This is a genomic window from Neorhizobium sp. T6_25 (genome assembly GCF_002968555.1).
Classification (GTDB): domain Bacteria; phylum Pseudomonadota; class Alphaproteobacteria; order Rhizobiales; family Rhizobiaceae; genus Neorhizobium.
In genome coordinates, this window is the sequence record NZ_PVBL01000019.1 from 57,672 (window position 1) to 115,342 (window position 57,671).

General features: G+C 62.3%; 49 protein-coding genes (2 of these 49 cut by a window edge). 23 read left to right on the forward strand and 26 right to left on the reverse strand.

Features of this window, described 5'->3' with window-relative positions; translation table 11 throughout:
- The 3 genes from C5L10_RS22460 to C5L10_RS22470 all read right to left on the reverse strand — a co-directional run.
- Positions 1-746 carry the beginning of a type I secretion system permease/ATPase gene (locus C5L10_RS22460; RefSeq protein ID WP_105431471.1) on the reverse strand. Its footprint begins 1,396 nt before the window's first position, so only the first 746 of its 2,142 coding nucleotides appear in the window; its start codon is at positions 744-746; its stop codon lies off the left edge, out of view.
- An 11-nt stretch (positions 747-757) separates the two neighbouring features.
- Complete coding sequence (locus C5L10_RS22465; RefSeq protein ID WP_105431472.1) at positions 758-2,791, reverse strand: hypothetical protein; 2,034 nt, start codon at positions 2,789-2,791, stop codon at positions 758-760.
- 123 nt (positions 2,792-2,914) lie between these two features.
- On the reverse strand, positions 2,915-4,558 hold the full coding sequence (locus C5L10_RS22470) for a hypothetical protein (RefSeq protein WP_105431473.1): 1,644 nt from the start codon (positions 4,556-4,558) through the stop codon (positions 2,915-2,917).
- Positions 4,559-5,060: 502 nt separating this feature from the next.
- On the opposite strand from C5L10_RS22470, the gene C5L10_RS22475 reads away from it, so the two are divergent.
- Both C5L10_RS22475 and C5L10_RS22480 read left to right on the forward strand, forming a co-directional pair.
- On the forward strand, positions 5,061-6,008 hold the full coding sequence (locus C5L10_RS22475) for a response regulator transcription factor (RefSeq protein WP_172717120.1): 948 nt from the start codon (positions 5,061-5,063) through the stop codon (positions 6,006-6,008).
- A complete protein-coding gene (locus tag C5L10_RS22480; RefSeq protein WP_105431475.1) occupies positions 5,950-6,483 on the forward strand; it encodes a hypothetical protein in 534 nt (177 codons plus the stop codon). Before C5L10_RS22475 ends, C5L10_RS22480 begins: the two co-directional genes overlap by 59 nt.
- A gap of 14 nt (positions 6,484-6,497) precedes the next feature.
- On the opposite strand, the gene C5L10_RS22485 is transcribed toward C5L10_RS22480, so the two are convergent.
- Together C5L10_RS22485 and C5L10_RS22490 are read right to left on the reverse strand one after the other, a co-directional pair.
- Complete coding sequence (locus C5L10_RS22485; RefSeq protein WP_105431476.1) at positions 6,498-6,764, reverse strand: hypothetical protein; 267 nt, start codon at positions 6,762-6,764, stop codon at positions 6,498-6,500.
- A gap of 236 nt (positions 6,765-7,000) precedes the next feature.
- On the reverse strand, positions 7,001-7,276 hold the full coding sequence (locus tag C5L10_RS22490) for a hypothetical protein (RefSeq protein ID WP_105431477.1): 276 nt from the start codon (positions 7,274-7,276) through the stop codon (positions 7,001-7,003).
- Positions 7,277-7,878: 602 nt separating this feature from the next.
- Between C5L10_RS22490 and C5L10_RS22500 the strand changes: the two genes are divergently transcribed.
- The 3 genes from C5L10_RS22500 to C5L10_RS22510 all read left to right on the forward strand — a co-directional run bounded on the left by C5L10_RS22500 (position 7,879) and on the right by C5L10_RS22510 (position 11,494).
- Positions 7,879-8,463, forward strand: a complete 585-nt coding sequence (locus C5L10_RS22500) for a cupin domain-containing protein (RefSeq protein ID WP_105431479.1) — start codon at positions 7,879-7,881, stop codon at positions 8,461-8,463.
- A gap of 72 nt (positions 8,464-8,535) precedes the next feature.
- Positions 8,536-9,843: a 4-aminobutyrate--2-oxoglutarate transaminase gene (gabT, locus tag C5L10_RS22505; protein ID WP_105431480.1), complete on the forward strand. Its 1,308-nt coding sequence runs from the start codon at positions 8,536-8,538 to the stop codon at positions 9,841-9,843.
- 97 nt (positions 9,844-9,940) lie between these two features.
- On the forward strand, positions 9,941-11,494 hold the full coding sequence (locus tag C5L10_RS22510; protein ID WP_105431481.1) for an acetolactate synthase large subunit: 1,554 nt from the start codon (positions 9,941-9,943) through the stop codon (positions 11,492-11,494).
- Positions 11,495-11,519: 25 nt separating this feature from the next.
- On the opposite strand, the gene C5L10_RS22515 is transcribed toward C5L10_RS22510, so the two are convergent.
- Together C5L10_RS22515 and C5L10_RS22520 are read right to left on the reverse strand one after the other, a co-directional pair.
- Positions 11,520-13,355, reverse strand: coding sequence for an ABC transporter ATP-binding protein (locus C5L10_RS22515; protein WP_105431482.1), 1,836 nt, complete (start codon positions 13,353-13,355; stop codon positions 11,520-11,522).
- 29 nt (positions 13,356-13,384) lie between these two features.
- Positions 13,385-14,581, reverse strand: coding sequence for an aminotransferase class V-fold PLP-dependent enzyme (locus C5L10_RS22520; RefSeq protein ID WP_105431483.1), 1,197 nt, complete (start codon positions 14,579-14,581; stop codon positions 13,385-13,387).
- Positions 14,582-14,684: 103 nt separating this feature from the next.
- On the opposite strand from C5L10_RS22520, the gene C5L10_RS22525 reads away from it, so the two are divergent.
- Complete coding sequence (locus tag C5L10_RS22525; RefSeq protein WP_371411971.1) at positions 14,685-15,524, forward strand: IclR family transcriptional regulator; 840 nt, start codon at positions 14,685-14,687, stop codon at positions 15,522-15,524.
- Between the two features lie 9 nt (positions 15,525-15,533).
- Here C5L10_RS22525 and C5L10_RS22530 read toward each other — a convergent pair whose 3' ends face one another.
- The 5 genes from C5L10_RS22530 to C5L10_RS22550 form a co-directional block, all read right to left on the reverse strand.
- Positions 15,534-16,046 carry a RidA family protein gene (locus C5L10_RS22530; protein WP_105431484.1) on the reverse strand — a complete coding sequence of 171 codons (513 nt, stop codon included), beginning with the start codon at positions 16,044-16,046 and terminating at the stop codon, positions 15,534-15,536.
- Between the two features lie 18 nt (positions 16,047-16,064).
- Positions 16,065-17,273, reverse strand: coding sequence for an amidohydrolase/deacetylase family metallohydrolase (locus C5L10_RS22535; protein ID WP_105431485.1), 1,209 nt, complete (start codon positions 17,271-17,273; stop codon positions 16,065-16,067).
- The gene (locus tag C5L10_RS22540; RefSeq protein WP_046634081.1) at positions 17,274-18,146 is read right to left on the reverse strand and encodes an ABC transporter permease; all 873 of its coding nucleotides are present in this window, start codon (positions 18,144-18,146) and stop codon (positions 17,274-17,276) included.
- A complete protein-coding gene (locus C5L10_RS22545; RefSeq protein ID WP_046666333.1) occupies positions 18,146-19,087 on the reverse strand; it encodes an ABC transporter permease in 942 nt (313 codons plus the stop codon). The genes C5L10_RS22540 and C5L10_RS22545 overlap by 1 nt, the downstream gene beginning before the upstream one ends.
- 89 nt (positions 19,088-19,176) lie before the next feature.
- The gene (locus C5L10_RS22550) at positions 19,177-20,703 is read right to left on the reverse strand and encodes an ABC transporter substrate-binding protein (RefSeq protein ID WP_105431486.1); all 1,527 of its coding nucleotides are present in this window, start codon (positions 20,701-20,703) and stop codon (positions 19,177-19,179) included.
- Between the two features lie 370 nt (positions 20,704-21,073).
- On the opposite strand from C5L10_RS22550, the gene C5L10_RS22555 reads away from it, so the two are divergent.
- The 3 genes from C5L10_RS22555 to C5L10_RS22565 all read left to right on the forward strand — a co-directional run bounded on the left by C5L10_RS22555 (position 21,074) and on the right by C5L10_RS22565 (position 23,968).
- Positions 21,074-22,231, forward strand: coding sequence for a fumarylacetoacetate hydrolase family protein (locus tag C5L10_RS22555; RefSeq protein ID WP_105431487.1), 1,158 nt, complete (start codon positions 21,074-21,076; stop codon positions 22,229-22,231).
- A gap of 105 nt (positions 22,232-22,336) precedes the next feature.
- Positions 22,337-22,582, forward strand: coding sequence for a DUF982 domain-containing protein (locus tag C5L10_RS22560; protein ID WP_037085740.1), 246 nt, complete (start codon positions 22,337-22,339; stop codon positions 22,580-22,582).
- 237 nt (positions 22,583-22,819) lie between these two features.
- Positions 22,820-23,968, forward strand: a complete 1,149-nt coding sequence (locus C5L10_RS22565; protein WP_105431521.1) for a MalY/PatB family protein — start codon at positions 22,820-22,822, stop codon at positions 23,966-23,968.
- A 63-nt stretch (positions 23,969-24,031) separates the two neighbouring features.
- Here C5L10_RS22565 and rhaI read toward each other — a convergent pair whose 3' ends face one another.
- Both rhaI and C5L10_RS22575 read right to left on the reverse strand, forming a co-directional pair.
- The gene (gene rhaI, locus C5L10_RS22570; protein ID WP_105431488.1) at positions 24,032-25,324 is read right to left on the reverse strand and encodes an L-rhamnose catabolism isomerase; all 1,293 of its coding nucleotides are present in this window, start codon (positions 25,322-25,324) and stop codon (positions 24,032-24,034) included.
- Between the two features lie 171 nt (positions 25,325-25,495).
- A complete protein-coding gene (locus C5L10_RS22575; protein ID WP_105431489.1) occupies positions 25,496-27,592 on the reverse strand; it encodes a bifunctional rhamnulose-1-phosphate aldolase/short-chain dehydrogenase in 2,097 nt (698 codons plus the stop codon).
- 200 nt (positions 27,593-27,792) lie between these two features.
- Here C5L10_RS22575 and C5L10_RS22580 point away from each other — a divergent pair, with 200 nt between their 5' ends.
- The 7 genes from C5L10_RS22580 to C5L10_RS22610 all read left to right on the forward strand — a co-directional run bounded on the left by C5L10_RS22580 (position 27,793) and on the right by C5L10_RS22610 (position 35,078).
- On the forward strand, positions 27,793-28,608 hold the full coding sequence (locus tag C5L10_RS22580; RefSeq protein WP_105431490.1) for a DeoR/GlpR family DNA-binding transcription regulator: 816 nt from the start codon (positions 27,793-27,795) through the stop codon (positions 28,606-28,608).
- Between the two features lie 51 nt (positions 28,609-28,659).
- Positions 28,660-29,667, forward strand: a complete 1,008-nt coding sequence (gene rhaS, locus C5L10_RS22585; protein ID WP_105431491.1) for a rhamnose ABC transporter substrate-binding protein — start codon at positions 28,660-28,662, stop codon at positions 29,665-29,667.
- 241 nt (positions 29,668-29,908) lie between these two features.
- Positions 29,909-31,393, forward strand: a complete 1,485-nt coding sequence (locus C5L10_RS22590) for a sugar ABC transporter ATP-binding protein (protein WP_105431522.1) — start codon at positions 29,909-29,911, stop codon at positions 31,391-31,393.
- 10 nt (positions 31,394-31,403) lie between these two features.
- Positions 31,404-32,393, forward strand: a complete 990-nt coding sequence (locus C5L10_RS22595) for an ABC transporter permease (protein WP_105431492.1) — start codon at positions 31,404-31,406, stop codon at positions 32,391-32,393.
- Complete coding sequence (locus C5L10_RS22600) at positions 32,390-33,391, forward strand: ABC transporter permease (RefSeq protein ID WP_105431493.1); 1,002 nt, start codon at positions 32,390-32,392, stop codon at positions 33,389-33,391. The genes C5L10_RS22595 and C5L10_RS22600 overlap by 4 nt, the downstream gene beginning before the upstream one ends.
- The gene (gene rhaM, locus C5L10_RS22605) at positions 33,388-33,708 is read left to right on the forward strand and encodes an L-rhamnose mutarotase (RefSeq protein ID WP_105431494.1); all 321 of its coding nucleotides are present in this window, start codon (positions 33,388-33,390) and stop codon (positions 33,706-33,708) included. Before C5L10_RS22600 ends, rhaM begins: the two co-directional genes overlap by 4 nt.
- Positions 33,705-35,078: an FGGY-family carbohydrate kinase gene (locus C5L10_RS22610; protein ID WP_105431495.1), complete on the forward strand. Its 1,374-nt coding sequence runs from the start codon at positions 33,705-33,707 to the stop codon at positions 35,076-35,078. Before rhaM ends, C5L10_RS22610 begins: the two co-directional genes overlap by 4 nt.
- On the opposite strand, the gene C5L10_RS22615 is transcribed toward C5L10_RS22610, so the two are convergent.
- The 10 genes from C5L10_RS22615 to C5L10_RS22660 all read right to left on the reverse strand — a co-directional run bounded on the left by C5L10_RS22615 (position 35,079) and on the right by C5L10_RS22660 (position 47,564).
- A complete protein-coding gene (locus C5L10_RS22615) occupies positions 35,079-35,849 on the reverse strand; it encodes a FadR/GntR family transcriptional regulator (RefSeq protein ID WP_172717121.1) in 771 nt (256 codons plus the stop codon). It abuts the gene before it with no gap.
- A gap of 18 nt (positions 35,850-35,867) precedes the next feature.
- Positions 35,868-37,259 (reverse strand): FAD-binding oxidoreductase, encoded by a 1,392-nt coding sequence (locus C5L10_RS22620; RefSeq protein ID WP_105431497.1) that lies wholly within the window; start codon positions 37,257-37,259, stop codon positions 35,868-35,870.
- A 181-nt stretch (positions 37,260-37,440) separates the two neighbouring features.
- On the reverse strand, positions 37,441-38,448 hold the full coding sequence (locus tag C5L10_RS22625) for an ABC transporter ATP-binding protein (RefSeq protein WP_105431523.1): 1,008 nt from the start codon (positions 38,446-38,448) through the stop codon (positions 37,441-37,443).
- The gene (locus C5L10_RS22630) at positions 38,445-39,473 is read right to left on the reverse strand and encodes an ABC transporter ATP-binding protein (RefSeq protein ID WP_105431498.1); all 1,029 of its coding nucleotides are present in this window, start codon (positions 39,471-39,473) and stop codon (positions 38,445-38,447) included. The genes C5L10_RS22625 and C5L10_RS22630 overlap by 4 nt, the downstream gene beginning before the upstream one ends.
- The gene (locus tag C5L10_RS22635) at positions 39,470-40,381 is read right to left on the reverse strand and encodes an ABC transporter permease (RefSeq protein ID WP_105431499.1); all 912 of its coding nucleotides are present in this window, start codon (positions 40,379-40,381) and stop codon (positions 39,470-39,472) included. The genes C5L10_RS22630 and C5L10_RS22635 overlap by 4 nt, the downstream gene beginning before the upstream one ends.
- Complete coding sequence (locus C5L10_RS22640) at positions 40,381-41,304, reverse strand: ABC transporter permease (RefSeq protein ID WP_205412822.1); 924 nt, start codon at positions 41,302-41,304, stop codon at positions 40,381-40,383. The genes C5L10_RS22635 and C5L10_RS22640 overlap by 1 nt, the downstream gene beginning before the upstream one ends.
- A gap of 39 nt (positions 41,305-41,343) precedes the next feature.
- Positions 41,344-42,936, reverse strand: a complete 1,593-nt coding sequence (locus tag C5L10_RS22645; protein WP_172717122.1) for an ABC transporter substrate-binding protein — start codon at positions 42,934-42,936, stop codon at positions 41,344-41,346.
- A 26-nt stretch (positions 42,937-42,962) separates the two neighbouring features.
- Entirely contained in the window at positions 42,963-44,075 is a 1,113-nt protein-coding gene (locus C5L10_RS22650) for a mandelate racemase/muconate lactonizing enzyme family protein (RefSeq protein WP_172717123.1), read from the reverse strand.
- Positions 44,076-44,320: 245 nt separating this feature from the next.
- Positions 44,321-45,151, reverse strand: coding sequence for a MaoC family dehydratase (locus C5L10_RS22655; protein ID WP_105431502.1), 831 nt, complete (start codon positions 45,149-45,151; stop codon positions 44,321-44,323).
- Between the two features lie 4 nt (positions 45,152-45,155).
- Positions 45,156-47,564: a CaiB/BaiF CoA-transferase family protein gene (locus C5L10_RS22660; protein WP_172717124.1), complete on the reverse strand. Its 2,409-nt coding sequence runs from the start codon at positions 47,562-47,564 to the stop codon at positions 45,156-45,158.
- Positions 47,565-47,716: 152 nt separating this feature from the next.
- On the opposite strand from C5L10_RS22660, the gene C5L10_RS22665 reads away from it, so the two are divergent.
- A complete protein-coding gene (locus C5L10_RS22665; protein WP_105431504.1) occupies positions 47,717-48,760 on the forward strand; it encodes a LacI family DNA-binding transcriptional regulator in 1,044 nt (347 codons plus the stop codon).
- Between the two features lie 56 nt (positions 48,761-48,816).
- Here the strand turns inward: C5L10_RS22665 and C5L10_RS22670 are convergent, their stop codons facing one another.
- Both C5L10_RS22670 and C5L10_RS22675 read right to left on the reverse strand, forming a co-directional pair.
- Entirely contained in the window at positions 48,817-50,391 is a 1,575-nt protein-coding gene (locus C5L10_RS22670; protein ID WP_105431505.1) for a hydantoinase/oxoprolinase N-terminal domain-containing protein, read from the reverse strand.
- Positions 50,388-51,467 carry a DUF917 domain-containing protein gene (locus C5L10_RS22675; RefSeq protein ID WP_105431506.1) on the reverse strand — a complete coding sequence of 360 codons (1,080 nt, stop codon included), beginning with the start codon at positions 51,465-51,467 and terminating at the stop codon, positions 50,388-50,390. The genes C5L10_RS22670 and C5L10_RS22675 overlap by 4 nt, the downstream gene beginning before the upstream one ends.
- Before the next feature lie 145 nt (positions 51,468-51,612).
- On the opposite strand from C5L10_RS22675, the gene C5L10_RS22680 reads away from it, so the two are divergent.
- The 6 genes from C5L10_RS22680 to C5L10_RS22705 form a co-directional block, all read left to right on the forward strand.
- A complete protein-coding gene (locus C5L10_RS22680) occupies positions 51,613-52,569 on the forward strand; it encodes an AroM family protein (RefSeq protein WP_205837084.1) in 957 nt (318 codons plus the stop codon).
- Between the two features lie 174 nt (positions 52,570-52,743).
- Positions 52,744-53,424 carry an AroM family protein gene (locus C5L10_RS22685; protein ID WP_105431507.1) on the forward strand — a complete coding sequence of 227 codons (681 nt, stop codon included), beginning with the start codon at positions 52,744-52,746 and terminating at the stop codon, positions 53,422-53,424.
- A gap of 33 nt (positions 53,425-53,457) precedes the next feature.
- Positions 53,458-55,050: an ABC transporter substrate-binding protein gene (locus tag C5L10_RS22690; RefSeq protein ID WP_105431508.1), complete on the forward strand. Its 1,593-nt coding sequence runs from the start codon at positions 53,458-53,460 to the stop codon at positions 55,048-55,050.
- Between the two features lie 109 nt (positions 55,051-55,159).
- Positions 55,160-56,167 (forward strand): ABC transporter permease, encoded by a 1,008-nt coding sequence (locus C5L10_RS22695; protein WP_105431509.1) that lies wholly within the window; start codon positions 55,160-55,162, stop codon positions 56,165-56,167.
- On the forward strand, positions 56,167-57,078 hold the full coding sequence (locus C5L10_RS22700) for an ABC transporter permease (RefSeq protein ID WP_105431510.1): 912 nt from the start codon (positions 56,167-56,169) through the stop codon (positions 57,076-57,078). The genes C5L10_RS22695 and C5L10_RS22700 overlap by 1 nt, the downstream gene beginning before the upstream one ends.
- Positions 57,075-57,671 carry the 5' portion of an ABC transporter ATP-binding protein gene (locus C5L10_RS22705; RefSeq protein WP_105431511.1) on the forward strand. The gene runs 1,065 nt beyond the window's last position, so only the first 597 of its 1,662 coding nucleotides appear in the window; the start codon lies at positions 57,075-57,077; the stop codon falls past the right edge of the window. The genes C5L10_RS22700 and C5L10_RS22705 overlap by 4 nt, the downstream gene beginning before the upstream one ends.

The following is a 57,671-nucleotide window of genomic DNA, read 5'->3' on the forward strand; positions in this document are numbered from 1 at the left end:
CTTTGAAGCGAGGCGCGGGCGGCCGCGCTCAGGATCGGGGCCCCGAGCTGCGCCGCGATTTCCACCGCGGTCCGCATCAGGATGAACCGCCGAAGCGCATCGAAAGCAGCCTGCAGGATGACGGCACCGACGATCACGATCGTCAACATCATCAGGGTGTCGAGAGAGCGGCTGGTCAGCACCCGGTCCGATATCTGGAACAGGTAGATCGGGATCGCAAGCACCAGGATATTGCTGGCGATGGTGAACAGCATGACGACCGCTAGGTTCCGCCGCACGGCGTTGACGCCGGCCCTCAGGCTAGCCGAGAAGTCGACGGGGGCGAGACGCTTGTGAAACGTTCCATCGCCGCCGCGGCCGCCGCCGGTCGACGGCGATTTTCCGAAGACCTTTGCTTCGCTCCGCAAGGGTCCCGTGTCGGCATCGATCGTGATCATGCCTTCCGGCGCCTTTGCCTCCGTCGCTTCCCGCACAGTGGGCTTCGGCTCGACTTCAATGATCCTGTCACTGGCAGGCATGGGCAGAATATCGGCTCCAGAGGAGTTTTCATTCAGCCGGGATGGGTTCTGCGATGCGTTTCTGGGTTCCAGTCTGGATATCGTTGCTGAAGGGGCTGCGCCACCGGGTGACAGTTTCAGGCATTCGTCCACAGCGCGCTCCAATTTTTCATAGATATCCTCACCGGCAAGTTGCTGACTTTCATCGTGATCGTGGGCCAGATCGGCCCTTTTTTGGACATCCGACATGTTTCCCCCCATTATCCGAGCACATGCTGTAGTCCGTCATCCTGATACTGGCCGTCGGGATCTACAGGCACGCCGAAGCCGAGCTCGGTCGGATCGGCTTCCAGCATGGAATCGTCGAGAAATGCCACCGCTTCGTTGACCAGTGCGTCGGGATCGTGCGCGGCCCATTCCGGACTGCTCGAAATCAATCCCGATTGAAAAAGTGTTTCCTGGGAGTATTGCTCGCCGCCCACATAGGTAATGCCGAGAGAATCCAGGTCGGCGATCGCCGCGTTGTTGATGAGCGCATTTCCCCCGGTCGAGATCGACCACGTTGCGTCCGCGTGGGGATTGAGGGCATTCAGCGCCAAGGCGATCTGGTCGCTGTCGCCGACGATGTTGGTCTGGCTGATATACTGGATATTCAGCAAGTCACCGCTGATATAAAGAACGCGCAGTCCGCCTGTTCCCGCAAACGCCGGGTCGGTCAGAATGCCCTGGGAAATATCTCTTCCGCCGGCGGCAAAATCGTTGGCCGCATCCAGATAGGCCGAAGGCAGAGTGCTAAAGCGGTCGGCGCCGCCGATATTGTAGATATGAGCTTGGTTCCAGAGCAGATTTCCGCCACTGGATATCGTGCCCTCGCCGGTCGTCCCGAAACCCGTAACCACCCCGACGACGTCGTTATCGAACAATATGTTCGTCTGATGGATGATATTGGCATCGTACAGATTGCCGCCAATCAGGATCAGATCATAGGCCTGGCTGAGCTCGTAGATCGAGACCTGGTTGACGCCGGTATTGTCGCCGGCGATGACCCTGGTCGTGGCGCCGGAAGACGACAGGATGCCGATGTCGTTGTCGGACATGAAAATGTACTGTTCCAGCCAGTTGGCGATCAGCAGATCGCCATGGATCTCTGTGACCGCCCAGCTTGCGGGATAACCGCCGCCGGCATTTGCCGGAGCGTTGCCGCCCTCCAGCGGATCGACCCTCTGGAATGTCGCAATATTGAATATTTCATCCGGCGCGCCATCGTTCGTCCAGCCGCTGATGGCCGAGGTGATCGCGTCCGTATTCTGGATGACGTTCACCTGGATGACTGCGTTGATCTCGAAGTGATTGCCAGCGACCGCGGTTACAGTCGCGCCGGTCCAGATATTCTTGAGAACAGCATCATTGACGACGGTATTGTTGCCGCCGACCAATTCGACCGAGGCTTCCACCTCGACCGATCCATCCGCATAGACGTGGACGTTGGATGGCTGAGCATCATCCTCCGCATCGGCTTCATCACCAGCGTCGGCGGCATCATCTGCTTCATCTTCGTCCTCACTGAAGGAATGATGGTCCTCCAGCTTCGGTGCCTCATCGACGAGCACGCCGTTGACGTGAGTGCCCACGATCGTGGTGGACTGATAGAAAAAAGGCTCCATGGGTCCGTCGGACTCGGCCGCAAGGGCCTCCAGCTGGCTGGCAACGGTCTCGATGATCTGGATAAGGTCGTCCGAGGACTTCGGCATTTCGAGATCGCCGATAGGGGCATCCGCAAGGGCATCCTTGGCCGTCTGCAGCAGCTCGCCGTTATCGACCGGCGTGGGATTGAACGTCAGGCCATGTCCACCGACGCCGAAGCTGTCGTTGTCGGAAAGCGACGCGACCTGAACGATGAAGTTCGCAACCGAGCCGGGAGGCTGTATCTCCCAGGTGAAGGATTTGCCGCTTGCGTAGAACGGGTACTCGTACTGCGGCATCTCGTGCCGACCGTAAAACGTCTTGGTTTCCATCGTGGGAATCGGCGGATGATCGTATCGGCCCACGAAATGGGGATGCCAGATCGGTGTGAAACTGGCAGGCGCCCTGTAGACCACGCCCGGATCGAAGCCGAGCAGATCGTAAGGCGCCTCGAAATTGGAGCGGATCACCGCTGATGTCGGGATGAATTGTTCGGGCGTGTCGAGCGAGAAGTCCTGGTAACTATCCCGCAGGCGCGCATCCTCGACGTTCGTGTGGAAGAGGCCGATGAAATGAGCGATTTCCTCGGTGATTGTGTCCATCGTCGTCATGACCGCTGCCTTTGTATTGGCATGCCTGCATCACATCACAGGTCGTTCGGAATGAGGGACTGCGCAGGGTGTCTGCGCAGTCCACGACGTGAAGTCTCTGCCTAAAGCAGGGAGCTGTGTCGCTTAGACGCCATCTTCGGTGTCGTCGCCGGCCACCGTGCTGGAAAGGTTCCCGCCGACGATCGTCATATCGATCGCGTTCTGCTGCAGGTTCGCGCCCATCACGATTTCCTGGTTGAAGGCGTGAGTTTCGATGACGGCATCGGACGATGCTGAACTCGTCCCGGTCACGAAACCATCGTCACCGTTGCTCGAGCCCCAGGTACCGCCATCGCCGCCGGCTGCGCCGTCACCGGTGGTGGCCCAGCCACCTGCGCCGCCGGCTGCGCCGGCTCCGCCGAATGCCCATCCACCGACGGCTCCGCCGCCGGTACCATCGGCCCATGCGCCACTGAGTGCCCCGCCGCCTTCGCCAGCCCCGGATGTTGCGTCACCACCGGTAGCATCACCGCTGGTTGCCGCACCGGTTGCCGCTGTGCCACCGGTACCGCTACCGCCGGCTGCGCCGTCACCGCCCAAACCGGCACCAAGACCGGCGCCGAAGCCGGCACCGAGACCGGCACCAAGGGCACCGCCGCCATCACCGCCATTACCGGCATCCGAAGCTTCGCCGCCACTGCCACCTTCGGAGTCGCCGTCGCCGCCTTCGCTATCTCCGCCGTTACCGGCGTCTTCGCCGTCGCCGCCGTCGTTTTCAACGAAGATCGGGTTGATGAAGCCGAGGCTTCCGCCGACGAGAGCTCCCGCATCGCCGCCTTCGGAATCGCCACCGTCACCGCCTTCGTCGGCGTCGCCGCCATCCGCGTCGCCGGCGTCGCCACCGTCGCCGGCAGTGTTGCTGCCGCCGCTATCGCCGTCACCGGCAAATGCAAGCCCTGCGCCAAGGCCGAGACCCAGGCCAAGACCCAGACCGAGGCCGTCGCCGCCACGCCCGCCATCGCCGCCAGTGCCGTTGCCACCGCTGGCATCGCCGCTGTCGGCGTCGCTGTCGCCGTCGCCGCCGTCGGCATCGCCGCCGTCGCCTTCACCGCCAATTGCAGCGCTTGCGGCCAGGCCACCGAGGCCGTCGCCGCCAAGTGCGAACCCGCCGAGCGCCGTGCCTCCGTTGCCGCCGTCACCGCCGTCGGCATCCGCGTTGCTTCCGCCGTCACCGCCGCCGCCGCCGGCATTGATCCCTTCGGAGGCGATCGCAAAACCACCCTCGGCGGTAGGATTCATTTCGAACGAGCCGTCATTGCTGACGCTGGCGCTTTCGAGCTTGTCGTTGTCCTGGAGGTTGGCGACCTGGCTGAAGACATTGCCGACATCATTGCCTTCGCCGTTAAGCGAGTCATTGAGCACATCATCGATGCGGATGTTGAACATCCCGTCGATGGAACTGTCCGTCATATCGATGTCTGCAAAGTCGTCGTCCGACGGCAGGTATTCTTCAAGGTTGACACCGACATCGACCGTGACAGTGGTCTCGTTGACGTTTGCGTTGAAGTTACCGTTGCCATTGAGGTTCAGGCTGCCGTTACCGTTGAGGTTCAGGTTGCCGTTACCATTCCCGTTGCCGTTGAGGTTCGTCGAATCGCTCGTCTGGCTCTGGCTTTGGTCGCTGGCCTGTTGTTGTTGCTGCTGCTGCTGTTCCTGCTGTTGCTGCTGCTGCTCCTGGCTATCAGGATCGTCGACCAAGGTGTCGAACACGCTGCGTTTATCTACCATCACACAGTCCTCTTAATGACTGCGACAGCGTGACCGCCATTCATCTTTTTGGGGGTCTTTGCTCGTCGCGGTTGAAATGAGTCATTTGCCTCTGGCGACAAGGCGCGCGTCAACGCGACCGTTCGCCGGTCTTTCTCTCGTGATGTCTGATTTTTTTCCTCTCCCCTACGTTTCCCGAGAGACTTGGAATGAGCGGCGCGTGGTTCGCATACTCACTACATTTTGCACCGACGAGCATTCTTCAGCGCTCGTTCTTCCAGTGCTTCGGGATGGGAGCACTGTGTCCTGAATGAGCAGAAGAAATAAGGTGATATTTCGATCTAGCGCAACCTGATGAATACTATGTGAGCATAGTTAGATGGGCTAAACGGTCTAACCAAGAAGACGTATACCATATCGGCGCAAAACTACCCTTATGTATGCAGCAACTCATTCACAACAGGAGGAAACGTTGCCTGATCATGGTCCGTTCCCCTGGAAACGACCTTGAAGGCTCTAATCCGTGGCCGATTCGATCTATTTCATAAATCCTTCGGTCTATTCCCAGCATCCGGCTCTTGGTTTACCGTTCCCTAATAAGACTTCGGAGCACCACTTTGCGTGTACTTTCGATCAACGACGGGAGGGGGACGTTTCCATGCAAATTCCGCATGGTATTTCGCAACATGCCGGCTTGGATCTGGCAACAAACGCCTTGAAGAGAATGAATGCGATCCGGACACTCCTCTTCATCTGCTCACCCGGGACAATCTCCACCGCAATGACGGCGGCCATCGAAAGCGAGTTTCCATGGCTCTCCGTTAGGACGGTCCCCGACCTGAAACTGGCGTCGGTGGAATTCGACAATCCGGTCCAGCTCGTGCTGGCGGACGTCCGCCTTGCCTCTGCTCTCGCCGAGTACTGGCCGGAGCTCGCCAGGCACCATCCTGCTGCGACCCTTGCGTTGATGGGGACCGACGATGGCGAGATAGCCTCCGATCATCGAAGGGCGAAAGAGCTCGACATCGTCCAGGGTATCCTGCCGTTCAACGTCAATCTCGACGTCTTCCTGTCAGGCCTGCGGATCATATTGAAGGGCGGCACATATTTCCCTTCGACAGGTTATCGGACACAGAGAAGTGCACCTCTCGAAGGGGAAGAGCCGGCGGATCTCAAGCCAGCCTTTTATCAAGCCGGCAAGCCGGCGATCGAAAAGCTGACAAAACGCGAGAACGAAATTCTTGTCAGGATGGCCATGGGCAATCAGAACAAGATCATCGCGGCCGCGCTGGGTCTATCCGAACATACCGTGAAGATTCATATCCACAACATCATCACCAAACTCGGCGTGCATAACAGAACGGAAGTCGTCGCTCTCTATTTCGAATATAGACGCAAGGATACGACCGACAATGCAGGCGACACGAACCGCGGTCAGGACGGCCGCTCCATCTCAGGCGACAAGTACTAGGCTCCAGGACATCCTGCTCCTGATCGGACAGCTGAACTATACCTGGACCAATACCGAAAGCCTGCTGATCCACATGATCGCAGGCCTTGCCAAGGTGGACAAGGAAACGGCGATCGTCATCTTCCTGACCTTGAATACGACCCGGGCCCGGGTCGATCTCGTGGAACGGCTGACCAAGATGCGCAAGACCGCGCCGGCCTGCCGCAAGGAAATCCTGGAGACCACTCGCCGTCTTTCTGACGAAGCCAAGCTTCGCAACAAATACAATCACTGCATTTATTCTTTCGATCCCGACAGCGGTCGCAACGTCACGCAATCGATGCGGATCTTCGAAAGCAGGGACGAGATCAAATACGGAAAGATCGAGGAACTCGACGCGCGCGAGATCGGCCGGATCCGTGAAAGCATCAATTCGCTCGTCGCGATCAACAAGATGTTCTGGGACATCACCGAACGTTACGGCTTCCCCACCTAAAGCTCAGCAAGGCCTTACCCGAGGCCCGATACCGCTATGCCGGGCAGGAAGCCGTTGAGCGCATCGGCCAGCGTGACGATCGATATGAGATGGCCGGCATCGTCGGTGATGGAAATCGCCTGCAAAGCCAGGGCTTCACCCTGCTGAATATGCTCGACGACAATGTCTCTCATTCCGGAGATCACTTCGGCCGTGGCTCTCTCGATATCGAGGAAGTCGAGGCCTTCGGTATCGGGAATAAAACCGTCTTTCAGATCGACATTCAGGAAATATCTCACCATGGAACCCAACCTCCCGGGGATAGCGTGGCGGCCACTTGAAACTGCGAATCCAACCGTGGCAGAAGCGGCGCCGACAACCTCCCAGCGTCTACTCCCACATCTCCCGATCTGCGATTAGGCTCAATCAGAACATTAGCAGATATATAAATTACTCATCGTCCCGGTCAATCGGGAATTGGTAGTCCACCGTGGAAATAGGGCTTTAAACCTTCGCAACCCACCGGCTTTGCAGGTGATCACTTAGGTTCAATCGCGTGCCTTTCCGTAAGCCATCGCCTTGCCGCATGCATATTGACGCTCGCCCAATCATGGTTCAACGCCGAAATAAATAAGCTGTCATTTTGGAGGATTATTTCCTGAAGATATCGCTGCAGCTCTGAAGCATCTCCGTCGAATTCTACCAGCCATGCAGTTCCGGATAACTTGCAGGTTATCAGCGTCTGAATCTTTTTCCGCGCCCGATTGTATGATTCAACCTTCTCGAATTCCAATATAACCAGAAACACTGCCATGCATCGCACCTCCAGGCGGGAGGAAACAAATATTGATGGGCAAAGTTCCTTTCAGAAAATTCGGAAGTATCTTTCTCAAGGGAATACCGCCTTCAGGTGCGGGCTTGCACCACATCGGAGCGCTCTGTGAAACCTTGGAGCGAGCTGATCTCGACCTCAGGCAGCGTCGGCAAGACCACCACCTCCGGATATTTGTCCAGGTCGTGGAACGCTAGGCAGCGGGGACATGGCATTTCGACCGCGCCACAGCCGCAGCATCGGGTCCCGGTATACGGCTTGGCCGGATGAGCTTCGCAAACCCAGCCCGTGTCCTTGCAGTCGCTGCACCTGAACATGAGCGAAATCCTCTCTGATCCGCAGGATCGTAGGATAACACGCGCATGAGTCGCGGGCAGTTGCGCCAAATGAGCTATATCCATAGGCCTATCGGCGTAGTGGGCCGGTGGAGGAAACAGACCGCTTTAAGGCGGGGGCGCACTATCGAGATTCGCGACCCCTCGACTATGGCGCCTAAGTCCGGGAGGAGCGCGCTCAAAATATCATCCAGTTGATCACGATCCCGATCCACGGCATAACCGACCGGAACAGCCGGGACGCTTGAGATGGATGAAAAGTTCGACATCGGTGCACGCCTCAACGCCATGCGCGCGGCCGCCGGCCTTTCGCAGCGTCAGCTCGCCGAAAGGGCGGGTGTCCCGCACGCGCAAATATCGAACGTGGAAACCAACAAGGTCAGCCCGTCCGTCTCGACGCTCCGCAAGATCCTGAACGGCCTCGGCGTCGGCATGGGCGATTTTTTCGAGCCGGAACGCAGCCCGCCGAAAGGCCCGTTCTTCTCGGCACATGAACTGGTCGACCTGACTTCAAAGGTTGCCGCATCGCCGATTGCAGGCGGTGACGGCACGCTGATCTTCCGCCAGATCGGCGATGCACGGGCGCATAACCTGCAGATTCTCCACGAGATCTACGGCCCCCGAGCGGACACCGGCGAAACACGGCTGCAGCACGCATCCTCGGAAGGTGGCTATGTGGTCGAGGGCGAGCTGGAAGTGACGGTCGGCGACGACGTCCGCGTCCTCAAAGCCGGCGAGGCCTACCTCTTCGACAGCCGCATTCCTCACCGGTTCCGCAACCTCTCGGACCGGCAGACGATCGTCATCTCGGCCTGCTCGCCGCCCTATCTCTGATTTTCCGAATGTCTCTTGCTCAAAATAATGAGCAAGACTATAGCTGAGTCATCGACCTTAGGGGATATCGTCATGACCGTTTCAGCAGATCTGCAGTCCCGCCAGAAAGCCGCCGTGGCGGGCGGCGTCGGAACCCGGGGCATCTTCGCCCAGAAAGCCCTGAATGCTGAGCTCTGGGACGTCGACGGCAAGCGCTTCATAGATTTCGCCGCTGGCATCGCGGTCAACAATACCGGCCATCGGCATCCGTCCGTGATGCGCGCCGTCGCAGAACAGGCCGAACATTTCACCCATACCTGCTTCCACGTCGCGCCTTACGAAGGTTATGTGCGGCTCGCCGAGCGGCTGAACGCGATGGCGCCGACCGGCGCCGAAAATCGCACCATGCTGGTGACCACGGGTGCAGAAGCCGTCGAAAATGCCGTGAAGATCGCCCGCGCCCATACCGGCCGCGCCGGCGTCATCGCCTTTTCGGGCGCTTTCCACGGCCGCACCCTGCTCGGCATGGCGCTGACCGGCAAGGTCATGCCCTACAAGAAGAATTTCGGTCCCTTCCCGGCCGACATCTACCATGCGCCCTTCCCCAACCCCTATCTCGGTTTCTCGATCGAAGAAGCGATCACCGGGCTCGAGCGACTGTTTGCAGCCGATGTCGATCCGGAACGGATTGCGGCCTTCATCGTCGAGCCGGTCCAGGGCGAAGGCGGCTTCAACGTCGCACCGAAGGAATTCCTCGTACACCTTCGCGCAGTCGCGGATAAATACGGCATCGTGCTGATCGCCGACGAAATCCAGGCAGGCATGGCGCGCACCGGCAGGATGTTCGGTTTCGAGTATGCGGGCGTGAAGCCGGACATGATCACCATGGCAAAGGGCCTCGCCGGCGGCTTCCCGCTTTCCGCCGTCACCGGCAAGGCCGAGATCATGAACGCCGCCCATCCCGGCGGGCTGGGCGGTACCTATGCCGGCAATCCGCTGAGCGTCGCTGCCGCCAACGCCGTGCTTGACGTCATCGAAGATGAAAAACTCTGCGAACGCGCCGCCGAAGTCGGCCGCCGGATCACCGAGCGGCTGACGGCGATCGCCTCCCGCCAGGGCATGGAGCATATCGGCGACGTGCGCGGCCTCGGCGCCATGGTGGCGTTCGAGCTGGTCGAAGATCGCCAGTCGAAGGCCGCGTCGCCTGTCCTCACCAACCGCATCATCGCGGAAGCGGAGGCGCGCGGCCTCATCCTCCTGTCTTGCGGAACACGGCTCAATGTGATCCGTTTGCTGCCGCCGCTCACCATCGAATGGGAAGTTCTGGAGGAAGGGCTCGCCATTCTCGAAGCGTCGATCGAAGCAGCGTTCTCCGACGCGACCGCTTCGGCAGCCGCCTGAGCCTCACTCGTCGCCGCTGACCGCGGGACCGATGCGGCCCGCGGTTTCTCTCGGTCGCGGCAGCCTTTGGGCATGCTGCAAAGATAAGGAAAAACGCATGAACGGCGCCGATATGCTGTGTGACGTCCTTCTGGTGAACGGCGTCGACGTCTGCTTTGCCAATCCCGGCACATCGGAGATGCATTTCGTCGCAGCCCTCGACCGCAAGCCGGCCATGCGCTGCGTGCTCGGCCTGTCGGAAGGTGTCGTGACGGGTGCCGCCGATGGTTATGCCCGCATGGCGGACAAGCCGGCCGCCACTCTTCTCCACCTCGGCCCCGGCCTCGCCAACGGTCTGGCCAACCTCCACAATGCCCGCCGCGCCCGCACGCCGATGCTGAACGTCGTCGGCGACCATGCCTCCTATCACCTTCAATATGATGCACCGCTGACCAGCGATATCGAAAGCCTGGCCCGGCCGATGTCCCATTGGGTCGGACGCGCGAGCGGCCCAGCCGACATCCGCCGCTGCACCGAAGAAGGCTATGTGGCGGCGCTTGCCAATCGCGGCGTCTCGACCATGATCCTGCCGGCGGACGCTGCCTGGGGCGAGGTCTTGCCGGAAACCCTTACGCCGGCCGCAGTTCCTGCCCCGCCGGCGATCGACCCCGAGGCCCTGAAAGCCTCCGTCGCCGCGTTGCGCAGCGGCAAGCGTGTCGTGATCATGCTGGCCGGCCGCGCCCTGCGGGAAAAACCTGCCGAAATCGCCGGTCGCATCGCAGCCGCCACCGGCGCTGTGCTTTTCTCAACGTCCTCGGGCCGCAGCGCCCGCGGCGCCGGGCGCGCGCTCGTCCGGCCGGTGCCCTACAAGATCGATCTTGCCCTCGAAGCGCTCCAGGATTTCGAGGTCGCCATTTGCATCGGCGGGCCACGCCCAGTCACCTTCTTTGCCTATCCCGGGAAGCCGAGCACGACCCTGCCGCCTTCCTGCGAGATCATCCAGCTGGCGGAGCACGAACACGATCTTGCCGACGTGCTGGCGACGCTTGCCGATGCACTCGGGATTAAGCCGGATACGGACTTCGTCCGCAACCGGTTCATCCAGAATGATATCCAGGTGCCGACCGGAGCGCTGACGCCCGACGCGATCAGCTTCGCGATCGGCCGCAAGCTACCGGAAAACGCAATCATCATCGACGAGGGCCTGACCTCCGTCGGCCAATATCCGGTTCTGGCGCCCGGGCTCCCGCCCCACGATCACCTTCCGATCACCGGCGGCGCCATCGGCATCGGCATTCCGCTGGCTGCAGGCGCTGCGATCGGTGCGCCGGACCGCAAGGTGGTGGCGATGCAGGCCGACGGCAGCGGCATGTACACGGTGCAGGGCCTCTGGACCCAGGCCCGCGAACAGCTCGACGTCGTCACCATCGTCTTCGCCAACAGCGCCTACCGCATCCTTCAGGGCGAGATGACCAATGTCGGCGTCAATGCCTACGGCCGCAACGCCCAGCGGATGCTCGATCTCGACGCGCCAAAACTAGACTGGTGCTCGCTCGCCAAGGGCCTCGGCGTCGAAGCCGGCCGCGCGACGACGATCGAGGAATTCGTCAAGCTGTTCGACGGCGCGCTCAGCCGCAAGGGACCGTTCCTGATCGAAGCCGTCATCGATTGATTGCCGCAGCGATTGCCTGCAGCCGTTACATCGCAACCAGATGGCCCGGTGAAACGGTCTTATAGTCGAGCGGATTGACTATATAGTCGACGGAGCGGATCGGGCTCTTGAGCTCGTCGCTGGCGACCGCCCGCTTTTCGCGGCGGCGATCGGGGTCCGGCACCGGCACGGCGGCCATCAGTTTCTTCGTATATTCATGCTGCGGATTGCCGAACACGGAGGCGCGCGGACCGATCTCGACGATCTCGCCGAGATACATGACCGCGACGCGATGGCTGACCCGCTCGACCACCGCCATGTCATGGCTGATGAACAGGAATGCGAGGTTGAGGCTCTGCTGCAGGTCGAGCATCAGGTTGATGACTTGCGCCTTGATCGACACGTCGAGCGCCGAGACGCTTTCGTCCGCAACGATCACCTTCGGCTCGAGCGCAAGCGCCCGGGCGATGCAGATGCGCTGGCGCTGGCCGCCGGAGAACTCGTGCGGATAGCGGCTCACCATGTCAGGCGTCAGGCCGACCTTGCGCAGCATCTCGGCGACGACCTCCTTCGCCTGTTTCGCCGTCCCCATCCTGTGTTCGAGATAGGGCTCGGCGATCGCCTGGCCGATCGTCATGCGCGGATTGAGCGAGGCGAACGGGTCCTGGAAGATCATCTGCACGGATTTGCGTATCTCGCGCATCTCCCGCTTGTCGAGCGCCAGCACGTCCCGGCCCTCGACGACGACCGAACCGGCATCCGGCTCGATCAGCCGCATGATGGCGCGGCCGGTCGTCGACTTGCCGCAGCCGCTTTCGCCAACCAGCGACAGCGTCTCGCCGGCATGCAGATCGAAGGAGACATTCTCGACCGCGTGCACACGGCCGCTCACACGACCGAACAGGCCGGAATGGATATCGAAGCGCTTGGTGAGGTTCTTCACCTCCAGAATGGGCCGGTCGTTGGCGGCGACCGTATCGGCCACCTCGACCTGGACATCGGATTCCCCGGTTGCCGTATTGACGACGGGAAAGCGCAGCGGCCGCTCATATTTCTGCATCGAACCGAGCACCGGCACCGCGGCCAGCAGCGCCCGCGTATAGGGGTGTTTGCCGCGATGAAAGATATCAGGCGTGTCGCCCGTCTCCACCTGCTCGCCGCGATACATGACGATCGTCCGGTCGGCGACTTCGGCGACGACGCCCATGTCATGGGTGATGAATAGGACCGACGTCCCCTCCTCGTCCTGCAGCAGCTTGATGAGATCGAGGATCTGGCCCTGGATCGTGACGTCGAGCGCGGTGGTCGGTTCGTCGGCGATCAGCAGCTTCGGTTTCGACGCCAAGGCCATGGCGATCATCACGCGCTGGCGCATGCCGCCCGAGAAACGGTGAGGATATTCGTCGAAACGCGACGCGGCCGAGGGGATACGGACCTTTTCGAGCAGCCGGATGGTTTCGGCCTTGGCTTGCGCCGCCGACATCGCCTTGTGGCAAAGCAGCGCCTCGGAAATCTGGTCGCCGATGGTGAAGAGCGGATTGAGGCTCGTCATAGGCTCCTGAAAGATCATCGCGACGTCGTTGCCGCGCACCTTGCGCATCTCGTGTTCGGGAAGCGCCAGAAGATCGCGCCCGCCGAGCATGATCCTGCCCTCGATGCGGCTCGTGCCTTCCTGCAAAAGCCGCATGATCGAGAGCGAAGTGACGCTTTTGCCGGATCCGCTTTCGCCGACGATCGCCACGGTCTCGCCGGGGGCGACGGTGAAGGAAACGTCACGCACGACCGACTTCCACTCGCCGTCCACGTTAAACGAGGTGGTCAGGTTCTCGACGGAGAGGACCGGCTGAGTGGACTGGACGGCTTGTGCTTGCGAAATGGCCATGATCGTTCCCTTCCTGTCGTTGTTGTCAGTCAGTCCGGCCAGCGAAGCGCGCTGTCGAAACGGTGGCGGCTACGCTCTTCGATCGGCGTCGCGATGATCTCGTTGGAGGCACGCGCCTTGTCGAGCTCTTCCGTCAGGCGGGCAGCGACGATGGTTTCCTGGCCCGGATGCAGGTTGCAGGGGTCGAGATAGAAATAATGATGCTCCACCTCATGGTCGCGGACGATGACCGGCGGATTGCCGCGGCCGAGCGCTGCGGCCAGATCCCAGGCGGTGATATGCGCTTCCGGCGCCGAGATGATCACCCGCATGCGGTCAAGCGGATTGCTGGTCGGGTCCGGCTCGATCAGGGCCGTGACGCCGGGGCGGCCGTCGAGCGTCTGTTTCCAGAGGTTCAGATAGCCCGTCTCGCGTTCGCGGATCCCCGCATGGTCGCGCTTCTCCCAGGCTTCCAGCGCGGCCATGACGCCAAACACGCTCTCCTTGCCGACCTTCATGCCGCGGCCAATGCCCATGTTCTGCAGGAAGGCGCTGCGCACCAGTTCCTTTTTGCCGGCAACGATGCCCGAAGTCGGGCCGCCGAGGAACTTGTGGCCGGAATAAAGCACGATATCCGCGCCCTGCGAAAGGAAGAGCTTGAGGTCGTATTCCGAGGCCGCGTCGACGATGACCGGCACGCCCTTCGCATGGGCAATCTCGACGAACTCGACAAGGTTGAGCAGGCCGTAGTCAACGACGTGATGCGAGACGACATAGACCGCCGCGGCCGTCTTCTCGGTGATCGCATTCTCCATGTGGTAGCGGTGCGTCGAGGTCGCCTGGCCGATCAGCACGACCTTGCCGCCGGCGAGCCGGATCGCCTGGTCCACCGGCGCGCCATAGCTCACCACATGGCCCATCTGCACGAGCACTTCGTTCTTGTCGGGCGCCGTATCGGGCAGTTTCTCGATTGCCAGCAGGTTGTTGCCGGTGATCGCGCCAGCGACTGCGAGACTGATGCCGGAGGAGCAGGAGGCCGTCACGAAGCCCGCCTCACCGCCGGTCAACCGGGAGATGATCGCACTCGCCTTGCGCTGCAGATCGTTGATCTCGACGAATTGCGGCAGGATCGCCGCCATCGCCGCGATCGCCTCCGGAACCACGATCGAAGCCCCGAGGCTCGTCATCGTGCCGGAAACATTGATGACCGGGCGAAGGCCGATCTGGGTGCGGATATCATCGGACATTGTCATTCTCCAAATTAACGGCCGACGTCGAATTGCCATCGACAGCTATGCCATAGTAATGTAATAGCCTCTCGAAATCACACGAGGAGCCCCACGGGGGAACATCGAGTTGGACGCCAAGACTTCATCCGCAGACCTCTCCGTTGACGCCGGTTCCGACGTGGAAACGGAAGCCAAGGGCGCGCGCCGCTCGCGCGTGAGCGGCATCGACCGCGCATTGCAGGTGATCGACTATCTCTACGAAACGGGTGCGCCGTCCGGCGCCTATGCGATTGCCAAGGCGGTCAAGGCCCCGCTGTCGACCGTCTACGTGATCATCGACGATCTGGTCGGGAAGAACATGCTCGCCCGCAATGCCGACGGCACGATCTGGCTTGGCGCCCGGCTCTACCACTACGGCCTCGCCTACGCCCGGTCGCTCGATTTCATGAGCGTCGCCACCCACGAGATGCACGACCTCTGCCGGCAGGCTGGCGAAACCGTGCAGGTCTGCGGCCGCGACGGTGATTATATGCTGGTGCTCGCCATGGCGGACGGCCCGAGCCATTACCAGGTCGCTTCGCGCGTCGGCACCCGTGTGCCGCTCAACTGGACGGCGTCCGGCCGGCTTCTCGTCGGGCACTTGGCCGAGGCCGAGCGGATCGAGCTTTTCAAGCGTTGCGCCCGCACCTCGCCGACCGGCCGCGCCGAGATCGACGCCCGCACGCTGTCCGACTCGGCCGGCAAGGCCTTCGAGCAGCGGCTGTCGATCCAGGTGGCGGAGTCCGATTATGCGGTTGCCTGCATCGCTTCGCCAATCTGCGACCGGAGCGGCGAGTGCGTTGCGACCATTTCCATCGTGCTGCCGGAACAGAAAGTCGTGTCCGACGAGAACCACTATACGGAACATGTCCGCGCTTCCGCCCAGCGGATCGAGAAGCTGATGGGTTGGCGCAACCACTGACCTTGTCTCCTAGTCGTTCAGCGAGACGATTGCCTCGATTTCCACGGTGATATTGCCCGGCAGCGAGCCGAAACCGACGGCCGAACGGGCATGCTGTCCCGCATCCCCGAACACCGAGATGAACAGGTCCGAGCAGCCGTTGATGACGCTTGGATGATCCTCGAAATCCGGTACGGCATTGACCATGCCGAGCAGTTTCACCACCCGCTTCACCCGTGAAAGGTCGCCGAGCGCCTCGTGCATGACGGCAAGCAGGTTGATGCCCACCAGCCGCGCATGCTGATAGGCGAGGTCGACGCTGACATCGGCGCCCACCTTGCCGGAATGCAGATGCCCATCCGCCTCGCGGGGCCCTTGGCCGGAGAGGTAGAGCATGTTGCCTTCACGGACGTGCGTGACGAAATTGGCGATCGGCGGCGGCGGCGGCGGCAGCTTGATGCCGAGCGCGATCAGCCGATCGTAAGGTGTCTGCGCCGCTGGAGCGGCCTTTGCTGAAGACGTGTTCACGTCAACTCCTGTCATGCGATTTAACGATACGCCTCAGCGCCACGAGTAACCGTGGCTGTGGCGGACGAGCTTGCGGGCCCGTGGGATGTAGCGGCTGGCGGTGATCGCTTCCGAACCGATGACCGCGTAACGCGGTTCGAACAGTTTCTGGAGACGCGAAACGTCACCGTTGGAATCGGTCGCCTCGAGATCGGCATCGATGAGATCGAAGATCGTGAAATCGGCCCGTTCGCCGATCGAGAGCCTGTTTTCCATGGACAGCTTGATGACCGAGGCCGGGTGATGGGTGACCGCTTCGACAACCTTGTCGAACGGCATGCCGACCGACAGCAGCTTGGACATGGTGGTCGCCAGGTCCCAGACCGGAAAGTTCATCGAATGGCCGTGCAGGTCGGTCGAGATCGAATACGGCAGCAGGCCACGGGCGATCGCCGCTTCCGCCACCTTGAAGGAAAAGGACGCGCCGCCATGGCCGATATCGAGGCGGATGCCCTCGCCGGCGCAGCGTTCGGCGAGATTGTAGAGGTCCTCGTCTTCCATGATGCTCGAACCGGCCTTGCCGTTGAAACAATGGGTGACGACGTCGCCGGGGCCGAGGATTTCCAGCACCTCGTCATAGAGCGCCGGCGGCTCGCCGACATGCACCATCATCGGAACCTTGAGGATCTTGGCGATCTTCTTGCCGAGCTTGACCGGCGTGACGCCCCAGGAACCGGTGATCACATGGCTCGCCCGCACCTTGATGCCGACGATATGTTCCTTGTTCTCCGCATAACATTCGAGGATGCGGTCGAGATCGATGTCGCGGATGTCGCGCAGTTCGGCGACGCGGTTGCAGGCGACGAGGCCGATCGAACCGAGGTTCAGGAACGCCTTGACGCGCTCCTTCGACGGCTCGATGATATATTCGCGGAAACCGTGGAAATTGGCCTCGCCGGCAGAACCGGCATCGACCAGCGTGGTGACGCCGCGCTCGGCGCCGCATTCCGATGGGCGGATCGAGATATCGGTGCCGCCATGCCAGATATGCACATGCAGGTCGATCCAACCGGGAGAGATGAAGGCGCCCTTGCCGTCGACGCGGATCGCCTCGGCGGGTGCTGCGAGCGACGAGCCGATAGCGGAAATCCTGCCGTCGGCGCCGACCAGGATATCAGTCGTGCCGGAGGCCGCATTGCCGCCGAAAGCCATCGGCTTCACGTTGGTGAGGAGGAGCGGCTGGCCCGCTTTTTCACCGGTCATTTAGAGGTCCTTTCGAAGTCTTGGATCGAGCATGTCCCGCAATCCGTCGCCGACCATCTGCAGCGACAGCACGGAAAGAATGATGGCGAAGCCCGGGAAATAGGTCATCCAGTCGGCCTGGCCGACATATTGGCGGCCGGCTGAGATCATGGTTCCCCAGGTCGGTATTTCAGGGCTGACGCCGAGGCCGAGGAAGGAAAGTCCGGCTTCGGCGAGCATGGCGCTGGCGAACAGGAACGTGCCCTGCACCAGGATCGGCGATATGAGGTTGCGCAGTACGTGCCGCGTCATGATGTGGAAGGTCGAGATGCCCAGCGCTTTCGCCGCCTCTACGTAAGGCAGTTCGCGGATCACCAGCGTCGAGGCCCGGACGATGCGGGCGAGCCGCGGCGAATAGACGATCGACAGCGCGATGATCACCGTCACCAGCGATGGCCCGAGGGCTGCGACCAGCGCGATCGCGAGCAGGATGTCCGGGAAGGCCATCATCGCATCGATCAGCCGGGCGATCGGCGTATCGAGCTTCTGGAAGAAGCCGGCCAGCAGACCGAGCGTCACGCCGATGATCGCCGAAAGGCTAACGACGGCAGCCCCGACCAGCAGCGACAGACGCCCCGCAAAAATGGTGCGCGAGAAGATGTCGCGGCCGAACTCGTCGGTGCCGAACCAGTAGATCTCGCTCGGCGGCTTCAGCCGGTTGACGATCGACAGTTTCGACGGCGAATAGGGGGCGATCCACGGCGCGAAAACCGCAAGCAGGACAAAGACCACGATGACGATCAGTCCGAGCGCGACCGTCTTGCGTTTCAGGAAACGGCGAAAGAACTTGGCTCCTTCGCTCGAGGCCGGCTTGGTGGTGACAATTTCCGCCATCAGTAGCGCACCCTTGGATCGACCAGCAGATAGAGCATGTCGATCGCGAAATTGATCAGGACATAGAGGGCGGCGATGACGAGCAGCGCGCCCTGGATGACGGGATAGTCGCGCCGCAGCACCGCCGAGACCACCAGATTGCCGACGCCCGGCAAGCCGAACACGGTTTCGGTGACGACGGCACCGGAAATCAGCACGGCGGCGGTGAGCCCCAGCACGGTAAGGATCGGGATCAGCGCGTTCTTCAGCGCATGTTTCAACACCACCCGCCGCTCGATCAGCCCCTTCGCGCGGGCGGTGCGGATATAATCGTCGCCGAGTACATCGAGCATCGAGGCGCGGGTAAACCGCAGGATCAGCGCCGAGGAGACGAGGCCAAGCGCGAAGGCCGGCAATGTCAGGTGATACATGCGCTCCGCAAAGCTGGCGCCCGGTCCGCCATAGCCGGAAACCGGGAAGAGGTTCATCCGCACGGCGAAGAACTGCATCAGGATGAGGCCGAGCCAGAAGCTCGGAATGCTGGCAGCCAGCATTGCGACCGTCGTCGCGGCCTGGTCGACGAAGGACCCTCGCCGATAGGCGGCATAAATGCCGATCGGCAGCGCGATGACGCTGGCAATCGCCAACGAGAAGATCGTCAGGAAAAATGTCGGTTCGGCGCGGTCGAGAAGCGCTGACGTCACCGGCATGTTGAGAAATATCGACTGGCCGAGGTCGCCCCTCAGAAGCTGGCCGATATAGAAGACATATTGAACTGCGATCGACTGATCGAGGCCGAGACGCGTGCGCAATTCGGCGACGTCCTCGGCCGTGGCATCCGGTCCGAGCATGACCGCGGCCGGATCGCCGGGCGTCACCCGAACGATCACGAAGACGATCGTGACGACGAGGAACATCACCACGATCATGCCGGCAAGGCGTTGAAGGATATAGCGTATCATACGAAGGTGTTCCTGTGTCCGGCATTGCGGACATCATCGAAGACGGATGCCGGTCCGTAAACCGGCATCCGCGTCCCTTGGGAGGATTATTACTTCTTGATCGAGGCGTTCCAGAAATAGGGCCACGGAGCCGGATCGACGCCCTGAAGCTTGGTCGAGATCGCAGAAACCGCGTTGAAATCGCCGATTTTCATGAAAGGCGCCTCGTCATAAAGGGCCTTCTGGACATTGGCCCAGAGCTCGACGCGCTTCTTCGGATCCGACTCTGCCGAGAAAGCGTCAACGGCCGCCTTTCTGGCAGGCGTATCCCACCAGCCCGGCGAACTCGGCGCCAGAGAACCGATCAGCGCCGGCTCCGGCAGGAAGGGGCTGTGGGTGATGTAGATGTCCCAGAGCGCCTTGTCGGTGCGGCGCTGGGTAAGCGTTGCCCAGTCGACCACCTGCATGTCGACGGTAAAGCCGGCAAGCTTCAGATACTCGGCGGCAACCTGCGCCATCTTGTAGTGGAACTCATATTGGCGGCTGGTCAGGATGCGGATCGGCTTGCCGTCATAACCCGCGGCCTTCGCGGCAACAGCAGCACCTTCCGGATCGGCGGCGTTGTAATTGCCTTTCACGCCGGCATCCGTGCTCCAGCTGAAGGAGGCCGGGTAGATATTGCCGTTGAGGGCGTAGAAATCCTTGCTGCCGAAGGCGGCGGCCAGCATGTCTTCCATGCTGAGCGCCTGGCGGATCGCCTTGCGGACGGCGAGGTTCTTGGCAGCGCCTTCCGCGGTGTTGAAGACGAAGACCGGGTAGCCGAAGGGCTTCAGGAGCAGCGGCTGGGTGGCCTTCGAGGCCTTCACCTTGTCGAAGGATTCGACCGGCAGGGAGTCTACATAGTCGTACTGGCCGGAAACGGCGGCTTCGACGCGGGTGTTCGGATCCGGAACCGGCACGAAGCGGATCTCGTCGAGATACTGGTGGCGGGCGCCGCCATAACCGTCGCTCTCGCCCGAACGCGGCTTGTAGTCCTTGAAGCGGGTGAGCTGGATATACTGGTCGGCCTTGCGCTCCTTCAGCATATAGGGTCCAGTACCGACAAACTCGGTCATCGTGTCGGCCTGCTTTTCGGCCGGGATGATGATCGCGGCAGAGTTGTTGAAGGCGAGCAGCGAGGCGAGCGGCGCATAGGGCTGCTTCAGCTTGATCGTCACGGTCGCCGGATCGGCGGCGGAGACGGACTCGATGAAACCGGCGGCCTGCTTGCCGCGCGAGGCGAGCTTGGTCCAGCGGGTGAGCGAGGCGACAACATCTTCCGAGGTCATGTCGCTGCCGTCATGGAATTTGATGCCGGTGCGCAGCTTGACCGTATAGGTTTTGCCGTCGTCGCTGACCGCAGGCAGGCTTTCCGCGAGAAGCGGCGTGACGCCCCACTTCTTGTCGAACGTATAGAGCGTCTCGAAAATGTGCTGCGTAACGATACCAACAAGGTCGGCCGTCGACGTCATCGGATCGAGTGTCGGCGGCTCGCCGATGGTCGCGACGTTGATGACGCCGCCCTTCTCCTGCGCCATCAGGAATGACGGCGTGGCGACGAGCGCGGTTGCAACAAGGAATGCAAGCTTCAGCTTCATGATAGTCTCCCGTTTTTGTTCCACAATTATGTTATATAAGCTTTTATAACAGAATACAGAACGCAAATGCCCTGTCAATGGGGAGGTAGAGACGAGCGGCGGCGGCCGCTGAGAACGGGATCTGCAACCCCCATGCCGAGGGGTTTCAGCATAGGGTGGTTTGCTGAGCTCCACGATCGGCAGTGCGACGTGCCGGCGCCCCGCAAAATCTCGATCTAATTTGTCGCCTGGGGCTGGACGAATGCGTCTTCGACAGCGAAAACACACAGCCTTGGCTGCGAGCTGGAAACCGCGCTTCGCGCCAAGCGGAAGAACAAGAGAAGATAGAGTGGCCCATTCGGCCACATCTAACGGGAGGAGATACACCAGCATGACCGACAATCTCATCGATACGTTTGCCAACGGGCTTTTTGTCGGCCGCGTCTGGAATCCTGGTGTTTCGGGCCCGAGCGTCGTCACGCTGCGTGACGGTGCCCTGGTCGATATCACCAGCAAGGAAGCGCCGACCCTCAGCGCGCTTCTGGAGCGCGCCGATGCTGCGGAGTTTGTCCGAAACGCCGCTGGCCCGATCATCGGCGCGTTGAAAGACATTGCCGGGAACAGCACGGGCAAGCCCGATCCGTCGCGTCCCCATCTGCTGGCGCCCGTCGATCTCCAGGCGGTCAAGGCCTGCGGGGTAACGTTCGCGCAATCGATGATCGAGCGCGTCATCGAGGAGAAGGCCGCCGGCAATCCGGACAGGGCGGCCGCCATCCGGCAGACCGTCAGCACGATCATCGGCGGCAGCCTCAAGGACCTGAAGGCCGGCTCGCCGCAATCCGCAAGCGTCAAGGAAGCGCTGATCAGGGAGGGCATGTGGTCGCAATATCTCGAAGTCGGGATCGGCCCAGATGCTGAAGTCTTCACCAAGGCGCCGGTGCTTTCCTCGGTCGGCTGGGGCGCGGATGTCGGCCTCCACCCGGTATCGACCTGGAACAACCCCGAGCCGGAAATCGTGCTGGCGGTCAACAGCCAGGGCGAGATCAAGGGAGCGACCCTCGGCAACGACGTCAACCTGCGCGACGTCGAAGGGCGTTCCGCGCTTCTGCTCGGCAAGGCAAAGGACAACAATGCCTCCTGCTCGATCGGGCCTTTCATCCGCCTCTTCGATGAGGGTTACGGATTGGACGATGTCCGCAATGCCGAACTCGACCTGCGCGTGACCGGACCGGAGGGATATGTCCTCAACGGCAAGAGCTCGATGTCGCAGATCAGCCGCGACCCGCTTGACCTCGTCAAGCATACATGTGGCGATCATCATCAGTATCCCGACGGCTTCATGCTGTTTCTCGGCACGCTGTTTGCACCGACCGAGGACCGCGACGTGCCGAACCAGGGCTTTACCCACAAGATCGGCGACATCGTCGAGATCTCCTCTCCGGGCCTCGGCACGCTGCGAAACACGGTACGCCTCTCGACCGAATGCCCTCCCTGGAGTTTTGGCATCACGGCGATGATGAAGAACCTCGCTGCCCGCGGCTTGCTCTAGATAGAGCGACCCTCCTTCTTTCTCGCATCGCCGATTGCCGACCCTCGCCACGGCAGCCAAATCGGTCTATGAGACCGGCATGGACGAGACGGGACGCCGAACAGAATGAATACGCCTTGGAACAAGCCGGTCGTCATATCGATCGGCGAGCCGCCGGCCGAAACCGCGATCGAAACGACGCAGGCCGCGGCATGGGCGATGATCGAAGACTGGCCGGTGGAGGACGGCACGGCCCTCGACCGGGCGCTCGAAGTCTGCGCCGCGGTGGATGCCGGAAAGCGCAAGCCTGAAGAAGCCAGAAAGGCCTTCGTCGAAGCGGCTATGGAAGCGCATATCCTGATCCGCGCCTGAGCTCTCCGCCAGATCGATCTGCCTCATCCCAATGACCGAAGCAGGCTGCTCGCTCCCTTGCCGGGACAAGCGCCAGGCGCTGCGCTCGCCGGTTACGCAAAGAAAGGCGTTGACAGGCGCGCGGCCGGTTGGGGACAACGGGAGCTGATTTCGCGCCTTGCCCGGTTCGCGGCCGGCGCCGAGATGAGGATGGCCGATCGATTTGACCGGCAGAATGATAACAAGGGATTTGAGAGCATGACCGATTTCGATGCGGTGCACGAACGCCGGGGCACCGGCAGCTCGAAGTGGAGCAAGTATCCGGACGACGTGCTGCCCATGTGGGTCGCCGACATGGACTTCCCCGCAGCCCCGGAGATCGTCGACGCCATCCGCAACCGGCTCGAGCATCCGATGCTCGGCTACGGCGTCGCCCGCGACGAGTTGCGCACCCGGATCGTCGCCGACATGCAGGAAAAATACGGCTGGACGGTCTCGCCGGACGAGATCGTCTTCCTTCCGGGCGTCGTTCCCGGTTTCAACATGGCGCTGCATGCGATGCTCAAGCCGGGTGACGGCGTGCTGGTTCAGCCGCCGGTCTATCGTCCGATCCTTGAAGCTCCGGCGGACTGGAACCTTGTCCGCCGCGAAGCGCCGCTTCTGCCGACCGCCGAAGGCCATGTGATGGACACCGACGTTCTGGCCGCGGAGCTGGCGAAGTCAAAGGCGCTGCTCTTCTGCAATCCGCAGAACCCGACAGGCAAGGTATTCACGGCGGACGAACTGAAGACGATCGCCGACCTCTGCCGCCAGAACGATACGCTGATCATCTCCGACGAGATCCATTGCGACCTCCTGTTCGACGGCCGCCGCCACGTGCCGATCGCCTCGCTTTCGCAAGACGCCGCAAACCGCACGATCACCCTGATGGCCGCCAGCAAGACCTACAATATCGCCGGCCTCAAGACCGCCTTCGCGATCGTCGGCAACAAGGCGATCCGCGAAAAGTTCAACCAGGCACGCCTCGGAATGGTCGACAACGCCAATATCATCGGGCTTGAAGCGACGCTTGCGGCCTTTTCGAAGGCGGGCGACTGGAAAACCCGGATGCTCGCCTACATCGAGGCGAACCGCGATTATCTGTCGGCCGAAATCGCGCGCCGGTTTCCCAAGATCAAGCTCATGAAGTCGGAAGCCACGTTCCTCGCCTGGCTCGACTGCACGGAACTCGGCCTGAAGCCGAATGCCCAAAGCTATTTCCTCGAGCACGGCAAGGTCGGCTTCAATGCCGGATCTGAATTCGGCGAGGCCTACGGCAACTTCGTGCGCGTCAATTTCGGATGCCCGCGCGCCCTTCTCGAGGAGGGTCTGAGCCGCATGGAACGCGCACTCGCCCGGAACACCTGATCGTATCGTGAGAATTGACCGTCGGCGGAGCTCATCCGCCGGCATCATTGCAGGCTGGAGGGATCAGACGATCCCGCCGCCACCGCTGGTCGATGCCGGGCGTTCCGCGGCAACCTGTTTCCGATAGCCGCTGGCGCGATAGGTCGCGACCGGATCGATCGCTCCGCCTGCGCGGCGGCGAGCTTCCGCCAGGATCGGCTCCACATCGGTGCGATAGGCGCGCTTCAGCGTTTCAGATGCCATCAGTGCATCGTTTTCCTGCTGGAACCCGTCAAGCGCTGTCCGATCGACCAGCAATGCCTGGGCATAGGCGCGGCGGATTTCGTTGGCGCTGGAAATCAGGCTCTCGATCGGATCGGTAACGTTGTGCGACTGGTCGATCATATGCGCCGGACGAAAATCCTTGATCCCGCGATGCTCGGCATCGACCAATTCGTTGAAGACGAGGAACAGCCGGTAAGGCTCGATAGCGCCGGCGTCGAGATCGTCGTCGCCATATTTGGAATCGTTGAAGTGGAAGCCGCCGAGCTTTCCGAACTGGATGAGGCGGGCGACGATCATCTCGATATTGGTATTCGGCGCATGGTGGCCGAGATCGACGAGGCAGAAGGCCTTTGGTCCGAGCGTATTGGCGATCAGGTAATTCGTGCCCCAGTCCTGCACCACCGTCGAATAGAAGGCCGGTTCGTACATCTTGTGCTCGGAAAACAGCCGCCAGTCCTCCGGCAGCGCCTTGTAGATTTCCGCCATCGAAGCGAGATACCGCTCGAACACCCGCGTGAAATGGCTCTGGCCCGGAAAGTTCGAACCGTCGCCGATCCACACCGTGAGCGCCTTGGAGCCGATCGCCCTGCCGATCTCGATACATTCGAGATTGTGCTCGATCGCCTGGGCGCGCGTCGCAGCATTCGTGTGGCTGAGCGAGCCGTATTTGTAGGAATGCGCCTGTCCCGGCGCATCCGAAAACGTGTTGGAGTTCATCGCATCGAAACCGAGACCCAGCGCATCGCCCTTGGCGCGCAACTCCCCCGGATCCGCCTTGTCCCACGGGATATGCAGCGAAACCGTCGGCGTCGCCCGGGTCAGCTGGTGAATAACGGCGCAGTCATCGAGTTTGTCGAAAATGCCGCGCGGCTCGCCTTGACCCGGAAAACGGGCGAAACGCGTCCCTCCAGTCCCGACGCCCCAGGAGGGTACGGCCACAAAGAATTTCTCGACATCCCGGGTGATCGTTTCGATATTGATGCCGCGCCGCGACAGGTTCTCGCCGAGCGCGTCGTAATCGGATTTGAGCGCTGCTGCGCGTTTGTCGTTTTCAGCGGCGATCACATTGGTCGTGATCTTGAGTTCAGTCATTGAAAATCCTCCCTTCGGGGTCTGCCCCTCATCCGGCTGCCGCCACCTTCTCCCCATCATAATGGGGAGAAGGGATATGCCGCACTGTCATCAAGTCCCTAGAACGTACCGTGTGCCACGTCCCCTCTCCCCGCATGCGGGGAGAGGGCTAGGGCGAGGGGCAAGTTCGGCCTACCGCGTAAAGCTCTGGGCGTTGCCGGCATCCACGTTGATGATGTTGCCGGTCGACTTGGCCGATGCGTCCGATGCGAGGAAATAGATTGCCTCCGCAATATCCTCCGGGAAGACATTGAGCTTGAGCAGCGACCGCTTGCGGTAGTGCTCCTCAAGGTCGTCCACCTCGATCTTGGACGAGGCGGCCCGTTGTTCGCGCCATTCGCCGTTCCAGATCTTCGATCCGCGCAGCACGGCGTCCGGATTGACCGTATTGACGCGGATGCCGGCCTCGGCGCCTTCGAGCGCCAGGCAGCGGGCGAGATGGATTTCGGCAGCCTTGGCGGTGCAATAGGCCGAAGCATTCGGAGAAGAGGCAAGCCCGTTCTTGGAAGCGACAAAGACGACATTGCCGCCGAGCTTCTGGCGCCGGAACAACCGGAATGCCTCACGCGAAACGAGGAAATAACCCGTCGCCAGGATGTCGATATTCTTGCTCCACATGGCAAGCGTGGTTTCCTCGACCGGCGCGGAAGACGCGATCCCGGCGTTCGAGATGAGGATATCGACGCCGCCGAATTCGACGCAGGCCTCGGCAAACGCAGTGATCACCGCGTCCTCGGTCGTCACGTCGAGCAGGACCCCACGCACCGCGTCCTTGCCGAACGACTTTTCGAAATCGGCTTTGGTCGCGTCGAGTGCGCCGCCGTCGATATCGGCAAGCACCACGCAGGCACCCTCACCCATCAGCCTGGCGGCGGTCGCCCGCCCGATGCCGCCAGCGCCGCCGGTGACGAAGGCCACCTGTCCGGCAAGGCTTTTCGGCTTCGGCATGCGCTGCAGCTTCGCCTCTTCGAGCAGCCAATATTCGATGTCGAAGGCCTCCTGTTCCGGCAGGCCCTGATATTCGGAAACCGTGGACGCCCCGCGCATCACGTTGATGGCGTTGACGTAGAACTCGCCGGCAATACGCGCCGTCGCCTTGTCACGCGCAAACGACAGCAGGCCGACGCCCGGAACCAGGAAGATCACCGGGTTAGGGTCGCGCATGGCGGGCGAATTGCTGTGTTTGCAGGTCTCGTAGTAGCGGCTGTAATCGGCGCGATAATCTTCAAGCGCCTTGTCGAGCGCGGCGATCACCGCATCGACATCCGGCTTTGCGGGATCGAAATCTACGATCAGCGGACGGATTTTCGTGCGCAGGAAATGGTCCGGGCAGGAGGTACCGAGCGCGCCGAGCGGCTGCAGGTTCTTGGAATTGACGAATTCCAGCACCGCGTCCTGATCGTCGAAATGGCCAAGCTTGCGCTCCACCCTGCCGATCCGGCCGCGGATTTCCGGCATCAGTTTCGCGACGATCGCCCGACGTTCCGGCGCGGGCAGGCTCTTGGTCGCGGCGCCACCGAAGATCGTCTTGCCTTCGGTCTCTTTGGCGAACCATTCGATCGCCTTGTTGATGATGTCGAGCGTCAGTTCGTAGCAGGCCTTGGCATCATTTGCCCAGGTGAACAGACCATGGCTTTCCAGCACGACGCCCTTGGCATTCGGGTTAGCCTTGACGAACGCTTCGAGATCGAGCCCGAGTTGGAAACCCGGCCGCCGCCAGGGCAGCCATCCGATTTCGGCACCGAAGACCTGTTGCGTCAGTTCCCTTGAGTTTTTGGAAGCCGCAATCGCGATGATCGCGTCCGGGTGCATGTGGTCCACATGGGTGAACGGCACGAAACCATGCAGCGGGGTATCGATGGAAGCGGCGCGCGGATTGAGGTTGAAGGTGCAATGCGGCAGGAAGCCGACCATGCGGTCCTCGTCCTCGACGCCCTTGTAGAGCCCCTTCAGCGCTTCCAGCTTGTCCATGTAAAGGGTGGCGAAACCATCGAGCTTGATCGTGCCGACATTGCCGCCCGACCCCTTCACCCACATGACCTTCACTTTTTCTCCGGTCAGCGGATCGGTTTCCATCACCTTGGCGGAGGTATTGCCGCCGCCGTAATTGGTGATGCGCTTGTCGGCACCGAGAAGGTTGGAGCGATAGAGCAGCTTGCCGGGCTCATCGAGCTTGGCGGCCTGGGCATCGTTCCAACGGTTTTCGAGAAGGCGGGTTTGGCCCGACATTGCTTGTCCTCCCAACGTGTTTCGGCTCACGGCGACGAGGCGGCCGCCATCTCCCTGTTGCCGGTATCGCGCATTGTCGCGCCGTCTGTCAATCACAAACGATCATAAAGTTTCATTGTGCAGCGCAATAAAAGCGAACTTGATCGTTTGTGATTGACAACATAAATTTTCCGGTAATAGTTGTCGCCGAGGAGGAGCCAATGCACGAACGTGAACGCCATCGCATCATCTTGAGCGCTATCCAGGAAAAGCCCGTCATCACGGTGCAGGATATCGCTGAATTGACCGAGGCCTCGGAAGCGACGATTCGACGCGACATCGCTTCGCTGCACGTCCAGGGCAAGCTCCGGCGCGTCCGCGGCGGCGCGGAAGCCGTTCATCCTCCGCAGATCGGCCAGCTTTCGGCCCGATCGTTCCGGGTGTCGGAATCGGTCAATATCGACAAGAAGCGCGCAATCGCCCGCCGCGCAGTCGAACTCTGCGACGAAGGCGACAGCGTCATCATCAACGGCGGCACGACGACGTTCCAGATGGTGCATTTCATGTCGGCCCGACGCCTGCAGGTGATGACCAATTCGTTTGCGATCGCCGAACATCTGATCAAGCATTCGAAGAACACGGTGACGATACCGGGCGGCGCGATCTATCGCGAGCAGAGCCTGATCCTGTCGCCCTTCGACAATGACGCGATCCGCAATTTTTACGCACGGCGCATGTTCATCGGCGCGCAGGGGGTCGGCCCGCTCGGCGTGATGGAAGCCGACGCGCTGGTGATCCAGAGCGAGCAGAAGCTGATGCACCAGGCCGAGGAACTGATCGTGATGGTGGACTCGTCGAAGTTTTCGCGCCGATCGAGCCTCATCCTCTGCCCGCTCGACCGGGTGACGACCGTCATCACCGATGACGGCGTGACCGACGACGCCGCACGGATGGTCGAGGATGCGGGCGTCAAACTGATTATCGCCGGTGCCGCCGCAGCGGACATGGCCAAGGAGGATTCTTCGTCGGCCGCGTGAGGAGCGACCGGCGCGAGAGAAAGATTAAACTATCAACTGGGAGGACCAACCATGAAACTTGCAAAGAAACTCGCCCTCGGCGCGGCATTCGCCTTCGCCGCCCTGACATCGACAATGACGACGGCGGCAAGCGCCGCAGACATGAAGATCGCGCTGGTCGTCAAATCGCTCGGCAACGGCTTCTTCGAAGCGGCCAACAAGGGCGCGCAGGAAGCTGCCAAGGAACTCGGCGGCGTCCAGGTCATCTATACCGGCCCGACCTCCACGACGGCCGAAGGCCAGATCGAGGTGATCAATTCGCTGATCGCTCAAGGGGTGGATGCGATTGCCATCTCCGCCAACGATCCGGATGCCGTCATTCCGGCGCTCAAGAAGGCCGCCCAGCGCGGCATCAAGGTCATTTCCTGGGACTCGGCAGTGGCCAAGGAAGGCCGCATCATGCACTTGAACCCGTCTTCCAACGACCTGATCGGCAAGATGTGCCTGACGCTTGCAAAGAACCACCTGGAAGGTGGCAAGGGCGGTTTCGCCATCCTTTCGGCCACCACCACCTCGACCAACCAGAACACCTGGATCGCCGAGATGAAGAAGCAGCTCAAGGATTTCCCTGGCCTCAACCTCGTCACGACAGTCTATGGTGACGACCTTGCCGACAAGTCCTATCGCGAAGCACAGGGCCTCTTGACCTCGCAGCCGAACGTCAAGGTCATCGTCGCTCCGACCACGGTCGGTGTTCTCGCTGCCTCGCAGGCCGTCAAGGATGCCGGCAAGATCGGCCAGGTCTATGTGACCGGCCTTGGCCTGCCATCCGAAATGGCCGGCGCCATCAAGTCCGGCGCCACCAAGGAATTCGCCATCTGGAACCCGATCGACCTCGGTTATTCGGCCACCCAGATCGCCTATCACCTCGTCAAGGGTGATACCGACGCCAAGCCCGGTTCGGCGATCAAGGCCGGCCGCATGGGCTCGATCAAGGTAGGCGACAATGGCGAAGCCGCCATGGCCGACCCGTTCGTCTACAACGCCAAGAACATCGACGAGTTCTCCAAGATCTTCTGATCTGGGAACTCGACCTGCCGGCAGGCGCGAGCCCCCTCATCCGCCTGCCGGCATCTTCTTTCCCACCGGGGAGAAGATGCCAGGCGGAGCGGAGGCCGCTCTAAACTCGGAGCCATCGGCTTTGCACGCACCCGCAAAATAACCAGACGTAATCTCAAAGACTCGTCGGAAAATGTCCCTGATGAACGGCGTTACGAAAATTCAAGACCGATCGCCCCGACCGGCACCGACGACGGAAGCAATGCCGATCCTGGAAATGCGCGGCATCAGCCAGATCTTTCCGGGCGTCAAAGCCCTCGATGGGGTCAGCATCAAGCTCTATCCCGGCCAGGTGACGGCCCTGATCGGCGAAAACGGCGCCGGCAAGTCGACGCTCGTCAAGATTTTGACCGGTATCTACCGCCCGAATGAGGGCGAGATCCTGATTGACGGTCAGCCCACCACATTCACCAGCGCGCAGGCGGCGATCGACGCCGGTGTTACCGCAATCCATCAGGAAACCGTCCTTTTCGACGAGTTGAGCGTCGCGGAAAACATCTTTCTCGGCCATGCGCCGCGCACCCGTTTCGGCACGATCGACTGGCGGAAGATCAATTCCGGCGCCAAGGCCCTCATGCTTCAGCTCGAGAGCGATATCGACCCGACGATCCGCCTGCGCGACCTCTCGATCGCCCAGCGCCACCTCGTGGCGATCGCCCGGGCGCTGTCGGTCGAGGCCCGCATCGTCATCATGGACGAGCCGACCGCCGCCCTTTCGCGGAAGGAGATCGACGATCTTTTCCGCATCGTTGAGAACCTGAAGCGCCAGGGCAAGGCGATCCTCTTCATCAGCCACAAGTTCGACGAGGTCTACGAGATCGCCGAGAACTTCGTGGTTTTTCGGGATGGCCGCGCAGTCGGTCAGGGCCGGTTGAAGGAAACGCCCCAGGACGAGATCGTCCGGCTGATGGTCGGCCGCGACGTCAAGGACGTTTTCCCGAAAGTAGAGGTCGCGATCGGCGCGCCGGTTTTCCGCGTCGAGAACTACTGCCATCCGACCGAATTCCGCGACATCTCCTTCGAGCTTCGCCGCGGCGAAATCCTCGGTATCTACGGCTTGATCGGTGCCGGGCGCTCGGAACTCTGCCAGTCGCTGTTCGGCGTCACCCGGCCCTCATCCGGCCGGCTGGTTCTGGAAGGCAAGCCGCTCGACATCCGCTCCTCGGGCGATGCGATCCGCGCCGGCATCGTCTACGTGCCGGAGGAACGCGGCCGCCACGGCCTGGCGCTCCCCATGCCGATCTTCCAGAACATGTCGCTGCCGTCGCTCGGCAAGACCTCCCGCTCCGGTTTCCTCAAAGCCGCCAACGAACTGGCGCTGGCACGAAAATATGCGGAACGGCTGGACCTGCGCGCCGCCGCCCTTTCGGTGCCGGTCGGCACGCTCTCCGGCGGCAACCAGCAGAAGGTCGTCATCGGCAAATGGCTGGCGACGCAGCCGAAGGTGATCATTCTCGACGAACCGACCAAAGGCATCGACATCGGCTCCAAGGCTGCCGTGCACGCCTTCATCGGCGAACTCGCCGCCGAGGGCCTGTCGATCATCATGGTCTCGTCCGAGCTTCCCGAAATCCTCGGCATGTCCGACCGGGTGATGGTGATGCGCGAGGGCCTGGCCGCCGGCGTTTTCGAGCGCGGGGCCTTGAGCGCCGAAATGCTGGTCCGCGCCGCGACCGGAAACCAGTGAGGAGAACCAGATGAACCGCCTCCTGAAGAACCGCGAAATCCTGCTGACCGTCATCATCGCCGCGATGATCGCCGGCTTCGCGACCCGCGCGCAGGGCTTCGCGTCTCCCAGCAATCTCGCCAACATCTTCAACGACACCTCGATCCTGATCATCCTGGCGCTCGGCCAGATGACGGTGATCCTGACCAAGTCGATCGATCTCTCTGTCGCCGCCAACCTTGCCTTCACCGGCATGGCGGTCGCCATGACCAATGCCGCCTATCCTGATCTGCCGCTGGCTCTGCTCATCGTCATGGCGGTCGGCATCGGGGCCTTCCTGGGTGCGATCAACGGCTACCTCGTCTGGGCGCTGCAGATCCCGCCGATCGTGGTGACGCTCGGAACGCTGACCATCTATCGCGGCATGGCCTTCGTGCTGTCGGGCGGCGGCTGGGTGAACGCCCACCAGATGGCGCCTTCCTTCCTGAATGTCCCGCGAATGCCGGTGCTCGGCCTGCCGATCCTCTCCTGGATCGCCATCCTCATCGTGCTCGGCGCCTGGTTCGTGCTGACCCGCCTGCCCTTCGGCCGGGCGGCCTATGCATCCGGCGGCAACCCGACTGCGGCGATCTATGCCGGCATCGATATCGGCTGGACCAAGTTTATTGCCTTCGTCGTTTCGGGCGCGCTCGCCGGCCTTTCCGGTTATCTCTGGGTGTCGCGTTACGCGGTCGCCTATGTGGACATCGCCGCCGGTTTCGAACTGGATACGGTCGCCGCCTGCGTCATCGGCGGCATCTCGATCGCCGGCGGCATCGGCTCGGTCGGCGGTGCGGTGCTCGGCGCCCTCTTCCTCGGCGTCATCAAGAACGCGCTGCCCGTCATCGGCATCTCGCCTTTCGCGCAGATGGCGATCTCAGGCATCGTCATCGTGCTCGCGGTCGCCTTCAACGCCCGCGCCGAACGCAAGGCCGGCCGCATCATCCTGCGCGATCGCGGTGCAAAGGAGGTGTCCGCATGACCGACATCGTTTCCTCGAAGCGGGTCATCCCCGATAGGCTCGGCAGCAAGACCTCGCGCCTCCTGGCGAGCTGGGAAGTACTGCTCTTCGGCGTCGCGGTGCTGATCTTCGTCTTCAATTCGTTCGCCTCGCCTTACTTTCTGAACGCCTGGAACCTCTCCGACGCCACCTTTAATTTCACCGAAAAGGCGATGATCGCCTTCGCCATGGCGCTGCTCGTCATTGCCGGCGAGATCGATCTGTCGGTGGCAGCGATCATCGCGCTCGCTTCGACCGCCATGGGCGCAGCAGCCCAGGCCGGCATCGGTACGCCGGGACTGGTGGCGATCGGCATCGGCACCGGACTTGTCTGCGGCGCCTTCAACGGCCTGCTCGTCGCCGGCCTCAGGCTGCCGTCGATCGTGGTGACGATCGGCACGATGAGCCTCTTTCGCGGCATTTCCTATATCGTGCTGGGCGACCAGGCCTATGGCAAATACCCGGAAAGCTTCGCTTTCTTCGGCCAAGGCTACGTGGCCTGGGTGTTTTCCTTCGAATTCGTGCTGTTCCTCGTCCTCGCCGCAGCCTTTGGCATCCTGCTGCACGCCACAAATTTCGGCCGGCAGGTCTATGTGATCGGCAACAACGAATTCGCGGCACGTTTCTCCGGCATTCCGGTGGAACGGGTGAAGTTCATCCTCTTCCTGCTGACCGGCGTGATGGCGGGCGTCGCATCCGTTTGCCTCACCTCGCGCCTCGGCTCGACCCGGCCTTCGATCGCGCAAGGGTGGGAACTGGAAGTCGTCACCATGGTCGTGCTCGGCGGCGTTTCCATTCTCGGCGGCGCGGGCACCATCGCCGGCGTCGTCATCGCGGCTTTCGTCATGGGCCTCGTCACCTTCGGGCTGGGGCTGCTCAACGTGCCCGGCATCGTCATGTCGATCTTCGTCGGCCTGCTGTTGATCATCACCATCGCCATCCCGATCATCGCCCGCCGCATCAAGGAAATGAGCCGATGACGCTCGAAAAGCACGCTTTCAAGATGAAGCTCAATCCGGGCATGGAAGCGGAATACCGCAGGCGCCACGACGAGATCTGGCCGGAGCTTGTCGACCTCCTCCACCAGGCCGGCGCCAGCGACTATTCCATCCATCTCGACCGCGACACCAACACGCTGTTCGGCGTGCTGACACGGCCTGCGGACCACACGATGGCGAACCTGCCGGAGCACCCGGTGATGAAGAAATGGTGGGCTTACATGGCCGACATCATGGAAACAAATCCGGACAATTCGCCGGTCCAGAGCGATCTGGTGACGGTCTTCCACCTGCCATGACGATGCCTGAAAAGATCGCCGTCCTCGATATCGGCAAGACCAATGCCAAGGTGGTCGTGCTCGACCGCGCGACCGGCGAGGAGATCGCCGAAAGGCGCGCGCCGAACCGGGTTCTGCCGGGTCCACCCTATCCGCATTACGATATCGACGTCCTGTGGACCTTCGTGCTCCAAGCGTTGTCCGATTTTGCCAAGCACCCCGGCTTCGACACGATCTCCATCACCACCCACGGCGCATCGGCGGTGCTTCTCGACGCCGAGGGCAAACTGGCGCTGCCGGTGCTCGATTACGAACACGAATATCCGGAAGACATCCGCCAGGCCTACCGGTTGATCCGCCCGAACTTTTCGGAAACCTTCTCCCCGGCCCTGTCAGGCGGGCTGAATGTCGGCGCGCAGCTTCACTACCAGAAGACTGCCTTTCCCGAAGCCTTTGCCAGCACGCGCAGCATCATCACCTACCCGCAATACTGGGCGTTCCGGCTGACCGGTGTTGCGGCGAACGAAGTCACCTCGCTCGGTTGCCATACGGACCTCTGGCGCCCGCGTGACGGCGCCTATTCCCCATTGGTGGATACGCTCGACATCCGTGATCTGATGGCGCCGGTCCGTTCGGCCTTTGACACGCTCGGTCCGCTTTTGCCGGATATCGCAGCCCGGATCGGCGTCACGACACCTATCTCCGTCCATTGCGGTATCCACGATTCCAACGCCTCGCTGCTGCCGCATCTGGTCGGACGCGAACCGCCCTTCGCGGTCGTCTCCACCGGCACCTGGGCCATCAATTTCGCGGTCGGTGGCGATCTCGACCATCTCGACCCGCAGCGCGACGCGCTTGCCAATGTCGATGCCTATGGCCGCGCCGTACCCTCGAGCCGATTCATGGGCGGCCGCGAATTCGAGATGCTGACGGTGGAACTCGGCGTCTTATCGCCGGAAGCGGCCCTTGCAGCCATTCCTGATGTCATTGAAAAAGGCCTGATGCTTCTGCCGAACGTTTCAGGCGGTTCCGGCCCCTTCCCAGGCCGCGAGCGGCAATGGGTCAACGACATAGAAGTCTCGGCAGGCCAACGCTGGGCGGCCGCCTGCCTCTACCTCGCGCTGATGACGGAGACCTGCCTCGATCTCATCGGCGCCGAGGGACCGGTTCTGGTCGAAGGCCCCTTCTCGGCCAACCCGGCCTATCTCCAGGCGCTCGCCGCACTGCTCGGCCGCGAGGTGATGGCACTTCCGGGCTCGACCGGCACAAGTCAGGGCGCAGCGCTTCTCGCAGGCATCTCGCCAGCATCCAAGCCCGGCCGCATCGTGCCTGCACCAAGCTGGAACATCGACGCCTATCGCACCGCCTGGCACGAAAGCCTGAGGCGCTGATCAGCCCACACTGGCCGGCCGGCGGTTGCGGCGAAGGCGCCGGCCCGTCTGCTCCTCGAGCGCATTTTCCAGAATGCCGAGCCGCCGCTCGGTAATCTCGGCGATCTGCGCCGGGTCGCCGGATTCGATCGCCTGCATCATGGTCTCGACCAGTTCGAGCGACAGCACGAGGTCGGCGCGGCTATGCAGCGTCCTGTGCCGCATCGGCTCCACCCATTGCAGCAGCAGTTCCATCAGTTCCAACACGAGGCCGTTTCGGGTCGCCCGCGCCAGGGCGAGGTCGAAGCGCATCGACGCGATGATGATCGAGCTGATATGCTCGGGGCTGCTTTTGGTCACCTCCGGCGGCGGCAGCGAATCCCGGCCGAACCGGATCGCCTCCCGCATTCGATCGAAATCCGCATCCTCGGCATATTGCGAAGCGATCTGCGCCACCCAGGGCAGGATCAGCCGGCGCACCTCGATCGCCTCGTCGATGTCGCCCGGCCGCATGTCCGGTCTCGGCACGATAATGTCGAGCGGCACGATCTCGCTGCTGACGAACGTGCCGCCGCCGGCGCCCGGCCTGACGGTCAGAATATCGGCCTCGACCAGCAGCTTCACCGCTTCACGCACCGTCGGACGGCTCACCTGCATCTGTTCGGCGATGCTGCGTTCGGACGGAAGGCGCGAACCGAGCCGGAAAAACCCGGCCCTGATGGCGTCGGCAAGCCGGCGCGCGACCTCTTCGTTCGGAAGCAGCACTTTGACGGGCTGAAAATGTCGATCCACCAGCACCTCCTCCCCCCCTCAGACAGAAAGCACTTTGCCGGTATTCAGAATGTTGTTGGGATCGAGCGCCAGCTTGATACGCGCCATCAACGCCAGTTCCTCCGGGGTTCGCGACAGCTTGAGATAGGGCTTCTTCAGGAGGCCGATCCCGTGTTCGGCGGAAATCGTGCCGCCTTCACGGGCAATCGAGCCGAAGACAAGTTCGGTGATCTCCTTATGAGGCTGGTCGTTGCCGGCGGACGGGATGTTGCAGACGAGATGCAGGTTGCTGTCGCCGATATGGCCGTAGCTGAGCGCGATCGCATCCGGCCAGCGAGCCTTCATCGCCGCTTCGATCTCGTCGACCACCCGGCCGGCGGCGCTGGTCGGCAGGCCGACGTCGAAGGCGGTCAGCGGCCCCATCAGCTTGCCGTATTCCGACACGCTTTCGCGCACCGCCCAGAGATCCTTCGTCTCGCGCTCCGAGGACGGCAGAACCGCATCGGAAACCCAGCCGGCTTCGAGTGCATTGGACAGCACCTGCTCCAGCAGCGCCCGGTTCTCATCCGCGTTGCGCCCGCCGGTTTCGATCAGCACATAGATTCCGTGCGGCTCCTTGAAGGCGCGGCGTAGGTCCGGCAGTTTTCCCGTCATGAAGTCGTAGAAGCTCGGCCACATCACCTCGAACGAGGTCAGCGCCGATCCCATGCCCTGGCGGGCGCTCTTCAGCAGCTCCAGAAGTGAGGGGAAATCCGGGCAGCCGCAGAAGGCGCTGGCGAGTTCCGCTGGCTTCGCCTGCAGACGCAGCACGGCGCGGGTGATGACGCCGAGCGTGCCTTCCGAACCGATGAACAGTTGCTTCAGGTCGTAACCGGCATTGTTCTTCAGCATCTTGTTCAGCGACTTGACGATCGTGCCGTCCGGCAGCACCACTTCGAGGCCGAGCACATGTTCGCGCGCCATGCCGAACCGGATGACACGATTGCCGCCGGCATTGGTGGCGAGGTTGCCGCCGATGACGCAGGAATCCCGGGCGCCGAGATCTAGCCCGAAGAGCAGCCCCGCCTCTTCCGCCTTCGCCTGGATGACACTCAGCGGCGTGCCTGCCAAAACCGTCATCGTCGCCATCACCGTATCGACTTCCTCGATGCCGTTCATGCGGTCGAGCGACAGCGCCACACCATTCTCGATCGGCCGCGCGCCACCGGCAAGACCGGTCAAACCGCCCTGCGGCACCACCGGCACCTTGAACTCGTTGCAGAGGCGCAGCGTCACCGAGACCTGTTCCGTGGTGCGCGGCCGCACCAGCGCAAGCGGCACGACCGGCGAAAGGCCGCCCCAATCGTTATGGAAGCGAACCGGGATGTCCTCCCCGAAAAAGACGTCGGGGCCGAGTTCGCGCATCAGCGCCTGGATGAATTCTTGTGTCATGAGAAGCCGCACCTAGGATACCATTGGATAAAGGTAAGCTTAACTGCCACATTCGGTAAAGCAAGTGTACCTATGGGCTTTTTCGCAGGAGGGTTTGGCGCGAGCGCCTCCGCCATCGAATGCTTCGGGGGACGGCGCCTATTCGATGATGAGCACAGCTCGGAGAGCCTCTCGACAAGACCTACAAAGGGATGGGATGCGGTTTAGCGAAATGGCAGGCGGCGAGGTGACCGCTGGCGGTTTCCAAAAGCGGTGGACGTTCCGCCCTGCAAATCGGCTGGGCGATGGGACAGCGGGTATGGAAGCTGCAGCCGGTCGGAACATTGGCCGGGCTCGGCACATCGCCCTTCAGTATGATCCGGGACTTCCGCGTTTCCGGGTCGGGCTCCGGCACCGCTGAGAGAAGCGCCTGGGTGTAAGGATGGCTCGGGAAATCGTAGATCCGCTTTTTAGGCCCGATTTCAACGATCCGACCAAGATACATGACGGCGACGCGATCCGCGATATGGCGCACGACCGAGAGATCGTGGGCGATGAAGAGGTAGGAGAAACCGCGGCTTTTCTGCAGGCCCTGCATCAGGTTGACGATCTGGGCCTGCACCGAGACGTCGAGCGCGGATACGGGCTCGTCGGCAACGATGAACTGTGGATCGACCGCAATGGCGCGAGCGATCCCTATACGCTGCCGCTGGCCTCCGGAGAACTGGCGCGGATACCGGTCCATGAAGGTCGGCGACAGCCCCACCTGGATCATCAGTTCGGCGACACGATCGCGACGCTGCTTCCTCGATTGGACCAGCCCGAAAATTTCCAGGGGTTCGGCAATGATCTTCGCAACCGAGCGCCGCGGGCTGAGCGACCCGTAGGGGTCCTGGAAGATCATCTGCACGCGCGCCCGCATCTGGCGCATGTCATTGGAACTGAGACGCAGGATATCCACGCCGTCGATAGCGATTTCGCCTTCGCTTGCATCTATCAGCCGCAGCAGAAGCCGCCCGAGGGTGGATTTTCCGCAGCCGGATTCCCCCACCAGTGCCAGCGTCTCGCCGCGCTTGACCTCGAAGGAAGCGCCGTCGACCGCCCTCACACTCGGCTGGGAGCGGCCGAACACCAGGCCTCCCGCTTCCGAAAAGGTCTTGCCCACGTCTCTGACCACGACGAGGTCATCTCCGGTCACAGCAATATTCATGACGTCGCCCCCGCCGAGACCCAACAGGCCGCCTTCTGTTGCGGTGTGATTTCAAGGAGAGGCGGTGTCTCCCGCGCGCATTTGTCGATGCGATCGGGACAGCGCGGGAAGAACGGACAGCCTTGCTTGATCGTGCCGGGCAAGGGCACCATGCCGGGGATCTGGTAAAGACGCGTATTCTCGTCCTTCAACCGCGGGATCGATTGCAGCAGGCCCCGCGTATAGGGATGTTTCGGGCTGCGGAAGATCGTCTTGACGTCCGCATCCTCGACCACCTTGCCCGCATACATGACGATCACCCGCTCGCAGATATCGGCGATGACACCGAGATCGTGCGAGATCAACAGGATGGTGGTGTTCAGGGTGCGGCGGATCTTGTGCATCAGCTCGAGCACCTGCGCCTGGATGGTGACGTCGAGCGCGGTCGTCGGTTCGTCGGCGATCAGGAGCTTCGGGTTGCAGGCGACCGCCATGGCGATCATCACCCGCTGGCGCATGCCGCCGGAGAACTGGTGCGGATAGGCGCCGAGCCGGCGCTCCGGATCGGGAATGCCGACCAGCTTCAGCAGCTCGATAACGCGCTGGCGCCGCTCCTCGCGGCCCATCTTCTGATGCAGCTTGATCGCCTCGCCGATCTGGTCGCCGATCGTCATTACCGGATTGAGCGAACTCATCGGCTCCTGGAAGATCATCGCGATATCGCGGCCGCGGATTTCCGGCATCCTGGAGCGCGGCAGGCCAAGCAGATCGACGCCCTCGAACAGGATCCGCCCCGTGGCGATGCGGCCGGGAGGACTGGGGATCAGCCCCATCACCGCAAGCGAGGTCATCGATTTGCCGGAGCCGGACTCGCCGACGATGCCGACCGCGGCGCCGGCGTCGATGGTGAAGCTGACACCTTCCACCACACGCACCGCCGTACCCTTCGGGCCGAACTCGATCGAGAGATCCTCCACTTTCAGCAAGGGACCGGGATGAACGGAGGCAACCGGCTGCTGCCTGGAAGGCGAGGGAGCAACCGTCATCGCGTCGTCTCCGGATCGAGGACATCGCGCACCGCGTCGCCCATGAGGTTGAACGACAGCACGACGCAGGTAATCGCAAAACCCGCCGCGATGATCGGCCATGGCGATCCGAACAGGTTGTTCAGCCCGTCGCGGATGATATTGCCCCAGCTCGGATTGGGTGCCCGGGTGCCGATGCCGAGGAAACTCAGCGACGCTTCCAGCCGGATGGCGGACGCGACCCAGAGCGTCATCAGCACCAGGATCGGCGCTGCGATATTCGGGATGACGTGCCGGATGATGATCGTCGGCGTGCGAAGGCCGACCGCAACCGCGGCTTCGATGTAAGGCTCCTGCTTGACTGCGAGCGTCGAGGCGCGCGCCACCCGCGCAAAGCCCGGTATGAAGGCGACGGTGATGACCGCAATGATGTTCCAGAAGGCCCCGCCGAGCACCGCTGCGATCATGATCGCCAGGAGCAGTTCCGGGAAAGCCAGAAGAAGATCGACGACCCGGCTGATCACCCGGTCGATGACACCGCCGAAATAGCCGGCCGTCACCCCGAGTATGGTTCCGAAAAAGGCTGCCAGGGCAGGCGAGATCAGCCCGAACAGCAGCGAATTGCGCGACCCGTGGATCATCCGGGACAGCACGTCCCGGCCGAACTGGTCGGTGCCGAGCCAATGCGCCCAGGACGGCTGCTTGTTGATCGACAGGATGCTTTGCGCCAGCGGATCGTAGGGAGCGAGCCAAGGCGCCAGGATCGCGACCAGAAGAAAAATCACCACGACGAAAAAGGCAAACATCGTCGAGGCCTGGCCGAACAGCATGTCCTTCAGCAGCGCTGTCCTGCCGGGTTCCGGCGCGATCGCATGTTCGATGTCGTCGGATGCGGGCAGGGTTCCGACGGAGCCTGGGAGTATTGTCATTACTTCACCCGAATTCGTGGATCGATGACGACATAGAGGAGGTCCATCATCAGGTTGACGAAGACCACCATCAGCGCGAAGACCACCACTCCGCCCTGGATGACGCCGTAGTCTCTTTCGGTAATCGACTGGATGAGCAGGCGGCCGATGCCGGGGCGATTGAAGACCAGTTCCACCGCGACGGATCCCGACAGGGTTGCCAGCAGGCTCAATCCCATGCCGGTCGCAAGCGGCAGCAGGGCGTTGCGCAGCGCATGGCGGTAGATGACGCGGTTTTCTCGCGCTCCCTTGGCGCGGGCGGTTCGCACATAGTCCTTGCCGAGAACCTCAAGCACGGAGGTTCTCGTCAGGCGCCCGATGAAAGCAGCCTTGACCAGCGCCAGCGTCAACGCCGGCAGGAAGAGGTGGTGGAGGATATCGAAAAACCCGCTACCGGCCCCGTTGATCGGAAACCATCTGAGGTTCAGCGCAAAGCCGATCAGAAACAGCGCGCCCAGATAAAAATCCGGAACCGCATAGCCCACCAGAGAAAAGATCCGCATGCCGGAATCCGGCAGCTTCCCCCGCTTGACGGCCGCGAGCACCCCGAACGGTATGCCGATCACGGTGCCGAGGATCATCGCCGCCACCGTGAGCTGGATAGTGTAGGGCAGATTGCGGGCGATGAGATCGAGGACAGGCGCGCCGTTCATGTAGGACTTGCCGAAATCGAGCGTCAGCGTGCCGATCAGGAAGTTGAAATATTGCTGCCAGATCGGGACGTTCAGTCCCATTTTCTCCCGGAACTCGGCAAGCTGCTCCGGGAGAGCACCGTCTCCCAGAGCAGCGATTGCCGGGTCACCCGGGAGGATACGCATGGCGATGAACACGAGCGTCAGGACCAACCATATGGTCGGTATCGCGTCGGCTAGCCTGTAAAGCATGTACCTGCCCATTGGCCTGTCACCCGTGCTTTGAAGCCGTCAGGCTTTTTTCGTGGCGCGATGGAAACGCCAACGGGCGTAACCGCTCTTGACCTTGTAGCCCATGTCCAGCCGCGCATTGCGGGCGACGGTGAAGGACAGGGTGGAAAGCCCGATCAGGGGCAGGTCGCGCAGCGCCTGCAGCTCGATCTGCTTGCAGGTGTCGACATAGGTCTTGTAGTCGGTCGCCATCAACGCCTTGTCGAGCAGCGCGTCGATCCCCGGCATCGCGGCCCCGTAATGGCTGTAGTTGCCGCCGCCCTTGCCGTCGGATTTCACTTCCGATTTCGACGAAAGCTGCTGGAAATAGAGCTGCGTCGGGATCGGCGGATAGCTCGACGAATGCATGGCGAGCGTGTTCTTGTCGCTGCGATTGTCGGCGTGATAGGCCGTGTGGTCGCCGATCTTCAGGTTCATGCGCAATCCGACGGCCCGGAGCTGTTCCTGCACGATCAGCATGGTCGAGGAATAGTCCTCGCGCTGGCTGCAATTGCTGTCGAAATCGAAGCCGTTCGGAAAACCCGCCTCGGCGAGCAGCGCCTTGGCCTTCTTCGGATCGTACTTGTACTGCAGTTCGGGCGGCAGGTCGGCGGTCTTGAAACCGGCGGGGAAGAAATCCGGCTGCAAACCAGCCATGAAACCACCCATCGGCTTCAGGGCATCGGCGACCGCCTGCCGATCGATCGCATACATCACCGCCTGGCGAACTTTCAGGTTGCCGAAAGGCTTGCGGGTCAGGTTGATGTGCAGCGTGTTGAAGGATCCCGGTATCGTCATGTCGAACTGCAGGGTCGGATCGCGCTGCAGCATCGAATCCACCCAGCCGGGCGCCCGCACCGCCTCGATCAGATCGACGTCGCCGGAAAGGAGCGCCAGCGTCCGGGCCGTGGTATCGGCAATATAGACGCATTCCACGCCGGCGATCTTGGCCTTCTGGCCCCAGTAACCCTCATGGCGTTTCATCGCCGTGCCCCATTCGGCGTCGAAACGGGTGAGCTCGTAAGGCCCGGTGCCGACCGCGTCGGTCATGAACTTTTCGGCGCCGATCTTGTCGAAGGCCTTCTTGGAGACGATCGACGTATTGTTGGAAAAGCCCGTCGTGCCGAGGAAATTCACGTCCGGAGACTTGAGCTGAACCGCAACCTCGTAGGGACCCTTGGCGACCACGTCGGCGACATTCGCCATGATCGTCTTGTTGGTGCCGTCGGTGATTGCCCGCTTGAAGGAAAAAACCACGTCGTCCGACGTCATCTCGCCGTAACCCTTGTGGAACTGGACACCTTGGCGAAGCTTGAACGTCCAGGTTTTCGCATCAGGCGATGCGGACCATTCGGTGGCCAGCGTCGGCACGTACTTGTCCGGCGTCGTAGCGAAATCACCGTCTTCGGGGCGCACCAGCTGTTCGTAGATCTGTTCGGTGGCCCAGTTGTCGGAGCCCTGCGTCGTCTGGTTCGGATCGCTGGTGCGCGGCCCGTTGGCGGCAATGCCGATCCGCACCACGCCGGCGCTCGACGCTGCGCGGGCCGTACCCGCTCCCACGACACTCAGAGCCGTCGCCGCAGCGGCGAACTCCAGGAATTCTCTTCTGTTCACGTTCATCATCTCCTCCCAAAGACAAGTTACGTTCGCCGCTTGTCCAACTCGGCATCCTTGATCATGAGGCCCAGCCCCGGGCCTCCCGGCACCTTGAACTTGCCGTTTTCAGGCTTTGGCGGGTTCTCGAAGGCCACGTGCATCCGTGTCGACGGATCTGCGAATTCGGCCGGTTTGGTATTGTGCATCAGCGTCGCCAGCACCTGCAGGTTGGCGATGTGAGCGATCGTCGGCTGGGTCTGATGGGGGACGAGTTCGACGCCGTGCGCAAAGCAGATCGCGGCGCATTGCATCAGGCCGGTAATGCCACCCATCTTGATGATGTCGGGCTGCACCATCCGCACGCCGGCATTGATCATGTCGACTACCGCCTGCGTGGTGTAGGTTTGCTCGGCCGCCGAGACGGTGATATCGAGCCGCTGCGCCACTTCTCCCATGGCGCGAACGTTGTAGTGCTGTACCGGCTCCTCGAACCAGATGTAGCCGAGCTCCTCCAAAGCCCGGCCGACCCGGATCGCACCGCCGACCGAATATTGATTGTTGGCATCGAAGGCGAGCGGGAAGTCGTCGCCGACCAGCTTGCGCACCGCCTTCGCCTTGGCGATATCTCCGGGGATGTCGTAATCCTGCCGGGTGCGGTCGCCGTCCCAGCGGATCTTGATCGCCGCCGGCGTTTCCGACTTCCAGCGTGCTTCGACCACCTTGACAGTCTCGTCCACGGTACGGCCGGCATTGCCGCCGATCGAGGAATAAAAGGGAAGTTCGGTGCGCCAGGCGCCGCCGAGCAGCTTGTAGATCGGCTGGTTGAAGACCTTGCCCCGGATGTCCCAGAGCGCGATATCAAGGGCCGCCAACGCCCCGGTGACCGCTCCCTCCGGACCGAGCTTCACGTATTTATGCAGGAGCTTATCATAGAGCACTGCGTGATCGAGCGCATCGGCACCGGTGAGCGACGGCGCGAAATCCCTGACGACGCCGAGGGAATGCTCGCCGCCCATCATCGGGGATGCCTCGCCGTAACCGACAATGCCCTCCACCGTCGTCACCCGCACGATGGCGCTTCGGCGCCCCGGCGGCTCGTTCGGCTCCCACATGACCTGAAAAGCTTCGACTGATTTGATCGTCGTCGGCACTGGCACGATTAGGTATCCACAAACCTGGAAAAAGATTGCCCCAAGGGGCCGCGAAAACCCGCCATAGCGGGAGCCGGCACGCTAGGCGCTAAACGCTCGCGTCTCTGACATCCTCGAAATCCTCCCTCTTCTTATCGGGCACTTTGGAAGCGCTCCTTCCTCCAACCGAAGCATCACTCACTTTGCATCCGTATGCAAGCAACTTTGCCGTTAAATTTTGGACCGCCGCGAAAAGGCGCCACGCCGCCATCCTAAACGTTTTCGTAGCCGTAGATCTGGGTCCGCAAAAAGCGCGCCACGAGACATCCGTCGGCGCGAAGGAATTCCTCACTCTGGAAATAGTGCTTGCCGTTCCTGACCCAGGCGTCCCCTATTCTGCCCACCGTCGTCAGCCTCTGCCCCGGCCGAACGCAGGCAAAATGCTGCGCCTCGACAGCCGTCAGCACGATCGCGGACGGGAACCGGAAACTGTTGTGCGTATCGCCCATGGCGAGCCGCATCAGGCATCCCGGATGCACGATCCCGTCTCGCACATGCAGGACATGCTGCTCGTCGAAGGCAGAGAGGGATCGCATGAATTCCTCTTCGGTCAGCACCCTGTCGGCGCTCGCCAACGGCGTTCCGGGTTTCAACTGGCCGATCGAGACTGCCGGCGCCGGATCGGGACGCGGCAGCACCGCGAAGGCTGAAAGGTCCAGAACCGACGGCGACAGGTCCGGCAAACCGATCCAGCCGCTCGCAACCTCCTCGCCGTCCGTGTTTGTCACGACGATGGCGGATCTACGCATATCGGCATCGCCCGACAGCGCCGAGGCGCTGATCGTCAACCGGTCGCCATTGTAGACCGGGCGCCGGAAACTCGCGCCCATGCCGCCGCGCTCCAGCCAAGGGAGACCCCAGGCTTCCACCGCCACGCGGCCCATATGGCCATAAACGAAGGCGCCGGGAACCAGTGCCGCCTTGTAACCCCGCGCCCGCGCCACCGCGTCGTCGTGGATGCTGCCCTTGTATCGCGGGTCGTCGTCGAGGCGGATATCGACGACAAGGCTTCGCGGAAAGAGCGCTTCTGTCTCTGTTTTCATCGGTCTATCCATCCGGGAAGGGAACGTTGGTCATCGCATCACTGGCCATGATGCGGGCGACCTCTTCCGGCGGCAGCGCCAGGATCCGCTCGAGCACGAACCGGTTATGGCCGCCGAACTGGGGCGCAGGCCGGCGCTGCCCTCCCGGCGTCCGGCTCAAGTGGATCGGCAGGCCGGGATGGGGGTGCAATCCGGCATCCGGATGTTCGAGTTCGGTGAAGAACCGGCGACGCGCAAGATAGTCGCTGCGTGCCAGATCGCCGGCGTCGTTGACCGGAGCCGCGGCAACGCCCCTGCCCTGGAGCAACCGGGCGATATCGTGCTTGTCGCGGCCGCGCGTCCAATCAGAAAGGATTTCCGCCAACGCATCCTCGTTTCGCCGGCGCGCCTCGAGCGTCGCAAAACGCCGGTCGGAGGCGAGCTGCCGCATACCGATAGTTTCGCACAACGCCTGCCATTGCGCCTCATCCTGCGCTGCGATGACGACCCACTGGTCTTCCCCGAGGGCCGGAAAGGCGTCGTGCGGTACCATGCCCGCGAGCCGGTTTCCGTTCGGCACCGGGTCTTTTCCTGTCTCTGCCGCCAAGAGCAGTTCCGCACCGATGAACTGCATCGCCGCTTCGACCTGCGGCACCTCGACATATTGGCCGCGACCGGTCCGCTCTCGCCAGTAGAGTGCGGTCAGGATCCCCGCAGCCGCATTGAACCCGCCGATCGGGTCGAGATAGGAAGGCCCGCTGTTTTCCGGCTGCCCGTCCGGATAACGCATCATCGCCGACATTCCGGTCGCCATTTCCATCGTCGGGCCGAGGGCCGCATATCCCGACATCGGCCCGTCGCGCCCGAAGGCCGGAAGTTCCGCCACGATGATATCCGGCTTGATCGCCGAGAGCCGCTCGTAGTTCAACCCGAGCTTTGCAAGGGTGCCAGGCCGGAAATTGCAGATCAGCACATCGGCCCTGGCGACCAGCTGCTCCAGCGTCCTGCGCCCTTCCTGGGTCTTCAGGTTGAGGATGCAGGAGAGCTTGTTGACGTTCTGGGAATTGAACAGGAAGGAGCGGTCGAAGGGCCGCTCGCCCGGCTCGCCGCTTGGAAAATTGATCGGGTTCGGCCTTTCCTTGTTCAACCGCCAGGAATTCACCCGATTGGGCGATTCCACGTGGATGGATTCCGCCCCGAAATAGGCGAGCACCCGTCCTGCCATAGGCCCGGCCCATGCGGTGGTGATCTCGATGACCCGCAGCCCGTCGAGCGGCGGCCGGCCTGAAGCCGTCAAATTTCTCTCCTCGACCGGCTCGATCCACCGCGGTGCAATCCGCCCCCGCGCCTCTCCGAGAACGGGTGCTCCGCCTTGCACCTTTCGCGGTGTCGCACTCATCCGAAAAGGCGGCCCGAGGATGAGCCGGCCATCGGCGGTTTCCCAGTAGTTTCGGGCATTGAGATGACCGTTATGGAGCTGCTCTGCCGGGCGATAGGCCTTGGCCGCGATGATCTGGGCGCGCTGCAGCCGGTCCACCAGGTCCTCGGCGTCCATATCGGCGACCTTCGCCTGGATGATCTCGTAGAGCACATCCCAGTGCTGCCGGCGCGGGGCCGGATCGGCGAAACGGGGATCGTGCCGGATATCCCGAAGATCCAGTGCCGCGCAGAGAGCTTCCCAGCGATGGTTGTAGATCCAGATGCAGACCCAGCTGTCGCGGCATTTCACCTGCCCTGCCGGGATCGTCTGGTCCCGCCGGCTATGGACCGAGCCGTTGTAGATATGGCGCAGCACATAGGGGAAACACATCGATACCGCCGTCTCGGCCGAGTCCACCCGCACAGCCTGGCCAAGCCCGGTCGCGCGACGGGCAAGCAGAGCGGTGATCACGCCGATATAGGCGGCGAGCCCTGCGGCATAGGATGCCCGGTCGCCGACGCCGTAGAGAGGTTCGCGGCCGATCTGGCCGTTATTGTACATCATCCCGGAAAGCGCCTGCAGCACGATCTCCGGCCCCTTCCAATCGGCAAGCGGCCCATCCGTCCCGAAAGGGGTGATGGAAGCGATGATGCAGCGCGGATCGATGTCCGCGACTTCGTCGAACGTGAGGTCCGCAGGCGGAATAACGACATCCGCGCCAGCGATCAGCGCCTTCAGCTCCTCCCACCCGGCCTCCGTCGACCGGTCCAGGATGATGGATTTCTTTCCGGTGTTCAGATGCCAGAACGACAAGGACAATTGTGGATCGGTCACCGAGAACGGCGGCATTCGCCTGATCGCCGATCCCCCCGGCGGCTCGACGAGAATGACTTCCGCGCCATGGTCCGCCAGAAGCCGCGCGCAGTATTGGCCTGAAAGCGTGTCGGACAAATCTAGCACGCGAAGATCGTCCACGGCCGAGACGCCTGGCTCAGCCATTTCCTTCAAAAGCATGATCGCCGGCTCTCCTCCCGATCTTGAAAGAAAGACTAGACGCGATTGCATACGGATGCAAGACACGGATACGCATTTGATGATATTGATCCGTGACTGCGCCAGGGGTATCGACAGCAGCGCCGTCCGCCGGCAGGGAGTTGGAGAGTTTCTTGGACAAGCCAGAGATACCGGATGACAAGGCGAAGCGTCGGCCGATCACCGCGCGCCAGCTCGCCCGTATGCTCGGCGTCAGCCAGTCCGCCGTCTCCCGCGCGTTCACGCCGGGCGCCAGCATCGCCCCGGACCTGCGCGACAGGATCAAGCAGTTTGCGGAGGAGGTGGATTACCACCCGAACGCCATAGCCAGCATGTTGTCGAAGAGCCGCACCAATATCGTCGGCATCGTCGTCTCCGACATGCAGAACCCCTTCTACCCCGCGCTCATCGAAAAGCTCTCCCGCAGTCTGCAGCGCGTCGGGCTGCAGAGCCTGCTCTTCAACATCACCAAGGGCTCCAACCTCGAAGAGCAGCTTTCGGCGCTGCGCCGCTACAATGTCGATGCGGTGATCATCATTTCCGCCACGATCCTCTCCGGCCAGACCTTGCGCTGGGCAACCGAGGGCCGCGCCGCCCTGCTGATCAACCGCGTCGTTGAGGATGCGGACTTAAGCTGCGTCATCTGCGACAATGTCGCGGGCAGCCGGGCGATCGCGGACCATTTCTATGAGACCGGCCGGCGTCGCGTCGCCTATGTGTCCGGCCTCAGCCACACGACCACCAATCGCGAAAGACAGAACGCCTTCGTGACGCGCGTTGCCGAGCTCGGCATGGTGCTTTGCGCCCGCGTCGATGCCGGCGAATACAGCTATGAGGCCGGCTGGCGGGCTGCGATGGAAATCGTCGAACGCGGCGGAGCGGATGCGATCTTCTTCGCCAACGACATTCTCGCGGCAGGTGGCCTCGATGCGCTGCGGGAAGAGGCCGGGCTCAGCGTGCCCGACGATATCGCGGTCGCCGGCTTCGACGATATCGCGCTCGCCAGCTGGCCGCATTATGCGCTGACCACATTCCGCCAACCCGTCGACGAGATCATAGCGGTGGCCGTCGGAATGATCGAGGATGGCTCCTGTTATCCCGGCCGGCCGATCACGATCAAACGGCTCCCCGGAGAACTGATCGTCCGGTCCTCGAGCTACAGGATTTCCGGCAGCTGAAAATGAACCCGGCGGGCCTGCAACAAGCCCGCCCGCCGGTTCTCCCTGGGAGGAGACTAGCGCAAGGCCCCGGCCACGCGCTTCCGTTCGTCCTTCATGAACGCGATATCGCCGACGACGCGCACCCGCACGCGCCGCGCGTCACCCGGCAGGTAGGCGATCGGAATGTCTTCGGTATCGAGCGTCACGATCGTATCGGCGCTGGCGCCGGCATCGACCGCGCGGGCGCGGGCAATGCGCTCGGCCTCGGCAATCGCCTTTTCGCGCGACATGCCGGAAAACACCTGGTCGACTTCGCCAGACACCTGCGCCATCGCGGCACCAAGCGCGTTCGCCACACCGGCATGTTCGACGCGCAGCACTTCGCTGGCACCTTTGAGCTTTTCCGGGATCAGGAAGGCACCGCCACCGACGGCGATCAGCTGCACGCCCTCGGCAGACGTCTTCATCCGGTCGACGCCGTCTTCCACCATCGCCTCGACGCGTTTCAGAAGGTCGGCAACCAAAGCCTTGTCGAGATGCTTGACCCGGTCGCGGTCACCGATCTCGACAAGGCCGGCAGCAACCGCGACATCCGTCGTCGTGAGCGTATCGCCGCCGAAGACCAATGCCTTTTCGGTGATCCGGTAACCGACCGAGCGCGGGCCGATCTTGCGGGTTTCCGGATCGATGATCGTGCCGCCGCCGAGCGCCATGGGCAGCAGGTCCGGCATGCGGAAGAGCGTGCGCACGCCGCCAACCTCGACGACATTGTTCGCCTCGCGCGGAAAGCCGCCGACCAGGCAGCCGACATCCGAGGTGGTGCCGCCGACGTCGATGACCATGGCCTCCTTGAGGCCGGTCAGAAACGCCGCGCCGCGCATGGAATTGGTCGGGCCGGACGCGAAGCTGTAGACCGGGTTAGCGGCGGCGACATCCGCCAGCACCACCGTACCATCGTTCTGGGTCAGATAGAACGGTGCGTCGATGCCGGCCTGCTTCAGCGCATCCTTGAAGGCGTCGATCGTCTTGCGGCCGAGGCCCTGCAGCGCAGCGTTCAGCAGCGTGACGTTCTCGCGTTCGAGAAGGCCGATGCGGCCGAGCGTATGGGAAAGCGTGATGCGCGCATTCGGGATCACCGAACGGACGATCTCCGCCGCTTCCAGCTCGCATTCCGCCGTCAGCGGCGAAAAGAGCGCCGTGATGCCGATCGAATCGACGCCCGCATCACGGATCTTCATTGCCGCATCGCGCACTTCGTCACGGGCGAGCGGCACCAGCGGCCGGCCGTCATATTCGTGGCCGCCATGTACCATGAAGGAGAGCGGATCGACGGCATCGCGCAGCTCGTCCGGCCAGTCGACCATCGGCGGCAACGAGGCGCCGGCCGGCATGGCGACGCGGATCGCCGCGACCCGATCGAGACGGGCGCGTTCGACCACCGCATTGGTGAAATGCGTCGTGCCGATCATCACCGCATCGACCGGTGCCGAACCCGGCTCCTGCGAGGCGACCACATGGCCGATCGCATTGACCACACCCTGCATCACATCCGACGTGGTGGGAAACTTGATGGCCGAGAGAACCTTCTCGCCATCGATGAGCACGGCATCCGTATTGGTGCCGCCGACGTCAATTCCGATCCGCTTCATGCTGCAAACACCGATTTGAAATCCAGGTCATATCCGAAGGCGCGCGGGCCGACGTGTTCGAGGCCCTTGGCGCTGGTCAGCACCTCCGGCGCCGGCAGCGCCACGACCGTAACGCGCTGACCGTACCGCACGGTCTCTGTGCCGATCGCCTCGCCCGACACCGTATCGAGCAGGCAGATCAGGTCCGGCGTCATGGCGATCGGCTGGCCGTCGCGGAAGGCGACCGCCCACTCGTTCTGGAAGGCGAGCTCGACCTTGGAGCCGCGATCACCGTCGAGACCTTCGATCATCGCCGAGCCGCGCAGGAAGCCGCCCGTCGTGGTGCGGTCGACATCGGCGATCTTGCCCTTGAACAGCACCTTGCCGCCTTCATGGGCGAGCACGGCTTCGACCGGATCCGTATGGGCTGCACGGGCTTCGATGACGGCACGGCCGAGGCTGACCGCCTTGGTAACTGTGTAGAGCACACCCCAGTCCTTGACTTCCCGTCCGGTGCGCGGCGCCTTGCAGGTCGCCGCCGTCGAGCCGACCTCGGTGCAGATCTTGCGGGAAATCCGCTCCATCCATTTCCAGGAGGCAGCCTTGGCGACGATCGCCTCATTGTCGCGGCAATCGACCAGCGTCAGCGGATACATCGGCAGGTCACCGATCGCAAAGCTGGTCATCTGCGCTTCCGGATAGGCGCGACCCATCGCGTCGGCATCGACGACCGGGATGTCCAGCATGGCGCCGGCGAGGAAGGGAGACAGCGCGTTGCCGCCGCCAATCTCGACGCTCATCACGGCGCGGAACTTGCGGCCGGTATATTCTTCCATGAGCTGCATGGCACGCGCCAGATGCGCGGGATCGACGAGGCGCTCCTGACCGACCAGCGGCGCACCCATCTTGGAGACGACCGCGACGGCATCGCCGTCATCGAGCGCCTGGGGATCGATCAGCTTGACGCGCTTGCCGTCCTTGTAGAGTTTTTTCAGGTTGAGCTGCGCCAGATAGGGGCTGCCGCCGCCGCCGGTACCGAGAATCCAGGCGCCAACGGCAACCGGGTCGATCTCGCCCGCTTCGAAATCACGGATCATGTTTACCTCCGAAGAATGTGCTAGAACCTAGCCATGAGTGACGAAGGATGCCTATAGGGGACTGCCCCTAGAATGAGCTTGCCTTGATTTTGGGCACGCTCGGCGCAATCATGGTTTGACGATCGAAAGGACCGATTCCCTGCAGGTGACGAAGAGCCCATATGCGCTGGCCGCGACCTCGCCGGAAGGTGTTGAAATGCGCCATCGGGTGATGTTTTTGAGCGTCGGTCAGACGCCGCGTGCCGATCTCATAGGGGATATGCTGACCAATCTCGATGTGCCGATCGAAGCGCTGGAAATCGGCGCGCTGGACGGGCTTTCCAAGGCAGAAATCGACGATCTGAAAGTGCGGCCGGGCGAACAGAGCATCGTCACCCGGCTTGCCGACAATACCGACATCGTGGTGTCCAAGCCGCGGATCGCCGAGCGCATGGCGAAGATCGCCGCCGCCTTCCACCCCAACGAATTCGATCTGGTCGTCATCCTCTCGACCGGCCTGTTCCGCGATTTCGAAAGCACCTGCCCGACCGTCAATGCCCAGCGCGCCATGGAATCAGCGGTGATTTCGCTTGCCGCGCACGGCTCTTCCGTCGGCCTCATCCAGCCGCTGCAGCAACAGATCGCCGAACTCGATATCCCGGCGCTGGCCCCCTACAAGATCTGCGCCAGCTACGCCGCCGATGGCGACAGGAAACTGCTGGCCGGCGCGCTTGTCGATCTCGCCGATGCGGAAATCATCGTCCTGAATTCCGTGAGCTTTACCGAGGCCGACCGGCAGATGGTGGCGAAGGCGAGCGGCAAGCCCGTGGTTCTCGCCCGGCGCATCGTCGCAAGCGCCATCCGGCTCCTTCTCCATCGTTCGCAGCCCGTCACTCTGCCGGGCGTTTCGCCGGAATTTGCCGAAAAACTTCTTCGTCTGACGCCGCGCGAGCGGCAGGTCCTCTCGCTTGTGGCCGAAGGTCTGTCCAACAAGGCGATCGCCCGCCAGCTCGGCATCAGCCCGAAGACCGTCGAGATCCACCGCTCGAACGTCATGAGCAAGATGGAAGTCACCTCGTCCAATGCCCTCATCCGCATGGTCATCTCCGCCGGCCATCCCTGATCGAAAATAAGTGGCTTCGCGCAAGAAAATTGCGTCAAAAGACCCGTTTGCCTAAAAATTGGTCGCCTTGAGCATGTCAGAATCATGTCGTTCTAGGGGCATTACCCTATAGTGAAGCCGCGCTTCCGAGCGTTAGGCTCCGTTCCATAGAGCCATGCAGGGAACGATGAGAGCATGCCTTCCACATCCAAGATCGCCTTTGTGACCATCGGCCAGACGCCGCGTGTCGACATCGTTCCGGAAATGATGGCCGAGATCGGCATCGGCCTGCCGGAAGGTCGCGTCGAGTTCCGTGAATTCGGCGTGCTCGATGGCATGAGCCCGGCCGAACTGGATGCGATGCGCGCCATCGACGGCGAGCATTCCTTCGCGACGCGTCTGAAGAGTGGCGAGGAGATCGTCACGTCCAAGGCCCGCACCGAGGAGAAGCTCAATGTCCTCTTGAAAGGGATCGATGCTCAAGATTTCGACCTCGTCGTTCTCCTCTGCACCGGCACCCGGATCGATCCGCTCGAAAACACGCTGGTCGTCGAAGCCCAGCGGATCGTCGATTCGACCGTCGAGGCGCTCGCCGCTTCCTCCCGCAAGCTCGGCGTCATCCTGCCGCTCGAACGGCAGGTCAAGGATTTCGCCGATCGCCACGTCTTCAGCGGCGAGCCGAAATTCGTGGCCGCCTCACCTTATGCCGGCGACGATGTCGGCGAACGGGCAAAAACACTCGAAGGCTGCGACCTCATCGTCATGCATTGCATGGGTTATTCTGCCGGAATGCTGAACGAGGTGCGCCGCGCCGTCGATGCCCCGGTTCTATTGTCGCGCCGCGTCGTCGCGGGCGTCGTCCGCCAAATGATCTGATACCCGAGCCACATTAAAAACAGAGGGAACCACATGTTCGGAAAAACCTTGAGAATTGTCGCGGTCGCGGGGCTGCTCGCCTCCTCGATCCTCGCCTCGCCTGCCGGCGCTTTCGAGCGAACCGACAAGGGCAATGTCATCGTCTTCGGCGGCCGTCAGGCCATCCCGGTCCTCGATCCGCATATCCGCTACGACTGGTCGACGCGCATGATCCAGCAGTCGGTCTATGATGCTCTGGTCAAGTACGAAGGCAACCCGGCCGAGATCAAGTCCTGGCTCGCCGAGAAGTGGGAAACCAGCGCCGACGGCAAGAGCTGGACCTTCCATCTCGCCAAGAACGCCAAGTTCCACAACGGCGATCCGGTGACCGCCGAAGCCGTGCGTTATTCCTTCGAGCGCGGCCTGAAGCTCAACAAGGGCGTCGCCTGGATGCTCAAGGACTTTTTGGCGCCGGAAAACATCGTCGCCGTCGATGCCAACACCGTCCGCTTCGACCTCAAGGCGCCCTACGCACCGTTCCTCTCCTTCCTGCCCTGGTGGTTCGTCGTCAACCCGGCTGAGGTGAAGGCCCACGAGGTGGATGGCGACTACGGCCAAAAGTGGCTGACCGACCATGCCGCCGGCTCCGGCCCGTTCAAGCTCGGCCGCTGGGAACCGAACGTCCTTTATGAGATCGAAGCCAATGCTGGCTACTGGAAGGGCTGGCCGCAGGGCGAAAAGAACCGCCCGGCCGGCGTCATCTACAAGATCATCCGCGAACCGGCCGCCCAGAAGGCCGCCCTGCAGCGCGGCGAAGCCGACATCGTCGAAGGTCTGACGCCGGACGATTACATGCAGATCAAGCGCGTGCCGGGCGTGGTCATCCAGGACCACAAGGGCATGACCACCTTCGGCATCAAGTTCAACACCCAGAAGGGCCCGACCGCCGACATCAACCTGCGCAAGGCGATCGCCTATGCGCTCGACTACGATGCGCTGATCCAGATCTACAACGGAGCCGCCTCGCTCGAGACCAGCCCGCTGCCGGACGCCATGAAGGGCCATGTCGCCGTTCCCGGCATGCCGCGCAAGGATCTCGCCAAGGCGAAGGAATACCTCGCGAAATCGGCTTATCCGAACGGCGGAATCACCCTTCCCTATGTCCATGTCGCAGGCCTCGAAGAAGCCCGCCGCATCGGCCTCGTCCTGCTCGACAACCTGAAGGAACTCGGCATCACCGTCGAGGTCAAGCCGGAACAGTGGCCGAACATGGTCGCCGCCGGTTCCAAGGTCGAGACCTCGCCGGCCATGACCTCGGTCTTCACCACACCGGTCTCGACCGACCCGGACGCCGTCGCCTACCAGTACCACAAGGCGAGCTGGGGCCAGTATTACGCGATGATGTTCTACGACAATCCGAAGGTTTCGGAGATGATCGACCAGGCTCGCGCCGCCACCAGCTGGGATGACCGCGCCAAGCTCTATGCCGACATCCAGAAGCAGATCGTCGCCGACCAGCCGGAAGTCTTCGGCATGCTGCAGAACCGCCGCTGGGCGCATCGCGACTATCTGCAGGGTTTCAAGTTCAGCCCGGTCCGCTTCACCGGCGAGGTCGATCTCTACCCGATGTGGGTGAAGGCCGAATAGAAACTGGCTTGCGTCCCCTCCTGCAGCCAGCATGATGCGCATGGTCCGGACCATCCCAACCGGCCGGGCCATGCGCAGTTTTTTTAAAGAATAGCCACCGGAGAAGACGATGTTGGCATTCGCCTTCCGCAAAGTGCTGACGTTGGTCGGAACCATGATCGGCATTGCGGCACTCACCTTCGTCATCACCAATGTCGCGCCGGGCGATCCCGCCCGCCTGGTCGCCGGCCCCAACGCGACCGAGGACATGGTGACGACCATCCGCACCGAATACGGCCTCGACAAGTCGCTACCCGAGCAGTTCGTTGTCTATATGGGCGACCTCGTCACCGGCGATCTCGGCCAGTCGATCGTCACCACCAGGCCTGTGCTGGAAGAAGTACTGCGTTATGCGCCGGCAACGTTGGAACTGGTGTTCGTCGCCATGGCGCTCGGTATCGTCGTCGGCGTGCCGATGGGCATGCTGTCGGCCGTCTACAAGGATGGCCCGATCGACCATGCGACCCGCATCTTCTCGATCTCGGGCGTCGCACTGCCTGCCTTCTGGTTCGGCATCATCCTGCAGCTGACATTCGCGGTCGATCTCGGCTGGCTGCCGGTCTCCGGCCGTCTGCCGCTGGTCACCCGCCCGCCGGAAACGGTCACCGGCCTGCTCCTCGTCGACAGCCTGCTCGCCGGCCGGCTGGATACGTTCTGGACGTCGCTGCGGCATATCATCCTTCCGGCGATCGTGCTCTCCTTCCCCTGTCTCGCCTCGATCCTGCGCGTCAACCGCGCCGAGATGATCGAAGTGCTGCAGTCGGACTACATTGTCGCGGCTCGCGCCCACGGCATCGCCTCGTTCCGCATCGTCGCCATCTACGCGCTGAAGAATGCGCTGCTGCCGACGCTTGCGATGATCGGCCTGCGCTTCGGCTGGATGCTCGGCTCCACCGTTCTCGTCGAAACCGTGTTCGACTGGCCGGGCATTGGGCTTTATGCCGTCTCCTCGGCGCTTTCATCGGATTTCAAGCCCGTCATCGGCGTTACGCTGGTGATCGGCTTCTTCTTCATCGTCGCCAACACCCTTGTCGATCTCGCCTACGCGTGGATCGATCCCCGCCTCAGGAGCGCCTGATGACGACGCCCGTGGAACTCTCCCGGCCCCTCACCTTCCGCGAACGGCATGAAAGCAAGATCCGCCAGTGGCGGCTCTATGCCCACATGTTCGGCGGGAGCTTCTCCTCCATGCTGGGCCTCGGCCTGGTCGTGATCTTCCTGGCTCTCGCAGCGCTGGGACCATTGCTGGCGCCCTATCCGGAAGATACCGTCGGCGCCTTCAACATGGCCAACAAGCTGATGGGGCCGAGTGCCGCCCACTGGTTCGGCACCGACGAGATGGGCAGCGACATCCTTTCGCGCGTCATCATCGGCGCCCGCACGTCGCTCTGGATCGGCCTGATCATCACCGGCGTCGGCGCCGTCATCGGCGTGCCGCTCGGCATCATCGCCGGTTATCGCGGCGGCTGGGTACGCGCCGTCATCATGCGCATCACCGAACTCTTTCTCGCCGTGCCGGGACTGGCTCTCGCGCTCGCGATCGTCGCCGCGCTCGGCCCCGGCATCACCAATTGCGTGCTGGCCCTGTCGCTCGTCTGGTGGCCCGGTTATGTGCGGCTGGTGGAGGCGAAGACGCTGTCGGTCAAGGAAGAACTTTTCGTCGAGTCCGCCCGCTCGATCGGCGCCAAGACGCCCTGGATCCTCTGGCATCACATCCTGCCCAACTGCATGTCGCCGATCATCGTCAAGATGAGCATGGACATGGGCATGGCGATCCTGTCCGCGGCAAGCCTCGGCTTCATCGGCCTCGGCGCCCAGCCGCCGGCACCGGAATGGGGGGCGATGATCTCGGTCGCCCGCACCTACATGCCGGACTGGTGGTGGTATTCGCTGTTTCCGGGCGCCGCGATCTTCCTGACAGTGCTCGGCTTCAACCTTCTTGGCGACGGCCTGCGCGACATTCTCGACCCCCGGAGCCGCGACCGATGACCGGACCTCTTCTCGACATTCAGAACTACCGGCTCGACATCGGCACGTTCGACGGCCCGGTGCACGTGCTGAAGGATATCAACCTGACGGTCAACCGCGGCGATACGCTCGGCATCGTCGGCGAAAGCGGTTCCGGCAAGACGGTGCTGGTGCGCTCGGTGCTCGGCATCGGCCCGAAGGCCTCCAGAGTCGTCGAAGGCAGCATCGCCTTCGACGGGCAGGATATCACGGCACTTTCGGAAAAGGACTGGACGAAGATCCGCGGCATCCGCATCTCGATGATCTTCCAGGACCCGATGACCTATCTGAACCCGCTTTTCACCATCGGGCAGCAGATTTCCGACGTCATCGCCGCTCATGAAAAGGCAGCCGGCCACGGCGTTTCCTTAAAGGCCATCCGCCGCGCCCGTACCGAAGAACTGCTCGACCAGGTCGGCCTGCCGAACCCTGCGATGTTGTTCGACCAGTATCCCCACCAGCTTTCCGGCGGCATGCGCCAGCGCGTGCTGATCGCCATGGCGCTTTCGGGCAAGCCGGACCTTTTGATCGCGGACGAACCGACGACCGCGCTCGACGTGACGGTGCAGGCGCAA

Excerpts from the sequence above, each read along its gene's own strand:
- C5L10_RS22695 (WP_105431509.1), top strand. The coding sequence starts at position 55,160 with ATGTTGGCATTCGCCTTCCGCAAAGTGCTGACGTTGGTCGGAACCATG.
- C5L10_RS22470 (WP_105431473.1), bottom strand. The coding sequence starts at position 4,558 with ATGGTAGATAAACGCAGCGTGTTCGACACCTTGGTCGACGATCCTGAT.
- C5L10_RS22575 (WP_105431489.1), bottom strand. The coding sequence starts at position 27,592 with ATGTCGGGCCAAACCCGCCTTCTCGAAAACCGTTGGAACGATGCCCAG.
- rhaI (WP_105431488.1), bottom strand. The coding sequence starts at position 25,324 with ATGACTGAACTCAAGATCACGACCAATGTGATCGCCGCTGAAAACGAC.
- C5L10_RS22555 (WP_105431487.1), top strand. The coding sequence starts at position 21,074 with ATGACCGACAATCTCATCGATACGTTTGCCAACGGGCTTTTTGTCGGC.
- gabT (WP_105431480.1), top strand. The coding sequence starts at position 8,536 with ATGACCGTTTCAGCAGATCTGCAGTCCCGCCAGAAAGCCGCCGTGGCG.
- C5L10_RS22480 (WP_105431475.1), top strand. The coding sequence starts at position 5,950 with ATGCAGGCGACACGAACCGCGGTCAGGACGGCCGCTCCATCTCAGGCG.
- C5L10_RS22550 (WP_105431486.1), bottom strand. The coding sequence starts at position 20,703 with ATGAAGCTGAAGCTTGCATTCCTTGTTGCAACCGCGCTCGTCGCCACG.
- C5L10_RS22565 (WP_105431521.1), top strand. The coding sequence starts at position 22,820 with ATGACCGATTTCGATGCGGTGCACGAACGCCGGGGCACCGGCAGCTCG.
- C5L10_RS22540 (WP_046634081.1), bottom strand. The coding sequence starts at position 18,146 with ATGGCGGAAATTGTCACCACCAAGCCGGCCTCGAGCGAAGGAGCCAAG.
- C5L10_RS22685 (WP_105431507.1), top strand. The coding sequence starts at position 52,744 with ATGCCTTCCACATCCAAGATCGCCTTTGTGACCATCGGCCAGACGCCG.
- rhaM (WP_105431494.1), top strand. The coding sequence starts at position 33,388 with ATGACGCTCGAAAAGCACGCTTTCAAGATGAAGCTCAATCCGGGCATG.
- C5L10_RS22560 (WP_037085740.1), top strand. The coding sequence starts at position 22,337 with ATGAATACGCCTTGGAACAAGCCGGTCGTCATATCGATCGGCGAGCCG.
- C5L10_RS22660 (WP_172717124.1), bottom strand. The coding sequence starts at position 47,564 with ATGCTTTTGAAGGAAATGGCTGAGCCAGGCGTCTCGGCCGTGGACGAT.
- C5L10_RS22625 (WP_105431523.1), bottom strand. The coding sequence starts at position 38,448 with ATGAATATTGCTGTGACCGGAGATGACCTCGTCGTGGTCAGAGACGTG.
- C5L10_RS22490 (WP_105431477.1), bottom strand. The coding sequence starts at position 7,276 with ATGGCAGTGTTTCTGGTTATATTGGAATTCGAGAAGGTTGAATCATAC.
- C5L10_RS22610 (WP_105431495.1), top strand. The coding sequence starts at position 33,705 with ATGACGATGCCTGAAAAGATCGCCGTCCTCGATATCGGCAAGACCAAT.
- C5L10_RS22545 (WP_046666333.1), bottom strand. The coding sequence starts at position 19,087 with ATGATACGCTATATCCTTCAACGCCTTGCCGGCATGATCGTGGTGATG.
- C5L10_RS22635 (WP_105431499.1), bottom strand. The coding sequence starts at position 40,381 with ATGACAATACTCCCAGGCTCCGTCGGAACCCTGCCCGCATCCGACGAC.
- C5L10_RS22630 (WP_105431498.1), bottom strand. The coding sequence starts at position 39,473 with ATGACGGTTGCTCCCTCGCCTTCCAGGCAGCAGCCGGTTGCCTCCGTT.
- rhaS (WP_105431491.1), top strand. The coding sequence starts at position 28,660 with ATGAAACTTGCAAAGAAACTCGCCCTCGGCGCGGCATTCGCCTTCGCC.
- C5L10_RS22670 (WP_105431505.1), bottom strand. The coding sequence starts at position 50,391 with ATGAAGCGGATCGGAATTGACGTCGGCGGCACCAATACGGATGCCGTG.
- C5L10_RS22500 (WP_105431479.1), top strand. The coding sequence starts at position 7,879 with ATGGATGAAAAGTTCGACATCGGTGCACGCCTCAACGCCATGCGCGCG.
- C5L10_RS22515 (WP_105431482.1), bottom strand. The coding sequence starts at position 13,355 with ATGGCCATTTCGCAAGCACAAGCCGTCCAGTCCACTCAGCCGGTCCTC.
- C5L10_RS22590 (WP_105431522.1), top strand. The coding sequence starts at position 29,909 with ATGCCGATCCTGGAAATGCGCGGCATCAGCCAGATCTTTCCGGGCGTC.
- C5L10_RS22520 (WP_105431483.1), bottom strand. The coding sequence starts at position 14,581 with ATGTCCGATGATATCCGCACCCAGATCGGCCTTCGCCCGGTCATCAAT.
- C5L10_RS22530 (WP_105431484.1), bottom strand. The coding sequence starts at position 16,046 with ATGACAGGAGTTGACGTGAACACGTCTTCAGCAAAGGCCGCTCCAGCG.
- C5L10_RS22600 (WP_105431493.1), top strand. The coding sequence starts at position 32,390 with ATGACCGACATCGTTTCCTCGAAGCGGGTCATCCCCGATAGGCTCGGC.
- C5L10_RS22690 (WP_105431508.1), top strand. The coding sequence starts at position 53,458 with ATGTTCGGAAAAACCTTGAGAATTGTCGCGGTCGCGGGGCTGCTCGCC.
- C5L10_RS22620 (WP_105431497.1), bottom strand. The coding sequence starts at position 37,259 with ATGACACAAGAATTCATCCAGGCGCTGATGCGCGAACTCGGCCCCGAC.
- C5L10_RS22580 (WP_105431490.1), top strand. The coding sequence starts at position 27,793 with ATGCACGAACGTGAACGCCATCGCATCATCTTGAGCGCTATCCAGGAA.
- C5L10_RS22700 (WP_105431510.1), top strand. The coding sequence starts at position 56,167 with ATGACGACGCCCGTGGAACTCTCCCGGCCCCTCACCTTCCGCGAACGG.
- C5L10_RS22595 (WP_105431492.1), top strand. The coding sequence starts at position 31,404 with ATGAACCGCCTCCTGAAGAACCGCGAAATCCTGCTGACCGTCATCATC.
- C5L10_RS22535 (WP_105431485.1), bottom strand. The coding sequence starts at position 17,273 with ATGACCGGTGAAAAAGCGGGCCAGCCGCTCCTCCTCACCAACGTGAAG.
- C5L10_RS22510 (WP_105431481.1), top strand. The coding sequence starts at position 9,941 with ATGAACGGCGCCGATATGCTGTGTGACGTCCTTCTGGTGAACGGCGTC.
- C5L10_RS22655 (WP_105431502.1), bottom strand. The coding sequence starts at position 45,151 with ATGAAAACAGAGACAGAAGCGCTCTTTCCGCGAAGCCTTGTCGTCGAT.
- C5L10_RS22640 (WP_205412822.1), bottom strand. The coding sequence starts at position 41,304 with ATGCTTTACAGGCTAGCCGACGCGATACCGACCATATGGTTGGTCCTG.
- C5L10_RS22465 (WP_105431472.1), bottom strand. The coding sequence starts at position 2,791 with ATGACGACGATGGACACAATCACCGAGGAAATCGCTCATTTCATCGGC.
- C5L10_RS22485 (WP_105431476.1), bottom strand. The coding sequence starts at position 6,764 with ATGGTGAGATATTTCCTGAATGTCGATCTGAAAGACGGTTTTATTCCC.
- C5L10_RS22675 (WP_105431506.1), bottom strand. The coding sequence starts at position 51,467 with ATGATCCGTGATTTCGAAGCGGGCGAGATCGACCCGGTTGCCGTTGGC.